Raw genomic sequence first — 54,403 nt, forward strand, 5'->3', positions numbered from 1 at the left:
CCAGGCGCACCGACCCGGCGTACTCCCGCGCCGGGTCGATCAGCAGTCCCGGCTTGTGGGTCCCGAACGTCACCGTCAGATCGGCCCGGACCGCCTCCCCGCGCACCTCCCCCGTGTCGGCGTCGACCCCGCTCGGCAGGTCCACGGCGACCACGGCGGCGCGCGACCGCCGGGCCGCGGCGGCGAGCGGCACCGCCTCCGCCCGCAGCCCGCCCTTGCCGCCGATCCCGACGATGCCGTCGACGACCAGGTCGGCCCGCTCGATCAGCCCCTCGCCGGCACCGGCCGCCGCGACGCTCCCGCCGGCCCGGCGCAGCGCCCCGAGCCCGCCGGAGTGCGCCCGCTCGGGCGTGAGCAGCACCGCCGTCACGCCCGCGCCCCGCCGGGCCAGCCGCGCTCCGGCGTACAGGGCGTCACCGCCGTTGTCGCCGCTGCCGACCAGCAGCACGACCCGGCTGCCGTACACCCGGCCGGCCACCCGGCCGAGCACCTCCGCGCAGGCGGCGGCGAGCCCGGCCGCCGCCCGTTGCATCAACGCCCCCTCCGGCAGGCGTGCCATCAACTCCCGTTCGGCCGTTCTGACCGTCTCCACGCTGTACGCAGTCCGCATGCCGTCGAGTCTTCCCTGTCCGCGGCGAACGTCACGACCGGCGTGGTCGGGTGTCGGCTTGACAGGACCTTTCGCGGCACCGGCAAATGAACGACATGGCCGAGGAAGACCAGCTGACAGACGTCATGACCGCGCTCGGGCCGCGGCTGCGCGCCCTCAGGCAGGCCCGCGGCACCACGCTGGCCCGGCTCAGCGGCGCCACGGGGATCTCCGTGAGCACGCTCTCCCGGCTGGAGTCGGGGCAGCGTGAGCCGACGCTGCGGCACCTGCTGCCCCTGGCCAGGGCCTACCGCCTCCCCCTGGACGAACTGGTCGGCTCCCACACCGGCGACCCCCGTGTCCACCCGCGCCCCGTGGTCCGGGACGGCCAGACCTGGATCCCGCTCACCCGGCACCTGGGCGGCGGACTGCACGCGTACAAGCAGATCCTCCCCGCCCCGGCGGCGGCCGACCGGACGGTGCGGCCCGTGCAGGGATCGCACGAGGGACACGAGTGGCTCTACGTCCTGTCCGGCCGTCTGCTCCTCGCGCTGGGCGACCGCGACCTCGTCCTGACGGCGGGCGAGACGGCCGAGTTCGACACCCGCGTCCCCCACGGCGTAGCCAACGCGGGCGACCGTCCCGTCGAGTGGATAGCGCTGTACGGGGCCCAGGGCGAACGCATGCACGTACGGGTCCGGCCGGCCGACGGCTGAGCCCGCCGACCCGCGCGCGGGACCCGCCGGCCCCGTCACCGGCCCCCGGCTCACGCCGGCGCCGGCCTCAGCCCTCCGCGATCACCACCGCGGACGCCACCCCGGCGTCATGGCTCAACGACACGTGCCACGACGTCACCCCGAGCTCCGCCGCCCGCGCCGCCACGGTCCCCGTCACCCGCAGCCGCGGCCGCCCGCTGTCCTCGACGTACACCTCGGCGTCGGTCCAGAGCAGCCCCGCCGGCGCGCCGAGCGCCTTGGCCAGCGCCTCCTTCGCCGCGAACCGGGCGGCGAGCGAGGCCACGCCCCGGCGCTCCCCGCTCGGCAGCAGCAACTCGCTCTCCCGGAACAGCCGCTTGGCCATGCCCGGCGTCCGCTCCAGCGACGCCTCGAACCGCTCGATCTCGGCCACGTCGATGCCGACCCCGATGATGCTCATGCCGGTCACCCTAAAGTGACGCGCGGACCGGCACGTTCACCCGGACGCCGCTCAGCCGGCGACCAGCCCGTCCAGCTCCGCCTGGGCGGCCAGCGTGTCGGGGTGGTCCTCGCCCAGGACCCGGGCGCGGTCGTCCCGGACCTGGCGGAACTGCTCCGCGGCGGCCTCGACATCACCCTGCCGCGCCCTCACCCGGGCCTGTCCGAAGCGGGTCCTGATCACCTCGGGGTGGAGCGGATTGCCGTAGCGGGCCAGCCGTTCCTCCAGCAGGACGTCCAGCTCGGCGAGGGCAGTGTCCGGATCGCCGAGCTCGGCCCTGATCATGGCGATGTTGAAGCGCGTGATCAGCACGGCGGGGTGGGTGTCCCCGAGCGCCTTGCGCTGGTCCTCCAGCAGCTCCTCGTGCAGGCCGAGCGCGCTTCCCGGGTCGCCCAGTTCCCAGGTGTACCGGGCGATGTTCAGACGTGCCAGCAAGGTGTTGGGGTGGTCCTCGCCACGGATCCGCCGCACGTCCGGCAGCAGGGCGCGGTAACCGTCGAGGGCCTCCTGCCGACGCCCGGACTCGCCGAGGAACTTGTAGATGTTGAACCGGCTGAAGAGCACCTGTGCGTGGTCCTCCCCGAACACCGCGATCCGGTCCCTCAGCAGGTCCTCGTGCAGTGCCAGCGCCGTGTCGTACCGGCCCAGCATGCCGTGCCAGTACGCGATGTAGTGGCGGCTCTCCAACACCGCCTGGTCCGTCGGCGGAAGCACACGCAGCTGGTCCTGGAGCAGTTCCTCGTGCAGTCGCAGACCCTCGGCCATGTCCCCGCCCCGGCCGACCCAGTACGCGATGTCGTGACGGTTCTTCAGGGTGCGCGGGTCGTCCGCGCCCAGGACCCTGACCTGGTCGTCGAGCACGGCCCGGTGCAGCCGCACCGCCTCCGCGAACTCACCGGCCTCACCGGTCGCGTAGGCGATGCGGTACCGGGTCTGGAGCACCCGCGGGTCGTCGTCGCCGAGCACCCGGCGCTGGTCGTCCAGCAGCAGCCGGTACAGCTCCCGGCTGCGCCCGTAGGCGCCGGCCTTGCCCGTCCAGTAGGCGGCCCGCTCCCTCGCGTTCAGCGTCACCGGGGAGTCGGGGCCGGGGCGCTCCGCGAGCCGGTCGGCCCAGGCGACCCACCGGGCCCGGTTCACCGTGGCCTCGGGCGCCGCACGCCGCTCCAGGCACTCCAGCAGCCGCTCGTACAGGGCGGGTTCGCGCTCGGCCGCCTGCCACAGGTGCTCGGGTTCCGCCTGTTCGGCGTAGGCGTGCACGGGGTCGTCGGGCGTGTGTCGGTCCATGGGTGCCATCTTCTCAAGCGCCCTGCACAACGCCGCGTGGCCGGACACGACATCCGCTTCCTCGGCGACGTACTCGATCAGGGAGGGGTGGTGGACGCCGAGCAGTTCGGTCCCGGCCGGGTGCGGCGAGCGCACCACCAGTCCCGGCAGCAGGTCCAGCACCTGCCCCAGCGACTCGTCGTCCGCCGGACCGCCCAGGTCGGCGGCGGCCCGGCCGAGCAGCGGGCGGGGCAGGGTGGGGCTCGGGCCGGAGGCCGCGGCCACGACCAGGACGGCGTCGAGCCGGCCGCCGTGCCCGCCCGGCACCCGCGCCTTCAGCTGGAGCAGCGTTTCCCGGTACATGTCGGTGAAGCTCACCCGGCCGGTCCGCGCCAGCGGGCCGCTGCCCGCCAGCACCCGGGTGGCCTGCCAGTTGCCGCCCGCCTGACGGAGGATGGCGTTCTGGGTCCGCACGGTGGCGCGGTTGGCCCGCAGATACGCCCGCAGCTGCTCCTCCCCCGGCGCGGGCACCGGCGCGCGGTGCCAGGCGTCGGGCAGCGGTACTCCGTCCCGGGCGGTCGCCACCACGCCGAACCACTCGGGCGCCGCATCGGCCAGCGCGGTCAGCTCGTGGACCAGCTCGGGGCGGTGGGCGGTGTCGACCTGGTCGAGGCCGTCCACGATCACGCGCACCGGCTCGCGCTGCTCCAGCCGCCCGAGGGGACCGCCGATCTCGGCCACCGCCTGTGGCAGCAGCGTCCGCTCGGCCTCCGGCACCGTGGAGTTGTACGCCTTCTTCGCCGCGGCGAAGCCGGGCAGGAACTTCTTCAGCTGGTCGGCGAGCAGCGGCCACACCGACCCGGAGGTCCACCGGCTGCTGTCGAGCCGGATGACGCCGCAGACGGCCGGAACACGGTCGGCCGCCTCCGGCGGGAGCAGCTCCGCGCGGCACAGCGCGGCGGCGAGTGTCGTCTTGCCTGTGCCCATGGTGCCGAGCACGGCGACCTGCCGGTGGCCGCGCACCGCCTCGACCAGCTCCCCGAGCTCCGCGGGCGGCTGGAACAGACGCAGCGGCGGCAGGAGCACGTCGCGGTCGGCGGATCCCGCCAACACGCTCAGTTCGCCCTGGTAGGCGACGTTGTGGGCGAGCCAGGTGTCCAGCGGACCGGTGGGCGCACCCCCGCCGCCGTCGTACGAGGCGGCCTGCGGGACCTGCCGCGTCAGCCGGGCCCGCACCGCCTGTCGTACCGGCCCGGCGCACAGGACCGTGTCGAGCCGGACGTCGCCCTGTCCGATCAGCCCGTTCAGGGCGCGGGAGAACTGCAGGCCGTAGGAGACCCGGCCGTCCGAGGACGTCAGCACCTCGATCCGCTTGCCGGTGTGCAGGGCCGAGCCGAACCAGTGCTGGGCCGCGAAGAGCGCCGCGTAGCCCGACAGGCACGCGTCGACGACGACCGTGAGTTCCCGGACGCCGCCGTGCCGCAGCATCAGTTCGCCCAGCCCGGCCGGGAGGTCGTAGGCCGTCTCGGGGGCGGGCACGGCCGGAGTGGAGCGGACGGGGAAGAGGAACTCGCCCTCGCGCACCACGTGACCGTGCCCGAGAAAGCCCAGCACCAGGGAGGCCCCGTCGGCGGATGCCTCCTCGAACGTCTCGGTCAGGGCGTCGGTCACCTCCGCCACCGTCCGCGGGTTCAGGACCAGGCCGTCCCCGCGGGCCGGCTCGCAGTCGCCGCGCAGCGGGTCCAGCAGGAGTTCGGTCAACTCCGTGGCGCACGGTTCCAGCAGCTCCAGCCGGTCCTCCGGCTTCTCCTCACGGGCGTCCCAGTGGGAGGCGATCACCAACGCTCTACGCTCATCAGCCACTTGGGCATTATCGATGCACAGCCGTGTCCGACTCATGGTTTCATCGGACGCAGTTGGCGCTTCGGGGGAACGGAGACTCATGGCTGAGCTGGTCATGGTGCACGGCATCGGTCCGCAGCGGGAGACCGAGGAGGAACTGCACCGCAACTGGGTCCGCACACTGGCGCGCACACTGCGGGACAACGGCCACCCGGGGCAGGCCGCCCGCCTGGAGGACGGGTCCCTCACCGTCGCCATGGCGTACTACCGCCACCTGTACGACCGCTACGCCCCGCGGAACGAGTGGGACATGCCGCTGCCCGAGCCGGTGGCGGCGGCCGGCGAGGACGTCGCCGAGGACATCGCGGACAACATCCGGCAGCACGCGTCCGACCCGGCGGCCCGCGACGAGGCGACCCGCGCCCTGGACGAGCTGCACGCCGAGGTGGGCCCCGAACAGGGTCCGGCCGAGGTGCTGCGGATGTTCGTCGCGATGCTCGGGCGGCTCGGTCCGATCGCCCGCTCCGGTTTCGCGGCGCTCAGCAGCACCGGGGTGTTCCACCTCGGGCAGGTGGCGGCGTATCTGGAGGACGAGACGGTCCGCGAGGGCGCGATCGAGGCCGTGCTGTCCCGGGTGACCCCGGACACCAGAGCGGTGGTCGCGCACTCGCTGGGAACCGTCGTCGCATACGAGGCCCTGCACCGGCTGGAGCAGCCGCTGCCGCTGCTGCTGACCTTCGGATCACCGCTCGGCCTGCGGTCCGTCATCCGGCGCCGGCTGCGCCCGCAGCCGCTGCGCTCGCCTGCCCACGTCAAGCGCTGGGTGAACGTCGCCGACCGGGACGACTTCATCGTCGCGACCCTGCGGCTGCGCACCCTGTTCCCGGACGACGACGCCGTCCTGGAGCGCACCCGGCTGGTGAGGAACCGCAACACGGACCCGCACGCGGCCACCCAGTACCTGAGGCACTGGGAGACCGTGGAGCCGCTCGCCGAGCTGCTGTGACCTACTCCACCGTCACCGACTTGGCCAGGTTGCGGGGCTGGTCCACCTCGTTGCCCCGGGCCGTGGCGAGTTCGCACGCGAAGACCTGCAACGGCACCGTGGCCACGAGCGGCTGAAGCAGCGTCGGCGTGGCGGGGATGCGGACGAGGTGGTCGGCGTACGGCACGACCGCCTCGTCGCCCTCCTCGGCGATGACGATGGTCCGCGCGCCCCTGGCCCGGATCTCCTGGATGTTGGACACGATCTTGTCGTGGAGCACGGAACGCCCGCGCGGCGAGGGGACGACCACGACGACCGGCAGGTCCTCCTCGATCAGCGCGATCGGCCCATGCTTCAGCTCGCCCGCCGCGAAGCCCTCGGCGTGCATGTACGCCAGCTCCTTCAGCTTGAGGGCCCCTTCCAGCGCCACCGGGTAGCCGACGTGCCGTCCCAGGAACAGCACGGTGTTCTTGTGGGCGAGCGAGCGGGCCAGTTCCCGCACCGGCTGCATGGTCTCCAGGACCCGGTCGACCGCGCCGGCGATCTGCGACAGGTCGCGGATGACGTCGCGGATCTCGTCGGCCCACTTGGTGCCGCGCACCTGCCCCAGGTAGAGGGCGACCAGGTAGCAGGCGACCAGCTGGGTCAGGAACGCCTTGGTGGAGGCGACGGCGACCTCCGGCCCGGCGTGTGTGTAGAGCACCGCGTCGGACTCACGCGGGATGGTCGAGCCGTTGGTGTTGCAGATGGCGAGCACCTTGGAACCCTGCTCGCGGGCATGGCGCAGGGCCATGAGGGTGTCCATGGTCTCGCCGGACTGGGAGATGGCGATGACCAGGGTCTGCTGGTCGAGGATCGGGTCGCGGTAGCGGAACTCGCTGGCCAGCTCCACCTCGCAGGGGATCCGCGTCCAGTGCTCGATGGCGTACTTGGCGATCATCCCGGCGTGGAAGGCCGTACCGCACGCGACGATGACGACCTTGTCCATCTCGCGCAGTTCGGCGGCGCTGATGCGCACCTCGTCCAGGGTGAGGGAGCCGGAGCCGTCGATGCGGCCCAGCAGGGTGTCGGCGACCGCCTTGGGCTGTTCGGCGATCTCCTTGAGCATGAAGTAGTCGTAGCCGCCCTTCTCGGCGGCCGACGCGTCCCAGTCGACGTGGTAGGTGCGGACGTCCGCCGGGCTGCCGTCGAAGCCGGTGACCGTCACGCCGTCCCGGCGCAGCTCCACCACCTGGTCCTGGCCGAGTTCGATGGCGTCCCGGGTGTGGGTGATGAACGCGGCGACGTCCGAGGCGAGGAAGGACTCCCCCTCGCCGACACCCACCACGAGCGGCGAGTTGCGGCGCGCGCCGACGACCACGTCCGGTTCGTCCGCGTGTGCCGCGACCAGGGTGAACGCGCCCTCCAGGCGCCGGCACACCAGCCGCATGGCCTCGGCCAGGTCGGCGCAGGCGGAGAACTCCTCGGCGAGCAGGTGGGCGACGACCTCGGTGTCGGTCTCGGAGGTCAGTTCGTGGCCGCGCTCCGCCAGTTCGGCCCTGAGCGCGGCGAAGTTCTCGATGATGCCGTTGTGGACGACGGCCACCCGGCCGGCGTTGTCGAGATGCGGGTGGGCGTTGGCGTCGGTGGGTCCGCCGTGCGTGGCCCACCGGGTGTGCCCGATGCCGGTCGTGGCGGCCGGCAGTGGCCGCTCGGACAGTTCCTTCTCCAGGTTGACGAGCTTCCCGGCGCGCTTGGCGGAGGCGAGCCCGCCGTCCGCGAGCACGGCGACGCCCGCCGAGTCGTATCCCCGGTACTCGAGCCGCTTCAGTCCGGTCATCACGACATCGAGTGCCGACTGCGACCCCACGTATCCCACGATTCCGCACATGACCGGCAGCCTACGGTCAGATTCAGTCACGAACCTGCCCTCGCGTGCCCGAAATCGGAAATTCCCACCGGGGTACGAACGCCCCGGTGGGAATCTCGCCCGCTGCGCGGGTCAGCCGAGCTTGGCCAGCTGGGCGTCGGCGATCTCCATGGGGAAGGCGAAGTCCTTGCCCGTGGCGGCGGCGGACAGATTGATCACGGCGAACGACGCCACGGTGGAGCCCTTGCGGGTCACGGCGACCTTGACCGGGAACTTGTCACCCTCCTCACCGGTCACCGTCATGGTCATCGCGACCGCCTCGTCGGCACCGGCGGGCGCCTTGTCGGCGGCCACCTTGTCGATCTGCGTCTTCACACCGGCCCCGGTGTAGGCGAAGCCGCCCGCGCACGCGCTCATGGCGGCGTTCACGTCCTTGAGGACCGCCTCGGCACCGCCGTCCTCGTAGGAGGCCAGCGTCACCAGCACCTTGTCCAGGTCGAACGCGCTGTCGAGCGCCTCCTCGGACACGTCGGCACCGGCCGGCTTCTTCGGCCCCTCCGTCCAGGACCGCTTCACCGTCGCCGCGGGGTCGCCGGCCGCGATGCCGGTCTGCGCGAAGACGAGCGGCCGGCACTCGGCCTTCTCCGGCTTCACCTGGTCCTGGGCGATGTCGTCCGTCTTGGCCGCCTCGGTTACCTTGCCGTTCTTGACGTCCGACTGGGCCAGGGCGGCCTTCTCCAGCTCGGCGGCGGTCAGCGCCTCGACGGCCTGAGTGGTGCTGCCGGCCTCGGCCTTGCCGTCGCCGGCCTTGTCGCCGTCGTCGGAGGAGCCGCCGCAGGCGGTGACGAGGAGCGCCAGGGCGGCGGCGGAGGCCGCGAGGGCGGTGCGGCGGACGGCGGTCGATCTCACGTGGGTGACTCTTTCTGCCAGGTCCGCGGAGGGGCTCCGCGGGCTCTTCGCGCGCACATTACGCACAGGCCGCACACAGTTGATCACCGAAGTACCCCACCGGTATCCGACCGTGACGCCGATGTGATCTCTCCGGGAGGGCGACGGCGGGCGTGACACAGCCCACCCGCCATCCCGTTCAAACTCCGTTAACAATGGACTGTGATCTCTCAGGTCTCCTCGATGCCCCGGAGCGCCCACCGGTCCCGGCCGGAGGCGACTCCCTACGTCGACCTCACCCGTACCGAGTGGAGCGCGCTGCGCGACAAGACGCCGCTGCCGCTCACCGCCGAGGAGGTCGAGAAGCTGCGCGGCCTCGGCGACGTCATCGACCTCGACGAGGTGCGGGACATCTACCTCCCGCTGTCCCGGCTCCTCAACCTCTACGTCGGTGCCACGGACGGCCTGCGCGGCGCGCTGAACACCTTCCTCGGCGAACAGGGCTCCCAGTCGGGCACCCCCTTCGTCATAGGGGTCGCCGGCTCGGTGGCGGTCGGCAAGTCCACCGTCGCCCGTCTCCTCCAGGCGCTGCTGTCCCGCTGGCCCGAGCACCCGCGCGTCGAGCTGGTCACGACCGACGGCTTCCTGCTGCCCACCGAGGAGCTCCAGGCCCGCGGCCTGATGTCGCGGAAAGGTTTCCCCGAGTCGTACGACCGCCGTGCGCTCACCCGGTTCGTCGCCGACATCAAGGCCGGCAAGAGCGAGGTGACCGCCCCCGTCTACTCCCACCTCATCTACGACATCGTCCCCGGCGAGAAGCTGGTCGTCCGCCGCCCCGACATCCTGATCGTCGAGGGCCTGAACGTGCTCCAGCCCGCGCTGCCCGGCAAGGACGGCCGCACCAGGGTCGGCCTCGCCGACTACTTCGACTTCAGCGTCTACGTCGACGCCCGCACCGAGGACATCGAGCGCTGGTACCTCAGCCGCTTCCGCAAGCTGCGCGAGACCGCCTTCCAGAACCCGTCCTCGTACTTCCGCAAGTACACCCAGGTGTCGGAGGAAGAGGCCCTCGACTACGCCCGGACCACCTGGCGCACCATCAACAAGCCCAATCTGGTGGAGAACGTGGCGCCCACCCGGGGCCGCGCCACCCTCATCCTGCGCAAGGGCCCGGACCACAAGGTGCAGCGGCTGAGCCTGCGCAAGCTGTGAATGCGGACCCCGGCGGCCTGTTAGAAAGGCGTCATGCTGCATCTGCGCCTGATCACCCCGGCCGACCGGACCGACGAGGTGGTCCGCCTGATCGACCGGACGGTCGGCACCACCCACCTGGTGGTCCTGCCGGGCGCCGCCCGTGATCCCGAGGGCGACGTCGTCATGTGCGACGTGGCCCGCGAGGCGGGCGACGAACTCATCAACGGCCTGCGGGCGTTGAAGATCGACAGCTCCGGCGCCATCACCGCCGAGAACATCGACCTGTCGCTGTCCGAGCACGCCGACCGGGCCGAGGAGGCGGCACCGGGCGAGGCCGCGGACGCGGTGCTGTGGGAGCAGTTGGAGGAGGCGACCCACGAGGAGTCGACGCTGTCGGTCACGTACGTCGCCTTCATCACGCTCGCCACGATGATCGCGGCCTGCGGTGTGGTGCTCGACAACGCGATCCTCATCGTGGGCGCGATGGCGGTCGGGCCGGAGTTCGGACCGCTGGCCGGCATCTGCACGGCGATCGTGCAGCGCGCGCCGCGCCTGGCCCTGCGCTCCGCGGTCGCCCTGCTGGTGGGATTCGCGGTGGCGATGGTGGTGACCGCGGGCTTCAGCCTCTTCATGGACGCGGTGGACCTGTTCAGCAAGGAACAGCTGGAGGCGGACCGGCCCAACACCGGGTTCATCTACGCCCCGGACTGGTTCTCGTTCGTCGTGGCGGTCCTCGCCGGGGCCGCGGGGACGCTCTCGCTGACCTCCGCCAAGTCCGGTGCCCTGGTCGGCGTCGCCATCTCCGTGACGACCGTGCCGGCCGCCGCGAACGCGGCGGTGGCCCTCGTCTACGGCGACACCCACCAGGGCTGGCACTCGGCGGAGCAGCTCCTGCTCAACCTGTTCGGCATCGTCCTGGCCGGCACGCTGACGCTGTTCGTGCAGAAGGTCCTCTGGGCGACCCAGCGCGCACGCCTGACGAAACCGGAGAGGCTCTGACGGAGCGTCGGCATCTCGACGCAGGGCGGGGAGCATGCCCCGAGGGGCGCGGGGCCCTGCCGACGTGCGGCTCCGCCGCGTGGGCGCGACCAGCCACCACGAACCCGCGGCCCGCGACGAAACAGAACCCCGCCCCGAACCCGGCGCCGAAAACTACCCCAAGGCGGATTTCACGGCGTCGGCCAGCCGCCCCGCAACAGACTGAGCCTGCTCGATGTCCGCCGCCTCGACCATCACCCGCACCAGCGGCTCGGTCCCGGAAGGACGCAGCAGCACCCGCCCGGTGGAGCCCAGCTCGCGCTCCGCCTCGGTCACGGCCGCCGCCAGCTCGGCAGACGTCGTCACCCGGGACTTGTCCACGTCGGGCACGTTGATCAGCACCTGCGGCAGCCGCTCCATGACCGACGCGAGGTCCTTGAGCGTACGGCCGGTCTGCGCGACCCGCGCGGCCAGCATCAGGCCGGTGAGCGTGCCGTCGCCGGTGGTGGCGTGGTCGAGGATGATGACGTGGCCGGACTGCTCGCCGCCGAGGGCGTAGCCCTTGTCCTTCATCTCCTCCAGGACGTACCGGTCGCCGACCGCGGTCTGCACGAAGTGGATGCCCTCGCGCTCCATGGCGAGCTTGAAGCCCAGGTTGGACATGACCGTCGCGACGACGGTGTCGGAGCGCAGTGCGGAACGCTCCCGCATCGCCAGCGCGAGCACCGCCAGGATCTGGTCGCCGTCCACCTCCTCGCCGGTGTGGTCCACGGCCAGGCAGCGGTCGGCGTCGCCGTCGTGCGCGATGCCCAGGTGGGCGCCGTGCTCGACGACGGCGGCCTTGAGCAGGTCGAGGTGGGTGGAGCCGCAGCCGTCGTTGATGTTGAGGCCGTCCGGCACCGCGCCGATGGTGACGACCTCGGCCCCGGCCCGCGCGAACGCCTCCGGGGAGACCCGGTGGGCCGCGCCGTGCGCCTCGTCGAGGACGATCTTCAGCCCGTCCAGCCGGTTGGGGAGGACGCCGACGAGATGGGCGACGTACTGGTCGAGCCCCTCGTCGTAGTCCCGCACCCGGCCGACGCCGGCGCCGGTCGGACGGTCCCAGGGGGCGCCGGTGCGGTGCTCCGCGTAGACCGCCTCGATCCGGTCCTCCAGCTCGTCGGCGAGCTTGTGGCCGCCGCGGGCGAAGAACTTGATGCCGTTGTCGGGCATGGCGTTGTGGCTCGCGGACAGCATCACGCCGAGGTCGGCGCCGAGCGCGCCGGTGAGGTGGGCCACGGCGGGCGTCGGCAGCACGCCGACCCGCAGCACGTCAACGCCGGCGCTGGCGAGGCCGGCCACCACGGCGGCCTCCAGGAACTCCCCGGAGGCACGCGGGTCCCGTCCGACCACGGCGGTCGGCCGGTGTCCGGCGAACGTGCCCGCCTCGGCCAGTACGTGCGCCGCGGCGACGGAGAGGCCCAGCGCCAGCTCGGCCGTCAGATCCGCGTTGGCGACACCGCGCACGCCGTCCGTGCCGAAGAGTCGTCCCACTTGTCCTCCCGAGGAAACGTCAATTCCGGAAGCGCTGCCGGTGCGGCCCACGCAGACGGCTTCCGTGTCACAGGCATGCGGTGTTCTGCGATGCCCGGCAATCCGATCACACAAGCCTTTGAACGTCTTGTGCCGTTATACGCCCAACGGCGGGGATAAACGAACGCCCCGGCAGCACAGTGGCGTGCCGCCGGGGCGTTCGGAGTACAGCCGGCGAAGCTTAGCGCTTGCTGTACTGCGGAGCCTTGCGGGCCTTCTTCAGACCGGCCTTCTTCCGCTCGACCGCGCGGTCGTCGCGGCGCAGGAAGCCGGCCTTCTTCAGCGGGCCGCGGTTGTTGTCGACGTCGGCCTCGTTCAGGGCGCGGGCGACACCGAGACGGAGCGCACCGGCCTGACCGGAGACACCGCCACCCGCGATGCGGGCGATGACGTCGTAACGGTCCTCCAGCTCGAGCACCTTGAAGGGCTCGTTGACCTCCTGCTGGTGCACCTTGTTCGGGAAGTAGTCCTCGAGGGTGCGGCCGTTGATCTTCCACTTGCCGGTGCCCGGAACGATCCGGACACGGGCGATGGCGTTCTTGCGGCGGCCCAGGCCGGCGGCCGGCTGCGGCTCGCCGAAGCGGGAGGCGAGGGACTCCGAGGTGTACTCGCCCTCGACGGGCACCTCGGACTCGGTGGTGTAGCTGTCGATGTCAAGCTCTTCGAGCGGCTGCTCGGCAGTGGTCTCGGCCACGATTCTCCTCAGATTCTCTTCAGTCTTAGGGGGTGGCCGGACTTACTGCGCGACCTGGGTGATCTCGAACGGCTGCGGCTGCTGCGCGCCGTGCGGGTGCTGGTCACCCTTGTAGACCTTCAGCTTCGAGAGCATCTGACGGCCCAGGGAGTTCTTCGGGAGCATGCCCTTGACGGCCTTCTCGATGGCCTTCTCCGGGTTCTTGTCCAGCAGCTCGTCGTAGCGGACGGAGCGCAGACCGCCCGGGTAGCCGGAGTGGCGGTACGCCATCTTCTGGGTCCGCTTGTTGCCGGAGAGGTGCACCTTGTCGGCGTTGATGATGATGACGAAGTCACCAGCGTCGACGTGCGGCGCGTAGATCGGCTTGTGCTTGCCCCGCAGAAGGGTGGCGGCGGTCGACGCCAGACGGCCCAGGACGACGTCCTGGGCATCGATGACGTGCCACTGGCGGGTGACATCGCCGGGCTTGGGGCTGTACGTACGCACGGTTCGTAGCCTTCGCTTCTTCAGTGAATGGTCCTGACAAGGTCACCGAAGACGATCACGACAGCCCTGACCGCACCGCGGTGACGCAAACCGCGTGCTGGTCGCTGGTCATCGGCCCGGTGGACCGGTGTAAGGGCCCCTCACGTGAGAATGAGCAAGCCAATACACATAACGACTGTGCAGGATACCTGTGCTGGCACAGCCGGGTCAAAACGGAGCCGTGGGCGCCCTCGCGGGCTCCCGGATCCGTCCCGTTCCACGAGCGTACTCGACGCGGACCCCCGACGGTCGCGCCTGCCGCGCCACCGACACGGCCAGCACACACAGCGTGAACGCGTCCTTGAAGGCCCGCCGCCGCACCGGCTCCAGCCAGGGCAGCGCCAGCCCCGGCACCTGCGGGACCAGAGCCACCCAGAACCACGGCCCCCGGGCCACCGAACCGGCGTACGGCAGCCCGGCGAGCAACAGCGGCAGCACGACGAGGAGATAGTGGTCGTACGACGGCCGGGAGACGAGGAACGCCGAGAGCATCAGGCCCGCGCCGGACTCCGCGAGCCGCAGCGGCCCGGGGTCGGCGCGGCGCCAGCGGCGGTTCGCGCACAGCACCCCGACGGCGGCCGCCGTCATCGCGATCCCCTCGGCGAGGGGCCCGGGCAGCCCCGCCCGCGGCAGCACCGCCGCCGGCGACGCCTCGTAGAGCCGTACGAAGCCGTCGTCGCCGTGGAGCAGGAAGGGCAGGGTGCGGGTGAAGAAGCCGGCCGGGTCGGGCATCAGCAGCGCCACGGCCGCGGACGCGGACGCCGGCACCAGGACGGCCGCCAGCAGCGCCCGCAGGCGCCCGGCGAACAGGAACAGCAGCACGACCGGTACGAGCAGCGGCTTGAGCGCCACGGCCGTGCCGATGACGACGCCCGCCGCCGTCCACCGGCCCCGGCTCGCCAGCAGCAGGCACAGCGGCAGCGCCACCGCCGCCGTCACCGTCCAGTTGCCGAGCAGCACCAGGTGCCCGAACGGGGCGAAGCCCACGGCGAGCCCGATCGGCCCCAGGGCGGCCAGGCGGCTGCCGAGCGGTACGCGGTGCAGCCGCAGCGCGCAGGCCCAGCCCAGCACCAGCATGGCCGTCACCGCGAACGGCACCGCCACCCGCAGCACGTCCGGCGGCAGCAGTGCCTGCGGGGCGGCGGCCAGGACCGCGCTCGGGAAGTAGAGGAAGTGCGGATCGTCGTACGGGGAGCCGCCGGACAGCCAGGTCCGGGCGGCGCGCACGACGATCGCGTTGTCCATCCCGCCGTCCGGGGACTCCCGCACCGTACGCAGCGCCGACGCCCCCAGCACCACCACGAGCACCGCCCACAGATGCCGGCCCGCCGGTCGCACCAACCACCCGGAGATGCCGCTTTTGCCCGTTTGCATGAACGAAACGCTAGGCGCTGCGGTCCCCCAGGACCCGCACCAGCACGCCACCGGCCACGTCTAAGATGCGCCCCATGAGCTTTGGGCAGGGGGGACCTCAGTCGCAGTGGGATCCCTGGAAACCGAATTCCCAGCAGCCCTGGAACAGCGGGGGCGGCGATCAGACCCCGGACTGGGCGGCCCTCGCCGAGGCGTCCGAGGCCCGTAACAAGCGGCGTCGGCTGCTGTTCATCGGCGGCGGCGCGCTGGCCACCGTGGCGGTCGCGGGCGCCGTGGCCGTGGCCGTGGTCTCGGCGAACGGTTCCAGTGAGGCGTCGGACAGCCCCTCTTCCCAGCTGCCCTCGACCGCGGACATCCCCAGCGAGACGGCCACCGTGCCGTCCTTCGCCCCGACCAGCGCCCCGCCGCCGCTGGACCCGAAGGACTTCGTCGCCAGCAACAAGAAGGACAAGGCCCCGCTCGGCCCGGACATCCTCTTCCCCGGCACCCAGCTGACCATGGGCGAGACGGTCTACAAGAAGGGCCCGACCGCCGACACGCGCACCTGCGGCTCCGCGGCCCAGGGCACGCTCCCGAAGGTGCTCGCCGCGAGCGACTGCACCCGTCTCATACGTGTCACCTACACCAAGGGCGACGTCGCCGTGACGGTCGGCGTGGCCGTCTTCGACACCGAGGCACAGGCGGCCAAGGCCAAGGGCCAGGCCGACAAGAAGAGCATCGTGCGGTCCCTGTCCGGCGGCGGGGTCAAGTCCTTCTGCGAAGGCGCGGTCTGCCGCTCCACCACCAACTCCTACGGCCGCTACGCCTACTTCACCATCGCCGGTTTCACCAACGGCAAGGACGTGACCACGAAGGCCACGGAGGTGTTCCGCACCGGCGACGACCTGGCCGAGTTCACCTTCCGGCAGATCCGGCGGCGCGGCGAGGCCCAGGCATCGGCGGCAGCGGCGGAGGGCTGAGCCCGCCGCCCCGCCCCGGCCGTTTCAGCAGCAGCCGGCCACCGGCAGGGACCGCTTGTTCCGCGCCTCCCTGTTGCGCGCCGCCAGCAGCTCGTCGGCCGGGTAGCCGACCTCCTCGAGCGTCAGCCCGTGCGGCCGCACGACGTGGACGGCCGAGTCCCGTACGCGGGCGGCGAGCACCTTGGCCGGCCAGTCGGGCGGCCGGTGCCCGTCCCCGACGAACAGCAGCGCCCCGATCAACGAGCGCACCATGTTGTGGCAGAAGGCGTCGGCCCGGACGGTGGCGGTGATGATCCCGTCGTCGCCGCGCACCAGGCTCAGCTCCTGCAGCGTCCGGATGGTCGTCGCCCCCTCCCGCTTCTTGCAGTAGGCGGCGAAGTCGTGCTCGCCCAGCAGCCCGCGGGCGGCCTCGTTCATGGCGTCGACGTCGAGGGGCCAGTCGTGCCACAGGACGTGGTTGCGCAGCAGCGGGTCCACACCGCCGGGGTTGTCGGTGACCCGGTAGGCGTAGCGCCGCCAGACGGCGGAGAACCGCGCGTTGAAGCCGCTGGGCGCCTCCCGGAGGGCCCACACCCGCACGTCCCTGGACAGCCGGCCGGCGAGCCGCTTCATCAGCTTCTGGTGGTGCTCGACCCAGACCTCGCGCGGCAGATCGACGTGCGCGACCTGTCCCCGGGCATGCACCCCGGCATCGGTACGCCCGGCCACGGTCAGCTCGTACGTCTCCCTGGACCGCGTGACCGTACGCAGAGCGTCCTCGATCTCGCCCTGCACGGTCCGCCGCCCGCCGGCCTGCTTGGCCCACCCGGAGAAGTCGGTCCCGTCGTAGGAAAGGTCCAGCCGCACCCGTACGAACCCGGGCTGTACTTCGTCACTCACCCCTAGATCCTCTCGCAGACACGAAAGCGGGTCCGCCCCGCAGGGGGCGGACCCGCTCATCGCAAGGCAGAGCCTCAGGCGTCCTTGGACTCCTCGGCCGGAGCCTCGGCGGCCTCGTCGGACTTGGCCTCGACGGCCTCGTCCTTCTTGAGGGCGTCTTCCTTGACCGCACGCTTGGTGGCGGCCTCGGCCTCGCCCGTCGCCTGCTGCGCGACCGTCAGCGCCTCGACCAGCTCGATCACGGCCATGGGCGCGTTGTCGCCACGGCGGTTGCCGATCTTGGTGATGCGGGTGTAGCCACCCGGACGGTTCTCGTACCGCGGGCCGATCTCGGTGAAGAGCGTGTGGACGACGCCCTTGTCCGTGATGACCTGGAGCACCTGGCGGCGGTTGTGAAGGTCACCCTTCTTCGCCTTGGTGATCAGACGCTCGGCGTACGGCCGCAGGCGGCGGGCCTTCGCCTCGGTGGTGGTGATGCGACCGTGCTCGAACAGCGACTTCGCGAGGTTCGCGAGGAGCAGCTTCTCGTGCGCGGCGCTGCCGCCCAGACGGGCACCCTTGGTGGGCTTCGGCATTGTTCTTCTCCTGTGTGTCTGCCCCGGCCGTATCAGGTACCGGGGTCAGTATCCGAGCAGGCGGTCGCCTGTCGGAGACCCCGCGCCCCACAGGGGCGCGGGGAACTGCGCGACCAGCCACAGCGGGCCGGCAGCCAAAAGGGAACCGTCGGTCCCGAGCTCTTAGTACTGCTCGGTCTCGACGAAGCCCGCGTCCGCGTCGTCGTCGGCGCCGAAGGCGTCCGCGGCGGCGGTCGGGTCGAATCCGGGCGGGCTGTCCTTGAGGGCCAGGCCCATGCCGGCCAGCTTCGCCTTGACCTCGTCGATGGACTTCGCACCGAAGTTGCGGATGTCCAGGAGGTCCGCCTCGGAGCGGGCGACGAGCTCACCCACGGAGTGGATGCCCTCACGCTTGAGGCAGTTGTACGACCGAACGGTGAGCTCCAGCTCCTCGATCGGCAGCGCCAGGTCGGCGGCGAGCGCGGCGTCCGTCGGGGACGGACCCATGTCGATGCCCTCGGCGTCGATGTTCAGCTCGCGGGCGAGACCGAACAGCTCGACCAGCGTCTTACCGGCGGACGCCATGGCGTCGCGCGGCCGCATGGCCTGCTTGGTCTCGACGTCGACGATCAGCTTGTCGAAGTCGGTGCGCTGCTCGACACGCGTGGCCTCGACCTTGTACGTGACCTTGAGAACCGGCGAGTAGATCGAGTCGACCGGGATACGGCCGATCTCCTGGCCCACCTGCTTGTTCTGCACGGCGGAGACGTAGCCGCGACCGCGCTCGACGGTCAGCTCCATCTCCAGCTTGCCCTTGCCGTTGAGCGTGGCGAGGACGAGGTCGGGGTTGTGCACCTCGACACCGGCCGGGGGCGCGATGTCGGCGGCGGTGACCAGACCCGGGCCCTGCTTGCGCAGGTACATCACGACCGGCTCGTCGTGCTCGGAGGACACGACCAGCTGCTTGATGTTGAGGATCAGGTCGGTGACGTCCTCCTTGACGCCCGGCACGGTGGTGAACTCGTGCAGAACGCCGTCGATGCGGATGGACGTGACCGCCGCACCCGGGATCGAGGAGAGGAGCGTACGACGCAGGGAGTTGCCGAGGGTGTAGCCGAAGCCCGGCTCCAGCGGCTCGATGACGAACCGGGAGCGGAACTCGTCGACGACCTCTTCGGTCAACGAGGGACGCTGAGCGATCAGCATGGAGTGATTCCTTCAGTCAGGGGCGCCCGCTATATGACGCCCGACTCGGTACTGCAAGGGTACGGGCGGTACGACCCGAAAGAGCCGTACCGCCCGGAAAACCCTGACGAAGCGAGGTCAGACGCGACGACGCTTCGGCGGACGGCAGCCGTTGTGCGGGGTCGGCGTGACGTCCTGGATGGAGCCGACCTCGAGGCCGGTGGCCTGCAGGGAGCGGATCGCGGTCTCACGACCGGAACCCGGGCCCTTCACGAACACGTCGACCTTGCGCATGCCGTGCTCCTGGGCGCGGCGGGCAGCCGACTCGGCGGCCATCTGCGCGGCGAACGGCGTGGACTTCCGGGAGCCCTTGAAGCCGACGTGGCCGGCGGAGGCCCAGGAGATCACGTTGCCGGACGGGTCCGTGATCGAGACGATCGTGTTGTTGAACGTGCTCTTGATGTGCGCGTGGCCGTGAGCGACGTTCTTCTTTTCCTTGCGGCGCACCTTCTTGGCAGCGCCCTGACGTCCCTTGGGGGGCATGTCGTTCTCCTACGGGAGGTGGTCGGTCCTACAGCGAAGACCGCTGGACGGCGAGTCCGCTGCGGACTACTTCTTGCCCGGCTTCTTCTTGCCGGCGATGGCGCGACGCGGGCCCTTGCGGGTGCGGGCGTTGGTGCTGGTGCGCTGACCGCGGACGGGCAGACCGCGGCGGTGACGCAGACCCTGGTAGGTGCCGATCTCGACCTTGCGGCGGATGTCGGCCTGGATCTCGCGACGGAGGTCACCCTCGGTCTTGATGTTGTTGTCGACGTACTCGCGGATCGCGACCAGCTGCTCCTCCGAGAGGTCCCGAACACGGGTGTTCGGGTCCACACCGGTGGCAGCCAGCGTCTGCTGCGAGAGGGTCCGGCCGATGCCGAACACGTAGGTGAGGGCGATCTCCACGCGCTTTTCGCGCGGGATGTCAACACCGGAAACGCGTGCCATTCAATGGCTCCAGTTGATTGTCGGAGGTCTTCCACAGAACCGGCTCCCGGCCGCCGTATCAGGTACGAACCGGGTCCCCGGCCTCCGAACCGGGGGTGTCGGGCACCTGGGTGCCCGGGTCCTGCGTATGAACAAATTCAGCTCGCGTCGCGCGAAGTCTTGCGAATCGCGGAGGGAACGGTCGTGCGTCAGCCCTGGCGCTGCTTGTGGCGCGGGTTGTCGCAGATGACCATGACCCGACCGTGACGGCGGATCACCCTGCACTTGTCGCAGATCTTCTTGACGCTCGGCTTGACCTTCATGGGATGTGAGGTTCTCCGGGTCAGTTGCCGGCGGCCCCGTGCACAGGGAGGGCACGGGACGTGGGCAAGATCTACTTGTACCGGTAGACGATCCGGCCACGCGTCAGGTCGTACGGAGACAGCTCCACCACGACCCGGTCGTCAGGGAGGATGCGGATGTAGTGCATGCGCATCTTGCCGCTGATGTGTGCCAGGACCTGGTGGCCGTTCTGGAGCTCGACCTTGAACATGGCGTTCGGCAGAGACTCGACGACAGTGCCCTCGATCTCGATGGCACCTTGCTTCTTGGCCACGCTTCGCCCTTCGAATCGACTACCTTGATCGACTCACGTGCGCCGTACAAGCGCATACAGACATGCGGGTGCACAAGAGCCGACGAGTCAGTCTACGTCAGCACCCCCGGAAAGGCGAAACGAGGAAGTCTGCCCCACGCCGGAGATCCTTATGCGAGCGGGGCACCATCCCTGACGCGCTCCTCAGGCCGGCGGATCCGGCGCCGCCGTGATGCCGTACTCCGCCGGCTTCGCCCTGCCCCCGTCCGGAGCCGTCAGCACGAGCGGCCCCTCCTCCGTCAGGGCGACGGAATGCTCCCAGTGGGAGGACCAGGTGCCGTCCGTGGTGACGACCGTCCAGTCGACCAATCCTCCACGCCCCTCTGGCGGGCTCGGCGCCGAGGGCGCCTCACAGGCTTCGAGCGGCTGCGCCGGCCTCCGACCGGCGATCCCCCGGCAGAGACCACCCTCAGGCCAGCGGATCCGGCGCCGCCGTGATGCCGTACTCCGCCAGCTTCGCCCTGCCCCCGTCCGGAGCCGTCAGCACCAGCGGCCCCTCCTCCGTCAGGGCGACGGAGTGCTCCCAGTGGGAGGACCAGGTGCCGTCCGTGGTGACGACCGTCCAGTCGACCAATCCTCCACGCCCCTCTCGCGGGCTCGGCGCCGAGGGCGCCTCACAGGCTTCGAGCGGCTGCGCCGGCCTCCGACCGGCGATCCCCCGGCAGAGACCACCCTCAGGCCAGCGGATCCGGCGCCGCCGTGATGCCGTACTCCGCCAGCTTCGCCCTGCCCCCGTCCGGAGCCGTCAGCACCAGCGGCCCCTCCTCCGTCAGGGCGACGGAGTGCTCCCAGTGGGAGGACCAGGTGCCGTCCGTGGTGACGACCGTCCAGTCGTCCTCCAGGACAGCCGTGCGCGGGGTGCCGAGGGAGACCATCGGCTCGATGGCCAGGCAGAAGCCGGGGACCAGCTTGGGACCCTTGCCGCGGCGCCGGTCGACGTAGTTCAGCAGGTGCGGGTCCATGTGCATCTCGGTGCCGATGCCGTGGCCGCCGTAGTCCTCGATGATCCCGTACCGGCCGCCGCCCGGCTTCGGCTGGCGGCGGATGTACGTCTCGATGGCCCGGGAGATGTCGACGAGCCGGTTGCCCTGCTTCATCGCCGCGATGCCGGCCCACATCGACTCCTCGGTCACCCGGGAGAGCTCGACCAGCTCCGGGGCGTGACCGGAGCCGACGAAGGCGGTGTAGGCCGCGTCGCCGTGCCAGCCGTCGATGATCGCGCCGCAGTCGATGGAGATGACGTCCCCGTCCTTGAGGACGACGTCGTCGGAGGGGATGCCGTGGACGACGACCTCGTTCACGGACGTGCAGATGGTCGCCGGGAATCCGCCGTAGCCCAGGAAGTTCGGCTTGGCATTGTGCTCCGCGAGCACCTTGCGCGCGACCTGGTCCAGGTCCTTGGTCGTGGCGCCGGGCACGGCGGCCTCCCGCGTGGCCGCGTGGATCGCGGCGACGACCAACCCCGCCTCACGCATCTTGGCGATCTGCTCGGGGCTCTTGATCTGCACCATGGGGGCTGCGGCCTTTCTGGACCGGAGAGAGAACGGACGCAATCAACGATACGGGCCCGCAGTCGTCGGGCCGTCGGCACACGTGCGGCACCGGTGGGCGCGGGCGGCGGCCCGCCGGCGCCGGACTGCGCACCCCCCACACCACAGCCGCGGCCCCTGAAGAGGGACCGCGGCTGCAGCCAACGCGTACGAGCTACTTGTCGCGCTTCAGCGCCTCCAGCGCACGGCCGGTGACCTCGTCCACCGCGCCCATCGCCGAGATGGTGACGACCAGGCCCTGCGCCTTGTAGTAGTCGATGATCGGCTCGGTCTGCGTGTGGTAGACCTCCAGCCGCTTGCGGACCGTCTCCTCGGAGTCGTCGTCCCGCTGGTACAGCTCGCCGCCGCAGACGTCGCAGACGCCCTCCTTGGCCGGCGGCGTGTACGTCACGTGGAAGACGTGCGCCGAGTTGTTGCGGCACACCCGCCGCCCGGCGATCCGCTTGACGACCTCGCCCTCCGGGGCCTCCAGGTCCAGCACCGCGTCGAGGTTCATGTTCTCGGTCTCGAGCAGCTCGTCCAGCGCCTCGGCCTGCGAGACGTTGCGCGGGAAGCCGTCCAGCAGGAAGCCGCCCTCGGCGTCGGGCTGCTCCATGCGGTCCTTCGCCATGGCGATGGTGACCTCGTCCGGCACCAGGTTGCCGGCGTCCATGTAGGACTTCGCGAGCTTGCCCAGCTCCGTCTGCCGGCTGATGTTGGCGCGGAACAGGTCGCCGGTGGAGATGTGGGGAATGTGCAGCGTCTCGGCGAGGCGGGTGGCCTGCGTTCCCTTACCGGCACCCGGCGGGCCGACGAGGACGATTCGCATCAGCGGAGGAACCCTTCGTAATTGCGCTGCTGGAGCTGGCTCTCGATCTGCTTCACCGTCTCGAGACCCACACCCACGATGATCAGGATGCTGGTCCCGCCGAACGGGAAGTTCTGGTTTGCCCCGAAACCAGCCAACGCCATTGTCGGGACGAGAGCGATCAGACCCAGATACAGCGAACCCGGCCAGGTGATCCGGTTGAGTACGTAGCTCAGATACTCAGCGGTCGGTCGGCCAGCCCGGATGCCCGGGATGAAGCCACCATACTTCTTCATGTTGTCGGCGACTTCCTCGGGGTTGAAGGAGATCGCCACGTAGAAGAACGCGAAGAAGACGATGAGCAAGAAGTAGGCGGTGATGTAGTACGGGTGGTCGCCCTTGACGAGGTGGGCCTCGATCCAGGTCTTCCACCCCGAGGTCCCGCTCGAGAACTGCGCGATCAGTGCCGGGATGTAGAGCAGCGACGAGGCGAAGATGACGGGGATCACACCCGCCTGGTTCACCTTGAGCGGGATGTACGTGGACGTTCCACCGTAGGAACGGCGGCCGATCATGCGCTTCGCGTACTGCACGGGGATGCGGCGCTGGGCCTGCTCGACGAAGACCACCAGACCGACCATGACCAGGCCGACGGCGATGACGGTGCCGAACTCGATCCAGCCGCCCGCGAGGTCGCCCTGCTTCTTGATGGCCCACAGGGCGGACGGGAAGGTCGCGGCGATCGAGATGAACATCAGGATCGACATGCCGTTGCCGATGCCGCGGTCGGTGATCAGCTCGCCGAGCCACATGACCACGGCCGTACCGGCGGTCATGCAGATCACCATGACGATCGTGGTGAAGATGGCGCGGTCCGGGACGATCTGGCCGGCGACCGTGCAGCCCGAGAACAGCGCGCCGCTGCGGGCCGTGGCGACCAGGCCGGTGCCCTGGAGGATGGCGAGCGCGATGGTCAGGTAGCGGGTGTACTGCGTGATCTTGGCAGTGCCGGCCTGGCCCTCTTTCTTCAGGGCCTCCAGGCGCGGGATCACCACGGTCAGCAGCTGCAGAATGATGCTCGCCGTGATGTACGGCATGATGCCGAGCGCGAAGACCGTGATCTGCAGCAGCGCCCCACCGCTGAACATGTTGACCAGACCGAAGAGGCCCTGGTTGCCGGACGCCTGGTCCACACACTCCTGAACGCTCTTGTAGTCCACGCCGGGGATCGGGATGTGGGTACCGACCCGGTAGACCACGATGATGCCGAGCGTGAAGAGCAGCTTCTTGCGCAGGTCGGGCGTCTTGAACGCCCGGGCGAACGCGGTGAGCACGGTGCCTCCTGCGACCCCCGCGCAACAGCGTCAAGGGTGACGGTCTTGAGGTTCGACTGACGACTTAATAGCTAACGGTCAACTGCCGCTCAGGGTGCCCCATGTGTGACACCCGTGAAAGAGGACAGTGCAGGCCACCTTACCGGCGAGAGCACTCCCCTTGGAACGACCGACCGGGGATACCCCATTTGTGGAGTATCCCCGGTCGGGTTCGCTCAGGTCATCGAGACGCCTGAAGGGGTCAGACGAGCTCGGTGACGGTACCGCCGGCGGCGGTGATCTTCTCCTTGGCGGAGCCGGAGACGGCGTCGACCGTCACCTGCAGCGCCACGGAGACCTCGCCCTGGCCCAGGACCTTGACGAGGCTGTTCTTGCGAACGGCACCCTTGGCCACGAGGCCCTCGACGGTGACCTCGCCACCCTCGGGGTACAGCGCGGCCAGCTTGTCGAGGTTCACGACCTGGTACTCGGTCTTGAACGGGTTCTTGAAGCCCTTCAGCTTCGGGAGGCGCATGTGCAGCGGCATCTGGCCGCCCTCGAAGCGCTCCGGAACCTGGTAGCGGGCCTTCGTGCCCTTGGTACCACGACCGGCCGTCTTACCCTTCGACGCCTCACCACGACCGACACGGGTCTTGGCGGTCTTGGCGCCCGGGGCGGGACGGAGGTTGTGGATCTTCAGCGGGTTCTGCTCCGCCATGATCAGTCGACCTCCTCGACCGTCACGAGGTGGCGGACGGTGTGCACCATGCCGCGGAACTCGGGGCGGTCCTCCTTGACGACCACGTCGTTGACCTTCTTCAGGCCAAGCGAACGCAGGGTGTCACGGTGGTTCTGCTTGCTGCCGATGTAGGACTTGACCTGCGTGATCTTGAGCTGCGCCATGATTACGCACCCGCCCCGGCACGCGCACGCAGCAGAGCCGCGGGAGCGACGTCCTCGAGCGGCAGACCACGGCGGGCCGCGATCTCCTCGGGACGCTGCAGGCCCTTCAGGGCCTCCACGGTCGCGTGCACGATGTTGATCGCGTTGTCGGAGCCGAGCGACTTCGACAGCACGTCGTGGATGCCGGCGCACTCGAGCACGGCACGCACCGGACCACCGGCGATAACACCGGTACCGGGCGACGCGGGCTTGAGCAGCACGACGCCGGCAGCCTTCTCACCCTGGATCGGGTGCGGGATGGTGCCCTGGATCCGGGGGACCTTGAAGAAGTGCTTCTTGGCCTCCTCGACGCCCTTGGCGATGGCGGCCGGCACCTCCTTGGCCTTGCCGTAACCGACACCCACGGTGCCGTCACCGTCGCCCACCACGACCAGCGCGGTGAAGCTGAAGCGACGACCACCCTTCACAACCTTGGCGACGCGGTTGATCGCGACGACGCGCTCAACGTACGCGGTCTTCTCGGCGGCAGCAGCGCCGCCGTCACGGCCCTTCCGGTCCCGCCGCTCGCCGCCACCGGCACCGCTTCCGCGGCGCTGGGGTCCAGCCATTGGATTACCTCTCTCTTTCCGCTAGCTACAAGCGGCTCAGAACTTGAGCCCGGCTTCGCGGGCGGCGTCCGCCAGGGCGGCGATGCGCCCGGCGTACTGGTTGCCACCACGGTCGAACACGACGGCCTCGACACCGGCGGCCTTGGCGCGCTCGGCGACCAGGGCACCGACCTGCTTGGCCTGCGCGGACTTGTCGCCCTCGCCACCGCGGATCGAGGTGTCCAGGGTGGACGCCGACGCCACAGTGTGGCCCTTGAGGTCGTCGATCACCTGCGCCACGATGTGGCGGTTGGAGCGGGTCACGACCAGACGGGGACGCTCCGCCGTACCGGCCACCTTCTTGCGGATCCGGATGTGACGGCGCTTGATCGCGGCGCGCTTGTAGGCGTCGCCCTTGAGGATCTTCTGCCCGTATGCCATGGCTTACTTACCCGCCTTTCCGACCTTGCGGCGGATGACTTCGCCCTCGTACTTGACGCCCTTGGCCTTGTACGGGTCGGGCTTGCGCAGCTTGCGGATGTTGGCCGCAACCTCGCCGACCTTCTGCTTGTCGATGCCCTCGACCGAGAAACGGGTCGGGGACTCCACCTTGAAGGTGATGCCCTCGGGGGCCTCGACCAGGATCGGGTGGCTGTAACCGAGGGAGAACTCCAGGTTCGAACCCTTGGCGAGCACGCGGTAACCGACACCGCTGATCTCGAGCTTCTTCACGTAACCCTGGGTCACGCCGGTGATCATGTTCGCCACCAGCGTGCGGGACAGGCCGTGCAGGGCCTTGCTCTGACGCTCGTCGTTGGGGCGGGTGACGTTCAGAACGCCGTCCTCACCCTTGGCGATCTCGATCGGCGCCACGACGGTGTGAGTCAGCGAGCCCTTCGGGCCCTTGACCGAGACCGTGCGGCCGTCGATGGTGACGTCCACGCCGGCGGGAACCGCGATGGGGAGCTTGCCGATGCGCGACATAGCTGTTTCCTCCGTTCCCTTCCGCTACCAGACGTAGGCGAGGACTTCCCCACCCACGCCCTTCTTGCCGGCCTGCTTGTCGGTGAGGAGCCCGTGCGACGTGGAGATGATCGCCACGCCGAGGCCGCCCAGCACCTTCGGCAGGTTGGTGGACTTCGCGTACACCCGGAGACCGGGCTTGGAGATCCGCTTGATGCCCGCGATGGAGCGCTCACGGTTCGGGCCGAACTTCAGCTCGAGGACGAGGTTCTTGCCGACCTCGGCGTCCTCGACCTTCCAGCCCGTGATGAAGCCCTCCTGCTGGAGGATCTCCGCGATGTGCGACTTGATCTTCGAGTGCGGCATCGCCACGGAGTCGTGGTACGCCGAGTTCGCGTTCCGCAGACGCGTAAGCATGTCTGCGATCGGATCAGTCATGGTCATGAATTGGCCTTCGGCCTCTCTCGCCGGGGTTTCCTGGTGCGCCATCCCTCTCCCCGATCCGAGACGGGACGGGTGCGGCGCGGTGGACCTACGGCGTAGTAAGTCGTACGGGCACGGCAGGCGCCCAACCCCACAAGCCTAAGGCATGCGGGCTGGGCCTCCTGCCGACCCAGTTGCTTACCGAGAGTCCTGGGAGTCCGGAACTACCCGGATTACCAGGAGCTCTTGGTCACGCCCGGCAGCTCGCCACGGTGAGCCATCTCACGAAGGCACACGCGGCACAGGCCGAACTTGCGGTACACGGAGTGGGGACGGCCGCAGCGCTGGCAGCGCGTGTAGCCACGCACGCCGAACTTGGGCTTGCGAGCAGCCTTCGCGATCAGAGCCTTCTTCGCCATCTCGCTCACGCCTCCTTGAACGGGAAGCCGAGGTGACGGAGAAGAGCACGGCCCTCTTCGTCGTTGGTCGCCGTGGTGACCACGGTGATGTCCATACCCCGGACACGGTCGATCTTGTCCTGGTCGATCTCGTGGAACATGACCTGCTCCGTGAGACCGAAGGTGTAGTTGCCACGGCCGTCGAACTGCTTGGGGGACAGGCCGCGGAAGTCGCGGATGCGCGGCAGCGCGAGCGACAGGGTGCGGTCCAGGAACTCCCACATGCGGTCGCCACGGAGCGTGACGTGGGCACCGATCGGCTGACCCTCGCGCAGCTTGAACTGCGCGATGGACTTGCGGGCCTTGGTGACGGCCGGCTTCTGACCGGTGATCGTGGTGAGGTCGCGGATGGCGCCCTCGATCAGCTTGGAGTCGCGGGCGGCGTCGCCCACACCCATGTTGACCACGATCTTGACGAGGCCGGGAACCTGCATGACGTTCTCGTAGGAGAACTGCTCACGCAGCTTGCCCGCGATCTCCTCGCGGTACTTCGTCTTCAGACGCGGAGTGGTGGTGGTAGCCATCAGATGTCCTCACCCGTCCGCTTGGCAACGCGGATCTTGTTGCCTTCGTCGTCGAAGCGGTAACCGACGCGGGTCACGACCTTCTGACCGTCCTTCTCCACGACGAGCTGAACGTTGCTCACGTGAATGGGGGCCTCGGTGGTGACGATGCCGCCGGCCTGCGAACCACGAGCCGTGGGACCGGCCTTGGTGTGCTTCTTGACCCGGTTGACACCCTCGACCAGGACACGCTCCTCGCGCGGGTAAGCGGCAATGACCTTGCCCTGCTTGCCCTTGTCCTTGCCGGTGATGACCTGGACCAGGTCGCCCTTCTTGATCTTCATGCTCACAGCACCTCCGGCGCGAGGGAGATGATCTTCATGAACTTCTTCTCGCGCAGCTCACGGCCCACGGGGCCGAAGATACGGGTGCCGCGAGGGTCGCCGTCGTTCTTCAGAATGACGGCGGCGTTCTCGTCGAAGCGGATGTACGAGCCGTCCGGACGGCGGCGCTCCTTGACGGTGCGAACGATGACCGCCTTGACGACGTCACCCTTCTTCACGTTGCCACCGGGGATCGCGTCCTTGACGGTGGCGACGATGACGTCACCGATACCCGCGTAGCGGCGACCGGAGCCACCGAGCACACGGATGCAGAGGATCTCCTTCGCACCCGTGTTGTCGGCGACACGCAGTCGCGACTCCTGCTGGATCACGTCTATCTCCTGATCGTCTGCCGGTTCCCCGGGGGCCGCTCACGAAGAGCGGTCCCCCGGAGCCTGGCGGAACTGACCTGCGGGGTTTGCCCCGCAGGAATTACTTGGCCTTCTCGAGGATCTCGACGACGCGCCAGCGCTTCGTCGCGGACAGCGGCCGGGTCTCCATGAGGAGGACGCGGTCGCCGACGCCCGCGGCGTTCTGCTCGTCGTGTGCCTTGAGCTTGTTCGTACGGCGGATGACCTTGCCGTACAGAGCGTGCTTGACGCGGTCCTCGACGGCGACGACGACGGTCTTGTCCATCTTGTCGCTGACGACAAGGCCCTCACGGGTCTTGCGGAAGCCGCGCGCTTCGGTGTTCTCAGTCACGTTGTTCTCGCTCATCAGGCGTTCTCCACCGTCTCGATGCCGAGCTCACGCTCACGCATGAGGGTGTAGATCCGGGCGATGTCCTTGCGGACCGCCTTGAGACGGCCGTGGTTCTCGAGCTGGCCGGTCGCCGCCTGGAAGCGGAGGTTGAACAGCTCTTCCTTGGCCTCGCGGAGCTTCGCCAGAAGCTCCTCGTTGCCCAGCTCGCGCAGCTCGGACGCCTTGGTACCGGCCGACATCACGCTTCACCTGCCTCGCGCTTGACGATCCGGCACTTCATCGGCAGCTTGTGGGCCGCACGGGTCAGCGCCTCACGGGCGATCTTCTCGTTGGGGTACGACAGCTCGAACATCACACGTCCGGGCTTGACGTTCGCGATCCACCACTCCGGAGAACCCTTACCGGAACCCATGCGGGTCTCGGCGGGCTTCTTGGTGAGCGGACGGTCCGGGTAGATGTTGATCCAGACCTTGCCGCCACGCTTGATGTGACGGGTCATCGCGATACGAGCCGCCTCGATCTGGCGGTTCGTGACGTAGGCCGGGGTCAGCGCCTGGATGCCGTACTCGCCGAACGCAACCTGCGTCCCACCCTTGGACATACCGTTGCGCTTCGGGTGGTGCTGCTTGCGGTGCTTGACCCTACGGGGGATCAGCATTTCGGTCAGGCCTCCGTTCCGGTGCTCTCAGCCGGAGCGGCAGCCGCCGGAGCCTCGGCCTTGGGGGCCTCGGCGGCCGGAGCCGACTGCTGCTGCGGCTTGCGCCCGCGACGCTCGCCACCGCGGCCACGGGCCGGGCGGTCGCTGCCACCACGGGCCGGGCGGTTGCCGGCACGGGCGGCGGCGTTCTCGGCGCGGACCTCGGCGATGTTCTTGACGTCGCCCTTGTAGATCCAGACCTTCACACCGATGCGGCCGAAGGTCGTCTTGGCCTCGAAGAAGCCGTAGTCCACGTTCGCGCGGAGCGTGTGCAGGGGCACACGGCCCTCGCGGTAGAACTCCGAGCGGGACATCTCGGCGCCGCCGAGGCGGCCGCCGCACTGGATCTTGATGCCCTTGGCGCCCGCCTTCATCGCCGACTGCATGCTCTTGCGCATGGCGCGGCGGAAGGAGACGCGGGAGGAGAGCTGCTCGGCAACGGCCTGGGCCACGAGCTGAGCGTCGGTCTCGGGGTTCTTGACCTCGAGGATGTTCAGCTGGACCTGCTTGCCCGTGAGCTTCTCGAGGTCGCCGCGGATGCGGTCGGCCTCGGCGCCACGGCGGCCGATGACGATGCCCGGACGCGCGGTGTGGATGTCCACGCGGACGCGGTCACGGGTGCGCTCGATCTCGACCTTGGAGATGCCGGCGCGCTCCATGCCGGACGTCATCATCCGACGGATGGCGACGTCTTCCTTGACGTAGTCCTTGTACAGCTTGTCGGCGTACCAACGCGACTTGAAGTCGGTCGTGACACCGAGCCGGAACCCGTGCGGGTTTACCTTCTGGCCCATTACCGGGTTCCTTCCTTGCTGCTGACGACCACGGTGATGTGGCTGGTCCGCTTGCGGATCCGGTAGGCACGGCCCTGGGCACGCGGACGGAACCGCTTCAGGGTCGGGCCCTCGTCGACGTAGGCCTCGGAGATGAAGAGGCTGTCGACATCGGTGTGGTCGTAGTTGTGCGCGGCGTTGGCGATGGCGCTGTCCAGCACCTTGCCGACCGGCACGCTCGCGGCCTGCGGGGCGAAACGCAGGACCGCCTGAGCCTCCGTGGCGTCCATGCCACGGATGAGGTCCACCACACGGCGGGCCTTCATGGGCGTGACGCGGATGTACCGCGCCTGGGCCCTGGCTTCCATGGTTGTCCCTTCAGTGTTTGTCATTGGTCATTCCACCCCGCTGGTTAGCGGCGCTTCGACTTCCGGTCGTCCTTGACGTGACCCCGGAAGGTGCGGGTCGGCGAGAACTCGCCGAGCTTGTGGCCGACCATGGACTCGGTGACAAACACCGGGATGTGGGTCTTGCCGTTGTGCACCGCGAGCGTGTGGCCGAGCATGGCCGGCACGATCATCGAGCGACGGGACCAGGTCTTGATGACGTTCTTGGTACCGGCTTCGTTCTGAGCGTCCACCTTCTTCATCAGGTGGTCGTCGACGAAGGGTCCCTTCTTCAAGCTACGAGGCATCTCAACCCGTCCTTAGCGCTTCTTGTTCGTCTTGCGGCGGCGGACGATGTACTTGTTCGACGCCTTCTTGGGCGAACGAGTACGGCCTTCCTTCTTGCCCCACGGGGACACGGGGTGACGGCCACCGGAGGTCCGGCCCTCACCACCACCGTGCGGGTGGTCCACCGGGTTCATGACCACACCACGCACGGTCGGGCGAACGCCCAGCCACCGCTTGCGGCCGGCCTTGCCCCAGTTGATGTTGCTCTGCTCGGCGTTGCCGACCTCGCCGACGGTGGCGCGGCAGCGCACGTCGACCAGGCGGATCTCACCGGACGGCATGCGGAGGTGGGCGTAGGCGCCCTCCTTCGCGAGCAGCTGCACGGAGGCACCGGCGGAGCGGGCGAACTTGGCACCGCCACCGGGACGGAGTTCGATCGCGTGGATCGTGGTACCGACCGGGATGTTGCGGAGGGCCAGGTTGTTGCCCGGCTTGATGTCGGCCCCGGGACCGTTCTCGACGCGGTCACCCTGCTGCAGGTTGCGCGGGGCGAGGATGTAGCGCTTCTCGCCGTCGGCGTAGTGCAGCAGCGCGATGCGCGCGGTGCGGTTGGGGTCGTACTCGATGTGCGCGACCTTCGCCGGCACGCCGTCCTTGTCGTGACGACGGAAGTCGATCACGCGGTAGGCGCGCTTGTGTCCGCCACCCTGGTGGCGAACGGTCACACGACCGGCGTTGTTACGGCCGCCCTTGCTGTGCAGCGGGCGAACCAGCGACTTCTCCGGCGTGGACCGCGTGACCTCGACGAAGTCGGCGACGCTGGCGCCACGACGGCCAGGAGTCGTCGGCTTGTACTTGCGGATACCCATTTCTCAGTCCTCGTCCGATATCGGACGATCCGGACCTCCGTCAGGAGGTCGGACCGCCGAAGATGTCGATACGGTCGCCCTCGGCGAGGGTCACGATCGCGCGCTTGGTGGCGGAACGCTGGCCGAAGCCGGTGCGGGTCCGCTTGCGCTTGCCCTGGCGGTTGATCGTGTTGACCCCGGTGACCTTGACCGAGAAGACCGACTGCACGGCCTCCTTGATCTGGGTCTTGTTGGCACGCGGGTCGACGATGAACGTGTACTTGTTCTCGTCGAGGAGCGCGTAGCTCTTCTCGGACACGACCGGCTTCAGCAGCACGTCACGGGGGTCCGTGTACGCCTTGCTGGCCGGGGTGACGACGGTGTTCTTGCCCTCGGCGGCGTGACGGCGCGCCTTGGCGACGCGCGCGGCCTTGGCGGCCTTCGCTGCCTTGGAGGCGATGCTCGGGTGACGCGTAGCCATCAGGCCTCGCTCCCTTCGGTGTCGTTGGCCTTCGGGCCGGACACGAAGGACTCGAAGGCGGCCTTGGTGAAGACCACGTCGTCGGAGACGAGAACGTCGTACGTGTTCAGCTGGCCCGGCTCCAGGATGTGGACCTGGGGCAGGTTGCGGGCGGACAGCCACGCGGCCTCGTCGGCGCGGTCGACGACCAGGAGCAGGTTCTTGCGCTCCGAGATCTTGCCGAACAGCGTCTTGGCGGCCTTGGTGGAGGGGGTCTCGCCCTCGATCACGCCGGAGACGACGTGGATGCGGTTGTGGCGGGCCCGGTCGGTGAGGGCGTGGCGCAGGGCCGCGGCCTTCATCTTCTTCGGGGTCCGCTGCGAGTAGTCGCGCGGCACGGGACCGTGCACGACGCCACCGCCGGCGAACTGCGGCGCACGGGTCGAACCCTGGCGCGCGCGGCCGGTGCCCTTCTGGCGGTACGGCTTCTTGCCGCCACCACGGACTTCACCGCGGGTCTTGGTCTTGTGCGTGCCCTGGCGGGCAGCGGCCAGCTGCGCGACGACGACCTGGTGGATCAGCGGGATGCTGACCTTCTCAACGCCGAAGATCTCCGCGGGGAGCTCGACGGTACCGGCCTTGTCGCCCGCCGGCGAAAGGATGTCAACAGTGCTCATCGGTTACCTCAGGCCCCCTTGGCCGCGGTGCGGACCAGGACGAGGCCGCCGTTCGGACCGGGAACCGCGCCCTTGATGAGCAGCAGACCCTTCTCCGCGTCAACGGCGTGGACGGTCAGGTTCTGGGTGGTGACCCGCTCGTTGCCCATGCGACCCGCCATGCGCAGGCCCTTGAACACGCGGCCCGGGGTGGCGCAGCCACCGATGGAACCCGGCGAGCGGTGCTTGCGCTGGGTACCGTGCCCGGCGCCGAGGCCACCGAAGTTGTGGCGCTTCATGACACCGGCGAAGCCCTTGCCCTTGCTCTTGCCGGTGACGTCGACCTTCACGCCGGCCTCGAACACCTCGGCGGTGACTTCCTGGCCGAGGGTGTACTCGCTGGCGTCCGACGTGCGGATCTCAACGAGGTGGCGACGGGGGGTGACGTCGGCCTTCGCGAAGTGGCCCTTGAGGGGCTTGTTCACCTTGCGCGGGTCGATCTCGCCGAAGGCGATCTGGACGGACTCGTAGCCGTCGACGTCGTTCGTACGGACCTGGGTGACGACGTTGGGCCCGGCCTTGACGACGGTGACCGGAACAACACGGTTGTTCTCGTCCCACACCTGCGTCATACCGAGCTTCTCGCCCAGGATGCCCTTGATCTGCTTAGCCATCTCTCAGATCACCGCGCCTCAGAGCTTGATCTCGATGTCGACACCGGCCGGGAGGTCGAGTCGCATCAGAGAGTCAACGGTCTTGGGGGTCGGGTCGAGGATGTCGATCAGGCGCTTGTGCGTGCGCATCTCGAAGTGCTCGCGCGAGTCCTTGTACTTGTGCGGCGACTTGATGACGCAGTACACGTTCTTCTCAGTGGGCAGCGGCACCGGGCCCGCGACCGACGCACCAGTGCGGGTCACCGTCTCGACGATCTTCTTCGCCGAGGAGTCGATGACCTCGTGGTCGTAGGCCTTGAGCCGGATGCGGATCTTCTGTCCCGCCATGGCTACTTCGTAGTCCTGTCTCTCGTAAACGCTCTGGAACCCGGCGTTCCGCCCTTCTCCTCCGACCCACGCGGTCGGGCGTGTCGCACTCCCGCTGACACAGATGTCCTTCTCCAGGACTTCCCTGCTGGGGGAGCGCGGGCCCTTCCGGAACCGCGGACCGGGGGCGAAAGACCCACCGGGTGCCTGGTCTGCACCCCGCTGACACTTCCCGGAAGATTCCCGTACGTCCGCCCCTGATCAGGGACGACGAGTACTGTGGGACTCGCTTCCGGTCCTCCCGGCGGGAGGCGCGCAGCATCGGCACTCGACCGAGCAACCCCGCTAGTCTGCCATACGGGGCATCGGGGACGCCAATCGAGCGGAAGAGATTACCCCGGGGGTGACGGAGATCAAACCCGGGGACGCGTCCGGGCGTGCCCGCGGTCCCGGTCGGCCCCGCCGCCTCCCCCGTGGCTCCGTGCGGGGCGGGTTCCGTGACGATCGCGTGCCGCACCTGCCGGCGCGCCTCCTCCCACCGGGCACGGCGTGCGACGAGCCGCTCGTCGGTGCCGTCATGGTTCCGCTTCGCGTACCGGTGACCGCCTCGGCCTGCAGTTGGCGGGCGATATGCAGGCGATGTGCAGGCAAAGGATCGGAGTGCCCAGGCCACGCCCGGCCGCCTCGTCCACCATCCGCTGCGTGCCGACCCGCGCTGCGTCGAAGGCCAGACCTGCGCCCCCGGCGAGGACGTACCTGTTGGTGTCCCACTGCTCGGCGGCCTCCCAGAGCCGCTCGTTCGCTTGGGACAGCCTGGGGGGCACGTCACCGAGATCGATCGCCTTGTGAGCCGCCTCTATGTCCTCCAGGCAAGCGGCCGGCACTGGCGCCGCGATCTCGTCCCGCTCGATGTCCAGGACGTGCTGGGCGAAGTCCAGTGCCAGATGCGCCGCTCACGTCTGGTCGACCTGATCGAGCAGGTAGCTCAGCAGCCTCGGAAAACGATCACTCCTGGCTTCCCCCTTGCATGCTGGTCACGTCACGGCCTCCGTCGCTCCGCATGTCAGAAGCCCCACGGATCGGGGTGAGGAGGGAGCGTGCCGTCCTCCGACCAGATCAAGCGGGCCTCCAGGTCCGGACCCAGGATGTCCCGGAGACGATCGACCGCCCACCCGTTCCAGTACACGGCTCCCGGGAACTCGGGGACGCGAAAGGCCGGCAGCCCGGCGGGCACTGCGTCAGGGCGGAAAACCGTCACCTGCATCTGCCCGGTGCCCTTCTTCGGCTTGGACGACCTGCGCAGGTCCACGCAGTCGACGACCTTCCCCACGAGGTACAGGAGATACCCAGGGGCTGCCGTCGGGTCGGCGTCTTCCGGGAAGACGGGGAGGTACCTTCCCGCCGCCGACAGTCCATCGGCCATGAGACCGGCGACACGACCGCTGAAGACCGGAGCGCCCGGGTACCCGCAGGGGAATTCGGACGCTCGCAGACGCGGATTTCCGACCCATTCGGCAGTGAAAGACTCCGGCAGGTCCGCGGAGTCCCCGGTGCGCAGCCGGCGGATCAGCCTCCGGTGCGCGTACTCCTCCAGGGACAGGGTCCGGAAGTCCCCCAGGCTCGGCATCAAGCGGTAGACCGTGAAAGGCTCGCGGGAGCGGTCAGCCGTCATCACGCCGTCCAGACCCCACCGGGCCCCGGCGTACCGGTGGCGAGCTCGTTGTCTCACTGCTTCTCGGACGCCCCTCGGCCCCGGTGCCGGTCGACGTGGGGGGGCGATGCCGTCGGGAGACGGCGCGAACCACGGGTTTTCGTTGCGGAGGATCTCAGCGGGCGTTCGCGCATTCGGTCAGATGCCCCACGGATCGGGATCGGGCGTGGCCGCCGGATCCGAGGACCACAGGAGACGACCCGCGACGTCGTCGTCGAGGAGGTCCGTCAGATGGTCCAGCATCCAGCCGTTCCAGCAGACGGCAACGGGAAACTCGGGCACGCGGAACGCCGGCAGGTCGGCCGGATACGCCTCCGGGCGGAAGACCATCCTCTTCGTCTCCCCGGTGGCCTTCTTCGGCTACGACGACCGGCGTGTGTCCACGCAGTCGACAAGGGGCTCCACGACGTAGAGGAGGTAGTCGTCGGCCGCTGCCCCCTCGATCCGGACCGGCACCAGACGTCCCGCTTTCTCCAGCTGGTCGCCGAGCCGATCGGCGAGACGACGGCTGAACATCGGCGCGCCCGGATAGTCGGAAGCGAATTCCGCCTTGCGGCCCTTGGGATCACCGGTCCACTCCGCGCCGAACGCAGTGGGCTGCTCGGCCCGCTCCCCCTGGAACTGCCAACGCTTGAGATCGATCAGAGAACCGTCCAGACGCAGCGTCCGGAGGTTCCCCTCACCTGTTGTGATGCGGTACGCGGCAAATGGAGGGGAGGAGATCACAACCGGGGCGCTCACCGCAGGGACTTCTCTGCAAAGGAAAGCAGGTCAGCAATCTCTATACGCTGAGGTTCACCACTGCCGGATCTCTCCTCCGGGGACAGGCAGCCTCGCTGCATCATCAGAAAGGGGCACGGCCCCCTGTCGAGGTTCGCTGGCGCCGACGACCAGAGCCATGCGTCTGGGACTCCCCCGAACGTGGTAACTCCCGGAGATTTCAACCCAATGTCGGCCGGATTCACACGAGCCTCCGTTAGGCGCCCCTGCACTTGTAATTCGGCCCCGGGAAAGGGTCGGCCGACCGGAACCTCACCCCGTGAACCGGAACGTCGACGTGATCGCGTCGAAGATGTCGAAGAAGGAGTCCGCGAGGTCCAGCACCTGGCTGCTGCCCGCCACCAGCGCGACCTTGCCCTCCTGCCCCGGGACCGGGATGTACGTCTGCATGAGCACGGCCCGGACCGTGCGGTTCAGGGCGTCGCCGGGGACCGGGATGTCCTCGATGCCGTGCGTGCGTGCCGCCGGGCCGACGCCGGGGATGTCGACGGTCGTCACCTTCCGCCAGGAGTCGCCCTCCTTCTTGGCCTCCTTGACGGCGAGTTGGCCCGCGATGGCGGCGGGGTCGGTCGGCAGCGGATCGCCCGAGCCGGTACGGCCGCCGACCAGCGAGACGGTCACCGAGCCGGTGATCGGCGTGTCACCGCCGAAGCTCTCCGCCATGCAACCGCAGTACAGCGCCCCGGACTTCCACGCGTCGGCCGCCGCCTTGCGGAGGAAGGAGACGTACGCGTCCCGGGACTTCTCCAGCTCCGGATGCCGCCGCACCCGTTCGTCCACCATCCGCCGGATCGAGTCGTCCCGCGACTCCGGCCGCACGTCGAACTCCCACCACGACTCCGGCACCTTGATCCGGAACCCGCCGCGCTCGACGGTCAGCGCCTCGGTGTAACGGGCCATGACGTACCCGGCCTCCCCCGCTCGATCACTTGGACCGACATCGTGCCATCGCGCGGTTCCGCGCGTCGCCCGGGGTTCGTCCGGACGGCGTCGGCCGAACGGCCCTAGCCGTTCCCCGCGTTCCGCAACCGCGCGAACGACGTGTCCAGCCCGCCCTTCAGCAGCCGCGACACCGGTCGCTCCACGCACCGGTGGACCAACCAGCTCAGCACCAGGAAGCCGGCGATGATCACGGCGACCAGGAGACGGGCGTCCATCGTGTCGCGGAGGCGGTTGATCAGGGTCGTGCCCGCCACGTAGTGGATCAGGTAGAGGGGGTACGTCAGGGCGCCCGCCGTCACCAGCCACTTCCAGCGGATGCGGTCGGTGTAGCCGAGCGCGACGGCGACCATGAAGAGCAGGAAGGCGGTGAAGATCACCACGCTGCCGCGCCAGCCGGAGACGCGCTCGACCTCCTCGATCCTGTTCCCAAGCTCCAGCTGGCCCATCAGCCAGGCCATGGCGAGGATGCCCCACAGGAGCAGGTCCTGACCGAAGCGGTGCATGAGGTAGAGGGCGAGCCCGGCGATGAAGTACCAGGCCCCGTCCGGGTTGGCGACCAGCTCCAGCAGGTGGAGGTCGGAGACCGGGGCGAGCATCGCCGCCGCGCCCCACACGCAGCAGAAGACCACGACCCTGCGGTACGTCAGGCCCATCGCGACCACGACCAGGAAGAGCAGGTAGAAGCGCAGCTCGGACCAGAGGGTCCAGTAGACGCCGTCGACGTTCGGCACGGCCGAGCCCGACTGGAGCATGGTGAGGTTGAGGAGCACCTCGCGCAGGCGGAGGCGTTCCCACACTCCGGGTACGGCTATCAGGACGGCCGTGGTGAACGCGACCGCGAACCAGTACGCCGGGTAGAGCCGGATCACGCGGGAGACGAAGAACTGGCGTGGCGTCCGGCCCCAGCAGGACATGCAGATCACGAAGCCGCTGATCACGAAGAAGATCTCGACGCCGATCCAGCCGTAGGAGGCCAAGCGGAACACCGTCGGCATGATCTCCGACACCGGCCGGTCCCAGATCGCGTTGCCCGGCTGGTCGACCCGCCAGGTGCCGGCGTAGTGGTGCACGGCCACCATCAGGGCGGCGACCAGGCGGATGCCGTCGATGACGTACAGCCGCCCGCCGCGCGAGCGCCGCCCGCCGGACGCGGCGGCGTGCTTGCCCTCCCCGACACGGCTCGGCATCCGCTGGGTGGGTACGGCCGACACCGTCGCCGCGAGCGGCGGAAGCGGTTGCTTCAACCGCCCCATGACCCGACCCGCGACCCGCTCGGGTGTCGACGTACCCCTGTCCGTTCCACGCACCATCCGACCAGACAAGAACAGCGTTCACGTCAGCGGTAGTGCTTTGAACAACCTGCCGCCTGCGCCCCGCGCAGTGTTCGCGGCCAGTTCTCCTCCGGTTCAGCTGACGGGCCGGAAGACGTCCGGCTCAGATCACGCCCTGCGCCAGCATCGCGTCGGCCACCCGCTCGAAGCCGGCGATGTTCGCCCCGGTCACGTAGTCGCCGGGGGCGCCGTAGCGCTCGGCGGTCTCGTGGCAGGTGGTGTGGATGTCGTTCATGATGTGCGACAGCTCCTCCTCCACCCGCGCCGCCGTCCACGACGTACGCGCGTGGTTCTGGGCCATCTCCAGGGCGCTGACCGCGACGCCGCCCGCGTTGGCCGCCTTGCCGGGGCCGAAGGCGACCCCGGCGCGCTGGAGCAGGTGCACGGCCTCCGGCGTGGTCGGCATGTTCGCGCCCTCCGACACCGCCTTCACGCCGTTGCGGATCAGGGCGGCGGCGTCGTTCTCGTCCAGCTCGTTCTGCGTCGCCGACGGCAGCGCCACGTCGGCCGGGACCTCCCAGACCCGCCCGCCGGGCACGAACCGCGCGGACGCGCCCCGGCGCTCGGCGTACGTGCCGACCCGGCCGCGCTCGACCTCCTTGACCTGCCGCAGCAGCTCCAGGTCGATGCCCTTCTCGTCGACGACGTAGCCGGACGAGTCCGAGCAGGTCACGGCGTTCGCGCCGAGGGCGGCCAGCTTCTCGATGGTGTAGATCGCGACGTTCCCGGAGCCCGACACGACCGCCGTCTGGCCCTCCAGGTCCTCGCCGCGCTCGCGCAGCATCGCCGCCGTGAACAGCACGTTGCCGTACCCGGTGGCCTCCGGGCGGATCAGCGAGCCGCCCCAGCCCTGGCCCTTGCCGGTCAGCACGCCGGCCTCCCAGCGGTTGGTGATCCGCCGGTACTGGCCGAAGAGGTAGCCGATCTCGCGGCCTCCGACGCCGATGTCCCCGGCCGGGACGTCCGTGTGCTCGCCGATGTGCCGGTACAGCTCCGTCATGAACGACTGGCAGAACCGCATGACCTCCGCGTCGCTCCGCCCGTGCGGGTCGAAGTCGCTGCCGCCCTTGCCGCCGCCGATGCCGAGCCCGGTCAGCGCGTTCTTGAAGATCTGCTCGAAGCCGAGGAACTTGATGATGCCGAGGTTCACCGACGGGTGGAAGCGCAGCCCGCCCTTGTACGGGCCCAGCGCGCTGTTGAACTCCACCCGGAAGCCACGGTTGACGTGGACCCGGCCCTGGTCGTCCTGCCACGGCACCCGGAAGATGACCTGCCGCTCCGGCTCGCACAGCCGCTCGATCAGCCCGGGCTCGGCGTACTCGGGGCGGGCCGCGACGACCGGCGCCAGCGTCTCCAGCACCTCGTGGACGGCCTGGTGGAACTCGGGCTGGGCGGGGTTGCGGTGCTCGATCTCGGCGAGCAGGTGGGCGAGGGTGGTCTTCGTGTCGGATCGCGTCGTCACGGGGTCCCTTTCTGGCACGGCTGACACCGGAAACCGGTACGGGTGTGCTCCGCTCCGGTCCGGTCCGGTGGTGGGCGCTCGGCGCCGTTGCCGCGCGCAGGACACTTAAGTGTTACGCGCAGGTAAACACCGTGGCCAGGGGTACCGCCCGGATCGTCCGCCATATGAGACCCGAATGGTCAGCTTTCGGAGACGTACGTCACGAAGTCCGCCCATGCCGTCGAGTCCACGGCGAGCCGGGGGCCGGCGGTGTGTTTGGAGTCGCGGACGTGGATGGTGTGGGGGGTTATCGCGATCTCGACGCAGGAGTTGCCGTCGTTGCCGCCGCTGTAGCTGCTCTTGAACCACGCCAGTTCGGAGGCGTCCCCGACGGGGGCCTTGCGGATCATGTTTCTCCCAGCAGATTCTCGATGAAGGTCAGCGACTCCCTCGGCGGGAGGGCCTGAGCCCGGATAGTCCCATACCGCAGCTCAAGGATGCGCAGTTGCTTGGGATCGGACGTCGGGCGGCCGTTGAAGGCACCGTCGGAGCGGCCCACCGCGGTACCGTCCGCGAACTTCAGCAGTTCGATCCTGCCGTCCATGCCGGAGTGGGTCTCGCTGTGCAACGGCATCACCTGAAGCATGACGTTGTTCAAACGGCCCACCTCCAGCAGTCGTTCGAGCTGCCGCCGCCAAGCCATTGTCCCCCCGATAGGTCGTCGCAGCGGCGCCTCTTCGAGCACGAAGTGTGGACGGAGCCGGGTCGCGTTCGAAGACCGACTGCCTGGCCAGGCGCGCAGCCACCATGCGTTCCACGTCGTCCGCCGAGTACGGCGGCTGCGCTGCCTCGATCAGGGACCGTGCGTGCTCCGGGGTCTGCAACAGCCCCGCGATGATGTGGCACTCGTACAGGCCGATCTCGACCGCCTTCGCCTCCAGCTTCCCCAGCTCCCGGACCTTCTTGGGATACCGGACCTTCTTCACGTCCTCCCAAGTCGCCGCGATGAGCCCACCCGCGCCCAGCACCTCGTCGGCCCTGTCCAGGTACTCCTGCCGGGGAATCCGCTTACCGCCCTCGACCTTGTATACGAGATCCTCCCCGTACCCCACCGCCGCCCCGAACTCCGCGGCCCGCATCCCCACCGCCTCGCGCCGCAGCTTCAGCTGCCGCCCCACCGTGGCGATGACGGCGATTCCCCACTCGTCATCCGGGTCCACCTCCCACCCCGGCTCGTCCGCCTCGCTCCTGAGCCGGCCCGTCTCCACTTCGACCGCCATCCCGTGCCCCTCCGTCGTGCCGCTGGCTGTGCAGAGTGCGCCCTACCCGTACGCACCGCCCCGACAGCCCCCGACACACCGGACAACCACCGGACAGTCACTGTACGTACCCGCAGAGTCACTGTTCACGGTAGGCGCACCCCACCACGCTGAGTGACGTGAACCAGAAATCCGCCGAACTCACCACCGCCGTCCGCAACTTCAGCGTGCAGCTCTCCCCCACACCGCGCGGCGCCCGCCTCGCCCGGCTGCTCGCGACCGAGCAACTCCGCGCCTGGGGACTTCCGTCGGACCCGGCACGCCAGATCATCGCGGAGCTCGCCGTCAACGCGGCGACCCACGGCCGCGTACAGGGACGCGATTTCCGGCTCACCCTCTACGTCGTCGCCGACGTCCTCCGCATCGAGGTGACCGACACACGCGGTGAACGCCTCCCCCGGCCGGAACAGCCGGGCCCGGACGCCGAATCCGGCCGTGGCCTGCTGCTCGTGGAGGCGCTGGCGGACCGGTGGGGCGTAGCCGAGGGCCGCTTCCCGCGCAAGACCGTCTGGGCCGAACTGCGCCTCACGCCACCGGAACCCACCTTCTGAGGCTCCGGTGCCGCCGGCGCCTTCCCGAGAAAGAACCACGGGAGAAAGAACCCCACCGAGCCCCACCCCTCCGCCCGAGGCGCGCACTCACCCGGGCGGGTGAACATCACCGGCTCGGCTGGATTTCCGATCCCCCAACTCCCCTACGCTCAGCGCAAACAACCGCACAAAGACATCGGCCCCCGCCGGGACTGGCATCCCAAGGCGAGGGCCTGACCACCGAGGAAGCGAGCCCTTCCTGATGGGTACCCAAAACCCTAGCGTGCCTCCGCACGCCCAGTCCCCCGTTGGGGCCAATCCGACCCGTTCGCGTCACCGTGGCGGCGGCGTCATCCACGAGAACACCCGCCACACCACCCGCTTCGTGGTGATCGGCAACCACCTCGCCCAGCACCCGGACCTCTCCCTGCTGGCGATCGGCCTGGGCGTCCACATCCAGTCGCTGCCCAGCGGCACGCCCGCGGACATCAAGACCCTCACCGCACGCTTCAAGGAAGGCGCGACCCGGATCTCCGCCGCCCTGCGCGAACTGGAGGCCCACGGCTACCTGCGCCGCGAGCGCGTGCGCACCCCGGAGGGCCGGATCGTCACCCGCACGATCTCCTGCAACCAGCCGGGCGCGCCCCGACACCGCCCCGAGCCCGCCCGGAAGCCTCACGCCGACCGGCCCGCACCCCGCAAGAAGCGCGCCCTGCCCGCCGTACCGCAGCCCGCTTCCCAATCCCCCGCCCTCCTTCAGCAGGCCACCGACCTCCTCGCCGGCCTGCGCCGCCACGACCCCCGCCTCCTCCTCTCCGCCTGCGACACGGCCCACCTGGCCCCCGGCGTGGCGGCATGGCTCGAACGCGACGTCACCCCCACCGCCGTACGCCACGCCCTGACCACCGACCTGCCCCCCGAGGGCCTGCGCCGCCCGGCCGCCCTTCTCGCCCACCGCCTGACCGCCATGCTCCCGCCGCCACCGCCCTTCCGGCCCTCCGCAGCACCGCCACCGCCGCGGTACCCGCTCCAGAACTGCGACGGCTGCGACCGCAGCTACCGCGCGCCAGAGCCCGGAGGACGCTGCCGCGACTGCCGACCCGGTGCCACGCCACCCCCGACGGCCCCCGCTACGCCACCCGCGAGGACTTCGTCCACGGCGAGGACGTCACCATCGCCGACTGGACGATCCCGACCCACGACCTCCCGCGCTACCCCGACTGACTGTCCGTTACTGGTCTGAACCAACCTCTTGCCCCAGCCCCTCCTGCGTCGCAAGCTCCCCGTATGGAGCTGGAGTTGCGGCATCTCAAGACGGTCCGGGCCATCGCCGACGCCGGCAGTCTCACCAGGGCGGCGACGGCACTCGGTCTCGCGCAGCCCGCGCTGAGCGCACAGCTCAAGCGGATCGAACGGGCCCTGGGAGGTGAGCTGTTCGAGCGCGGTCGGCACGGCGTGCGGGCAACTCCCCTGGGCGAACTGGTGCTGGAGCGCAGCCGGATCGTGCTGCCCGCGGTGACCGAGTTGCAGCAGGAGGCGGCGCGGTTCGCCCGGTCCCCGCGCTCGACGGCGTGCTTCCGGCTGGGCGGCACCCACGGCCCGCTGCTGGGCGCCCTGGTGGACCGGCTGGCGGACGCGGCGCCCGACGCCCGGGTGACGACCTGCACCTCCTGGTCCGAACGGGAACTGGCCGGCCTGCTGGCCGAAGGGCGGCTGGACTTCGCGCTCGCCGGGACGTGCGGTTCCGCCGAGCCCCCCGGCTCCGAGGGGCTGGTGTGGCGGGAGGTGGCGGTCGATCCCGTCTTCGTCATGGTGCCCGAGGCGCATCCGCTCGCCCACCGACGAGAGGTGGACCTGACGGACCTGGCCGGCGAGGAGTGGGCCTGCGTGCCCGGCGACGGCTGCTTCGGCGACTGCTTCACGGCCTCCTGCGCCCGCGCCGGGTTCACCCCGCGCCGCATGTACGAGACGGACACCTCGTCCCTCGTGCACCTGGTGCAGGTGGGCCGGGCGGTCGGGCTGTGCCGGGCGACGTTCCCGACCACGCCCGGCATCGTCACCCGGCCGCTCACCGGCACGCCGCTGGCCTGGCGGCACCTGCTGGGCTGGCACGTGGTGACGCAGGCCGAGGACACAGCCGCCACCGTGCTCGCGCAGGCCCGCATGGCGCACGCCGGCGTGGCGGCCCGCAGCGACAGCTACACCGCGTGGCTCGCCACCCACCGGGACACCGCCGGCGCACCGCAACAGCCCGTTCCATAACACCGGGCAGAGGGTCGATCGACGTCTTATGCGGGCCGGTTGACCGTCCCTACGGTTTCGGCACCTCCCCACCGAAACCGAGGAGATGCCCCATGTCCCCCATGCTCCAGCGGCACATTCGGGCCAGAGCCGCGGGCGCCGCCCTCGCGGCGACGGCCGCCCTGCTCGTGGCCGGGCTCAGCGGCTCCGCGAGCGCAGGGCCGGCCGCCGCCCCCGCTCCGACCGCCGCCGAGACCCTCCGTACCGACGCCGCCCCGCCCGCTCTGCTCGGCGCCATGCAGCGCGACCTCGGCCTGGACCGGCGGCAGGCGCAGCAGCGCCTGGTGAACGAGGCCGACGCGGGCGCGACCGCGGGCAGGCTGCGCGTGTCGCTGGGCGACGACTTCGCGGGCGCCTGGGTACGGGGTGCCGAGTCGGGCACGCTGACCGTGGCGACGACGGACGCCGCCGACGTCGCGGCGATCGAGGCACAGGGCGCCGAGGCGGCGGTCGTACGCCACTCGCTGGCCGACCTGGACGCGGCCAAGGCCCGCCTGGACCGGGCGGCCGGCGACCTGAACACCGCCGACGCGCCGGTCTGGTACGTCGACGTGCGCACGAACGCGGTCGTCATCGAGGCCGTACGCCCGGCCGCGGCCCGAGCCCTCCTGAAGGCGGCCGGCGTCGACACCTCCCTCACCCGTACCGAGCGGACGGCCGAGCGTCCCCGCCCGCTGTACGACCTGCGGGGCGGCGAGGCGTACTACATCAACAACAGCGGACGCTGCTCCATCGGCTTCCCCGTCACCAAGGGCACCCAGCAGGGCTTCGCCACCGCCGGTCACTGCGGGCGGACCGGTGCCTCGACGAGCGGCCACAACCGCGTGGCCCAGGGCACCTTCCAGGGCTCGGTCTTCCCCGGCCGCGACATGGCGTGGGTGGCCACCAACTCCAACTGGACGGCGACGCCGTACGTCAAGGGCGCCGGTGGTCAGAACGTCCAGGTCACCGGGTCCACGCAGGCCACCGTCGGCGCCTCCGTGTGCCGCTCCGGTTCCACCACCGGCTGGCACTGCGGCACCGTCCAGCAGCTCAACACCAGCGTGACCTACCCCGAGGGCACCATCAGCGGCGTCACCCGCACCACGGTGTGCGCCGAGCCCGGCGACTCGGGCGGTTCCTACATCTCCGGCAGCCAGGCACAGGGCGTCACCTCGGGCGGCTCCGGCAACTGCAGCAGCGGCGGCGAGACCTTCTTCCAGCCGATCAACCCGCTGCTCCAGAACTACGGCCTCACCCTGAGGACGACCGACGACGGCGGCCCCGAGGAGCCCCCGCCCGGCGGCGGCACCTGGGCGGCCGGCACCGTCTACCAGCCCGGCGACACGGTGACGTACGGCGGCGCCACGTACCGCTGCCTCCAGGCCCACCAGGCCCAGGCGGGCTGGGAGCCGCCGAACGTACCGGCGCTGTGGCAGCGGGTGTGAGCCACACGGCCCCCTGACCGACGACCACGGGCCCGGGCACCCACCGGGGGTGCCCGGGCCCGGCTGCGCGTGCCGGCGACCGCGGCTTGTCAGCCGGCCGACCGGCCGTCATGATCCCGCCATGTACAAGCGAAGACGCCTGCTGGGCACCTACCTGGGCGTGGCCCTCGCCACCGTCCTGCTCTCCGGCATCACCCCGATACTCGGCTCGCCGCCCTGGGAAGTGGTCCTGGCCGGCGCCGTCTTCCTCATCGCGAACCAGCTGATCTACAGCTATCCGCGCGCCGTCAGAGGCGCCCCGCTGATCATGCTGCTCATCCTCGGCACCATCGGCGTCGTCCAGGACACGCTGCTCTGGCTGCTCGTCTCCTGGATCGGCTCCCAGATGGACTACGGCCTCCACGTCGACGGCTTCCTCACGGCCCTGGTCGGCGGTGTCGTCGTCCGCGCGACGGTCCTCCTCCTCATGGCGGTGGGACCGCAGCCGACACCCGAGACCTCGTAGCCACCCCGCCACAAACGACGAAGGGGCCCGCACGACCGAAGTCGTGCGGGCCCCTTCAGGCCATTGGCCTGGCCTTACGGCCAGATCAGGTCAGCAGACCCGACAAGCAAGCGGAACTTACTTGTTGATCTTGGTGACCTGGCCGGCGCCCACGGTCCGGCCACCCTCACGGATGGCGAACTTCAGGCCCTCCTCCATGGCGACGGGCTGGATGAGCTCCACCTTCATCTCGGTGTTGTCACCCGGCATGACCATCTCGGTGCCCTCGGGGAGGGTCACGACGCCGGTCACGTCCGTCGTACGGAAGTAGAACTGCGGGCGGTAGTTGTTGAAGAACGGGGTGTGGCGGCCGCCCTCGTCCTTCGAAAGGATGTACGCCTGGGCCTCGAACTCCGTGTGCGGGGTGACGGTGCCCGGCTTGATGATGACCTGGCCGCGCTCGACGTCCTCGCGCTTGATGCCGCGGAGCAGCAGACCGACGTTCTCACCGGCCTGACCCTCGTCCAGCAGCTTACGGAACATCTCGATGCCCGTAACCGTGGTCTTGGTCTTCTCCTGCTTGATGCCGATGATCTCGACTTCCTCGTTCACCTTGAGCACACCGCGCTCGATACGGCCGGTGACGACCGTACCGCGACCGGTGATGGTGAAGACGTCCTCGATCGGCATGAGGAACGGCTTGTCGACGTCGCGCTCCGGCTCCGGGATCGACTCGTCGACGGCCTTCATCAGGTTGAGGACGGAGTCCACCCACTCCTTCTCGCCCTCGAGGGCCTTCAGAGCGGAGACCTTGACGACCGGAACGTCGTCGCCGGGGAACTCGTACTCGGAGAGGAGCTCACGGACCTCGAGCTCGACGAGCTCCAGGATCTCCTCGTCGTCCACCATGTCGGCCTTGTTCAGGGCGACGACGATGTACGGAACGCCGACCTGGCGGGCCAGGAGCACGTGCTCCTTGGTCTGCGGCATCGGGCCGTCGGTCGCGGCGACCACCAGGATCGCGCCGTCCATCTGGGCGGCACCGGTGATCATGTTCTTGATGTAGTCCGCGTGACCCGGGCAGTCGACGTGGGCGTAGTGACGCGCCTCGGTCTGGTACTCGACGTGCGCGATGGAGATGGTGATACCGCGCTGGCGCTCCTCGGGAGCCTTGTCGATGTTGTCGAACGGGGTGGCCTCGTTCAGCTCCGGGTACGCGTCGTGCAGCACCTTGGTAATGGCGGCCGTGAGGGTCGTCTTACCGTGGTCGATGTGACCGATGGTGCCGATGTTGACGTGCGGCTTAGTCCGCTCGAACTTCGCCTTCGCCACTGGGGTCCTCCTGTGGAGTGGTTCTGAACGCCTTGCTTCATCGGCGCCAGGTGATCTTTGCTGTCAAAACCCGGGGCCCGGGGCAAACACCCGCGTTTGCGGTTGTTTGCCCCTCAAGGCTCCGGAGTCAAGCCTACGGCGTGGACGCCAGGTCCGTTACTCGCCCTTGGCCTTCGCGATGATCTCCTCGGCGACGTTCCGCGGAACCTCGGCGTAGGAGTCGAACTGCATCGAGTAGCTTGCGCGACCCGACGTCTTGCTGCGGAGGTCGCCGACGTAGCCGAACATCTCCGACAGGGGCACGAGGCCCTTCACGACACGGGCACCCGCCCGCTCCTCCATGGCCTGGATCTGGCCACGGCGGGAGTTGATGTCGCCGATGACCTCACCCATGTAGTCCTCGGGCGTGGTGACCTCGACGGCCATCATCGGCTCGAGGAGCACGGGCGAAGCCTTGCGCGCGGCCTCCTTGAAGGCCTGCGAACCGGCGATCTTGAACGCGAGCTCGGAGGAGTCGACCTCGTGGAAGGCACCGTCGAGCAGCGTCACGCGGACACCGGTCATCTCGTAACCGGCGAGGATGCCGAACTGCATGGCCTCCTGCGCACCGGCGTCGACCGAAGGGATGTACTCCTTCGGGACGCGGCCACCGGTCACCTTGTTGACGAACTCGTACGCGGCGTCGCCACCCTCGATCGGCTCGATCGCGATGATGACGCGGGCGAACTGGCCGGTACCACCCGTCTGCTTCTTGTGGGTGAACTCGACCTTCTCGACCGACTTGCGGATGGTCTCGCGGTACGCGACCTGCGGCTTACCGACGTTGGCCTCGACCTTGAACTCACGCTTCATGCGGTCGACCAGCACCTCGAGGTGAAGCTCGCCCATACCGCCGATGACGGTCTGGCCGGTCTCCTCGTTGGTGTGCACCTGGAAGGAGGGGTCCTCCTCGGCCAGGCGCTGGATCGCGACGCCGAGCTTCTCCTGGTCGCCCTTCGACTTGGGCTCGATGGCGACCTCGATGACCGGCGCCGGGAAGTCCATGGACTCCAGGATGACCGGGTTCTTCTCGTCCGCCAGCGTCTCACCGGTGGTGGTCTGCTTCAGGCCCATGACGGCGACGATGTCGCCGGCGCCCACCGACTCGATCTCCTCACGCTTGTTCGCGTGCATGCGGTAGATCTTGCCGATGCGCTCCTTGCGGCCCTTGACGGAGTTCAGCACGGACGTGCCGGACTCCAGACGGCCGGAGTACACACGGACGAAGGTGAGCTTGCCGAGGTGCGGGTCGCTCATGATCTTGAACGCCAGCGCGGCGAGGGGCTCGTCGTCCGACGGCTTGCGCGCGATGACCTTCTCCGCGTCCTTGACGTCGTGGCCCTCGATGGCCTCGACGTCGAGCGGGGAGGGCAGGTAGCGCACGACCGCGTCGAGCAGGGGCTGCACGCCCTTGTTCTTGAACGCGGTGCCGCAGAACACGGGGGTGACGGTGGTGCCGCCGCCCTTGCCGGACGCGATGGTGATGCGACGGATCGCCGCGTACAGCTGCTCCTCGGAGGGCTCCTGGCCCTCGAGGTACAGCTCCATCAGCTCCTCGTCGTTCTCCGCGACGGCCTCGAGCAGCTTGCCGCGCCACTCCTCGGCGGCCTCGGTGTGCGTGGCCGGGATGTCGACGACGTCGTACATCTCGCCCTTGGCCGCGTCGGCCGACCAGACCAGCGCCTTCATCTTCACCAGGTCGACAACGCCCTGGAAGTCGGCCTCCGCACCGATCGGCAGCTGCATGACCAGCGGCTGCGCGCCCAGGCGGTCGGTGATCATGTCGACGCAGCGGTGGAACTCGGCACCGGTGCGGTCCAGCTTGTTGACGAAGCAGATACGCGGAACGCCGTAGCGGTCCGCCTGACGCCACACCGTCTCGGACTGCGGCTCGACGCCGGCGACGCCGTCGAACACCGTCACGGCACCGTCGAGCACGCGCAGGGAGCGCTCCACCTCGACGGTGAAGTCGACGTGACCCGGGGTGTCGATGATGTTGATGGTGTGGTCGACGTTCTCCAGCGGCCAGTGACAGGTGGTGGCAGCAGAGGTGATCGTGATGCCACGCTCCTGCTCCTGCTCCATCCAGTCCATGGTGGCAGCGCCGTCGTGGACCTCACCGATCTTGTACGAAACGCCGGTGTAGAACAGGATCCGCTCGGTGGTGGTCGTCTTGCCCGCGTCGATGTGGGCCATGATCCCGATGTTGCGGACCCTGGCCAGGTCAAGCGAAGTGGTAGCCATAAGGCTTCAGTCTTCTCTCGGTTCTCGAAGGGGTTCCGACTACCAGCGGTAGTGCGCGAAGGCCTTGTTGGACTCGGCCATCTTGTGCGTGTCCTCGCGCTTCTTCACAGCGGCACCGAGGCCGTTGGAGGCGTCGAGGAGCTCGTTGAGCAGACGCTCGGTCATGGTCTTCTCGCGACGGGCGCGGGAGTAACCGACCAGCCAGCGGAGCGCCAGGGTGTTGGCACGGCCGGGCTTGACCTCGACCGGGACCTGGTAGGTGGCGCCACCGACACGGCGGGACTTGACCTCGAGGGTCGGCTTGATGTTCTCGAGAGCGCGCTTGAGCGTGATGACCGGGTCGTTGCCGGTCTTCTCGCGCAGGCCCTCCATGGCACCGTAGACGATGCGCTCGGCGGTGGAGCGCTTGCCGTTCAGCAGCACCTTGTTGATCAGGGAGGTCACCAGAGGAGAACCGTAGACCGGGTCGATGATGACCGGGCGCTTCGGGGCGGGGCCCTTACGAGGCATTCTTACTTCTCCTTCTTGGCGCCGTAACGGCTGCGGGCCTGCTTGCGGTTCTTGACACCCTGGGTGTCGAGGGAGCCACGGATGATCTTGTAGCGAACACCCGGCAGGTCCTTCACACGGCCGCCGCGCACGAGCACGATGGAGTGCTCCTGCAGGTTGTGTCCCTCACCCGGAATGTAAGCAGTGACCTCGATACCGCTGGTCAGACGCACACGCGCGACCTTACGCAGGGCCGAGTTCGGCTTCTTCGGGGTGGTCGTGAACACACGCGTGCAGACGCCGCGACGCTGAGGAGAACCCTCGAGTGCGGGCGTCTTGTTCTTCTCGACCTTGTCCTGCCGGCCCTTGCGGACCAGCTGCTGGATCGTAGGCACTACTTCTCCGGTTTCTGTGTGCCGATGGGTACAGCTAACCTGGAACGTCGCCGACCCACGCGGTCGGGTGTGTCGAATCCCGCAGACTCCCGCCGCAAGGCGAAAAGGGCGCAGATTACGGTGGCCGGTCACGACCCTGTATGCGGTTGAAGGCACGCACGAGGGCCAGGGCACACCCCAGGCACAAGGTCTGAGCGTACCTATCGCATTCGCTGTGGTCAAAACAAATGGGCGGGACCGGCAGGGGCACCCGACTCGTGTCGACTTGTCCGGTCTCACGATCGGCCGAACCGGTGCCGCGGGCCGCCCCCCGGGCGGCGTCGGGCGCGGCACCACGGGCCTCGCGCGGCCCCAGGGTCAGCCCCGCGGGACCGGCATCCGCGGTCCCTCCGCATCCGCCGCGCTCCGCGGGCCGACCGGCGCGCCGGCGGCGGCAGGCGGCTCGGAGGCGGTGGCCCGCGGCTCGGCGGTGGCGGCCCGCGCGGAAGCGGAATCGGCGCCCGCCCCGACGGGAGCGGAGTCGGTGTTTTCCGCGCCGACCGCAGCGGCACCGGCCCCGGAGGCCGGGTCCGCATCCGTGGCCGTCTCGCCGGTGGCGCCCCCGGCCGGAGCGTGCGCGGGTACCGTCGCCGTGTCGTGCCGGACGAAGTACGTCGGGCGGTTCTGCACCGCCGTGTATATCCGGGCGACGTACTCGCCGAGCAGCCCCACGCAGATCAGCTGCACGGCCCCGATGAACACGACGCCGGTGAAGAGCGAGGTCCAGCCCGGCACCGTCCGCCCCAGCACGAAGGCGGTCAGCGTGTAGACCAGCAGCCCCAGGCAGACGACGATGGCACCGGCACCCAGCCAGGTGGCGATGCGCAGGGGGGCCGCCGAGAACCCCGTGACGCTGTCCACGGCGAGGCGGATCATCCGGCCCAGCGGGTACTTGGTGCGGCCGGCGGTGCGCGGGGCCCGCTCGTAGGTGACCTGTCCGCTCGGGAAGCCCAGCCAGGGCACCAGCAGACGGTAGACCCGCTGCTGGTCCGGCAGAGCCTTCAGGGCGTCCACGGCGGCCCGGCTGAGCAGCCGGAAGTCTCCCGCCTGGGCTGGGACCGACGGGCCCGCCAGCCGGCGCATGAGCCGGTAGTAGACGCCGGCCGTCCAGCGCTTGAACCCGGTGTCGCTGCTGCGGTCGGCACGCACCCCGTAGACGATGTCGAGGCTCTCGGCGCGGGCCAGCGCCAGCATCTCGGGGATCTTCTCCGGCGGGTCCTGGAGGTCGGCGTCCAGACTCACCACGTAGGCGCCGACCGCCCGGTCCAGGCCGGCGGTCAGCGCGGCCTGGTGCCCGGAGTTGCGGCGCAGCTCCACGACGCGCAGTTCCGGCCAGCCGAGCCGGAAGGCGGCGAGCAGTTCCGCCGTGCGGTCGCTGCTGCCGTCGTCCACCGCGACGACCTCGTGGGCGACCCCCAGCTCCGTCAGGACCGGCCGCACTCTGCTGACCAGGGCGGGCAGGGCCTCTTCCTCGTTGTACATGGGTATGACGACCGACAGCACGACCGGCTCGTGCGGCTCTTCGGGCATCCGCCCCTCCCCTACCCGCTGGCACAGCTGTGCGACTCTTGTGCGATCTTATGGCAGCAATTGACGGTTGAGGGGGACTGAGGGGGATGACGGCCATGGACACGGCTGCCGACGACACGGTGACCGACGCGTCGGGCGACGCACAAGACGGACCGCCCGGACGCCGGTCCGCGAAGTGGGCCGCCCGGCGGCCCGCGTGGACCCGGCGCGTCACCCTTCCGCCCGCCGCGCGCCCCTATCTCGCCCCGCTCGCACTGTACGGCGTGACCAAGCTCGTCGGCCTCCTGGTCTTCGCAAAGCTGCTGGAGTACGCCGGGGACTACCAGGAGAAGAACCCGCGCTTCGGCGGCGGCGCCCACTGGTGGGACGTCCTGGCCACCTGGGACGGCTGGTGGTACCTCCAGGTCGCCGAGCACGGGTACCACCCCGCGCTGGTGCGGCTCGACTCCGAGGGCCTGTTCACGGTCCAGCAGAACTCCGTCGCCTTCTTCCCCCTCTATCCGTCCCTGATCCGGATGGTCTCGGACCTCACCGGCCTCGGCCTGTACGGCTCCGGGATCCTCGTCTCGGTCCTGTCGTCGTTCGTCGCCGCCGCCGGGATCTACGCCGTCGTCTCCCTCCTCGCCGGTGCCCGTGCGGGCACCATCGCGGCGGGCCTGTGGGCGGTGGCCCCCGGCGCGGGCGTCGAGTGGGCGGTGTACTCCGAGTCCGTGTTCGTCGCGCTCGCGGCCTGGACCTGCTACTGCGTCATGACCCGGCGCTGGGTGACGGCCGGCCTGCTGGCCTTCGTCGCCGGCTTCAACCGCCCCACGTCCGCCGTCCTCATAGGCGCCGTGGGCCTCGCCGCGCTGGTGACGCTGGCCCGGCCCTCGACCCGGCGCGAGCACGGGGTGCGGGGCCCGGTGTACGCCATGCTCGTCGCCCCCTTGGGCCTCCTCTCCTACGTCGCCTGGGTCGGGTACAGCACGGGCGAGGCCACGGCGTACTTCACGCTCCAGCGCGAGGGCTGGGCGCACTTCTTCGACTACGGCGCCTACACCTTCGACGTCCTGCGGAACCTGGCGATCGGCCGCAACGACTACGTCTTCGCCTTCTCCACCCCGGACCTGCTCTCCCTCCAGCTGGTCCTGGCGCTGCCCTTCCTGATCGCCCTGATGCTGCGCAAGCGACCCCCGCTGGTCCTCGTCGCCTACACCCTGGCGACGATCATCACGGTCCTCGGCACCCAGCAGATGTTCGGCAACACCATGCGCTACCTGCTGCCCGCATTCCCCCTCCTGCTCGCCCCGGCGGCGGCCCTGAGCCGCCTGAAGACACCGAGCCTGGCGGTGTTCTTCTCGACGGCGGCGCTCGCCTCGGGCTGGTACGCGCACTACGTCATCTTCGAACTGGGCGTTCCGTAGACCGGCCGTTCGCACCCGCCCTCTCCCGGTCCCGCCCCCGTACGCCTCGTCAGCAGTCGTCCGGGGCCGTCCCGCCCGGTCCAGCCCCCGGCGCCGCCGCAAGGCAGCCGGAAGCCCGTACGAGGCACGGCAGTCACCGAGGTGGCCTACAGCCCCCGCCGTCCTCCGGCGCCCTGTACACGGACCCGCGTGACCGTTCCGGGCCTCCGGCCACCAGCCGGCTCCCCCACCCGCCGGTCCGCGCCGCGGCACCGGCCGCCGAGCGGCTGCCGGGCCCGACAGCACCCACCCGGACGCGCGCCCCGGAGCCGTGTCTGCGCCTGTCCCGCCGACGGCCCGGACACGCCGAAGGGCGGCCACCCCGCACGGGGTGACCGCCCTTCGGTCATGCTGCTCGCTTACTGGTTGTACGGACCGTAGTCGTAGTCCTCCAGCGGAACGGCCTGGCCGGAGCCCGTGCCGAACGGCGAGTAGTCGATGTCGTCGTAGCCGACGGCCGAGTACATCGCGGCCTTGGCCTCCTCGGTCGGCTCGACCCGGATGTTGCGGTAGCGGGACAGGCCCGTACCGGCCGGGATGAGCTTACCGATGATGACGTTCTCCTTGAGGCCGATCAGGGAGTCGGACTTGGCGTTGATCGCCGCGTCCGTGAGGACCCTGGTCGTCTCCTGGAAGGACGCCGCCGACAGCCACGACTCGGTCGCCAGCGAGGCCTTGGTGATACCCATCAGCTGCGGACGACCGGAGGCCGGGTGACCGCCCTCCTGGACCACACGACGGTTCTCGGACTCGAACTTCGAGCGCTCGACCAGCTCGCCGGGCAGCAGCTCGGCGTCGCCGGACTCGATGATCGTCACA

63 protein-coding genes and 4 pseudogenes (2 of these 67 only partly in view) are annotated in these 54,403 nt (G+C 69.6%); 11 read left to right on the forward strand and 56 right to left on the reverse strand.

Annotated features, from left to right (window positions below; translation table 11 throughout):
• Positions 1-610 carry the 5' portion of an NAD(P)H-hydrate dehydratase gene (locus tag IE260_RS19485; RefSeq protein ID WP_189873597.1) on the reverse strand. It extends 842 nt beyond the left edge of the window, so 610 of the gene's 1,452 nt are visible here — the first part of the coding sequence; it begins with the start codon at positions 608-610; its stop codon lies off the left edge, out of view.
• A 95-nt stretch (positions 611-705) separates the two neighbouring features.
• Between IE260_RS19485 and IE260_RS19490 the strand changes: the two genes are divergently transcribed.
• Entirely contained in the window at positions 706-1,305 is a 600-nt protein-coding gene (locus tag IE260_RS19490) for a helix-turn-helix domain-containing protein (protein ID WP_189873599.1), read from the forward strand.
• Positions 1,306-1,372: 67 nt separating this feature from the next.
• On the opposite strand, the gene IE260_RS19495 is transcribed toward IE260_RS19490, so the two are convergent.
• Positions 1,373-1,744 (reverse strand): holo-ACP synthase, encoded by a 372-nt coding sequence (locus tag IE260_RS19495; protein ID WP_189873601.1) that lies wholly within the window; start codon positions 1,742-1,744, stop codon positions 1,373-1,375.
• A gap of 51 nt (positions 1,745-1,795) precedes the next feature.
• Positions 1,796-4,909, reverse strand: a complete 3,114-nt coding sequence (locus tag IE260_RS19500; RefSeq protein ID WP_189873603.1) for a tetratricopeptide repeat protein — start codon at positions 4,907-4,909, stop codon at positions 1,796-1,798.
• Positions 4,910-4,988: 79 nt separating this feature from the next.
• Here IE260_RS19500 and IE260_RS19505 point away from each other — a divergent pair, with 79 nt between their 5' ends.
• Positions 4,989-5,894 carry a hypothetical protein gene (locus IE260_RS19505; RefSeq protein WP_189873605.1) on the forward strand — a complete coding sequence of 302 codons (906 nt, stop codon included), beginning with the start codon at positions 4,989-4,991 and terminating at the stop codon, positions 5,892-5,894.
• A gap of 1 nt (position 5,895) precedes the next feature.
• Here the strand turns inward: IE260_RS19505 and glmS are convergent, their stop codons facing one another.
• Positions 5,896-7,743, reverse strand: coding sequence for a glutamine--fructose-6-phosphate transaminase (isomerizing) (gene glmS / locus IE260_RS19510; protein ID WP_189873607.1), 1,848 nt, complete (start codon positions 7,741-7,743; stop codon positions 5,896-5,898).
• 111 nt (positions 7,744-7,854) lie between these two features.
• Positions 7,855-8,631, reverse strand: coding sequence for a hypothetical protein (locus IE260_RS19515; protein WP_189873609.1), 777 nt, complete (start codon positions 8,629-8,631; stop codon positions 7,855-7,857).
• A gap of 222 nt (positions 8,632-8,853) precedes the next feature.
• On the opposite strand from IE260_RS19515, the gene coaA reads away from it, so the two are divergent.
• Together coaA and IE260_RS19525 are read left to right on the forward strand one after the other, a co-directional pair.
• Positions 8,854-9,822, forward strand: coding sequence for a type I pantothenate kinase (coaA, locus tag IE260_RS19520; protein WP_189873690.1), 969 nt, complete (start codon positions 8,854-8,856; stop codon positions 9,820-9,822).
• 33 nt (positions 9,823-9,855) lie between these two features.
• Complete coding sequence (locus IE260_RS19525; protein ID WP_189873611.1) at positions 9,856-10,803, forward strand: DUF389 domain-containing protein; 948 nt, start codon at positions 9,856-9,858, stop codon at positions 10,801-10,803.
• A 153-nt stretch (positions 10,804-10,956) separates the two neighbouring features.
• Here the strand turns inward: IE260_RS19525 and glmM are convergent, their stop codons facing one another.
• The 4 genes from glmM to IE260_RS19545 all read right to left on the reverse strand — a co-directional run bounded on the left by glmM (position 10,957) and on the right by IE260_RS19545 (position 14,947).
• Positions 10,957-12,315, reverse strand: a complete 1,359-nt coding sequence (gene glmM / locus IE260_RS19530; RefSeq protein WP_189873612.1) for a phosphoglucosamine mutase — start codon at positions 12,313-12,315, stop codon at positions 10,957-10,959.
• A gap of 220 nt (positions 12,316-12,535) precedes the next feature.
• Positions 12,536-13,048 carry a 30S ribosomal protein S9 gene (rpsI, locus tag IE260_RS19535; protein ID WP_004984481.1) on the reverse strand — a complete coding sequence of 171 codons (513 nt, stop codon included), beginning with the start codon at positions 13,046-13,048 and terminating at the stop codon, positions 12,536-12,538.
• A 42-nt stretch (positions 13,049-13,090) separates the two neighbouring features.
• The gene (gene rplM, locus IE260_RS19540) at positions 13,091-13,534 is read right to left on the reverse strand and encodes a 50S ribosomal protein L13 (RefSeq protein WP_166001549.1); all 444 of its coding nucleotides are present in this window, start codon (positions 13,532-13,534) and stop codon (positions 13,091-13,093) included.
• A gap of 207 nt (positions 13,535-13,741) precedes the next feature.
• Positions 13,742-14,947, reverse strand: coding sequence for a glycosyltransferase family 87 protein (locus tag IE260_RS19545; RefSeq protein WP_189873613.1), 1,206 nt, complete (start codon positions 14,945-14,947; stop codon positions 13,742-13,744).
• Positions 14,948-15,021: 74 nt separating this feature from the next.
• Between IE260_RS19545 and IE260_RS19550 the strand changes: the two genes are divergently transcribed.
• Entirely contained in the window at positions 15,022-15,906 is an 885-nt protein-coding gene (locus IE260_RS19550) for a hypothetical protein (protein WP_189873615.1), read from the forward strand.
• Between the two features lie 24 nt (positions 15,907-15,930).
• Here IE260_RS19550 and truA read toward each other — a convergent pair whose 3' ends face one another.
• The 41 genes and pseudogenes from truA to IE260_RS19755 all read right to left on the reverse strand — a co-directional run bounded on the left by truA (position 15,931) and on the right by IE260_RS19755 (position 41,293).
• A complete protein-coding gene (gene truA, locus IE260_RS19555; protein ID WP_189873617.1) occupies positions 15,931-16,785 on the reverse strand; it encodes a tRNA pseudouridine(38-40) synthase TruA in 855 nt (284 codons plus the stop codon).
• Between the two features lie 74 nt (positions 16,786-16,859).
• Positions 16,860-17,360: a 50S ribosomal protein L17 gene (gene rplQ / locus IE260_RS19560; RefSeq protein ID WP_189873619.1), complete on the reverse strand. Its 501-nt coding sequence runs from the start codon at positions 17,358-17,360 to the stop codon at positions 16,860-16,862.
• Between the two features lie 162 nt (positions 17,361-17,522).
• A complete protein-coding gene (locus IE260_RS19565; protein ID WP_003966937.1) occupies positions 17,523-18,545 on the reverse strand; it encodes a DNA-directed RNA polymerase subunit alpha in 1,023 nt (340 codons plus the stop codon).
• A 117-nt stretch (positions 18,546-18,662) separates the two neighbouring features.
• Entirely contained in the window at positions 18,663-19,067 is a 405-nt protein-coding gene (rpsK, locus tag IE260_RS19570; RefSeq protein WP_003956432.1) for a 30S ribosomal protein S11, read from the reverse strand.
• 66 nt (positions 19,068-19,133) lie between these two features.
• Positions 19,134-19,514: a 30S ribosomal protein S13 gene (gene rpsM / locus IE260_RS19575; RefSeq protein ID WP_004984507.1), complete on the reverse strand. Its 381-nt coding sequence runs from the start codon at positions 19,512-19,514 to the stop codon at positions 19,134-19,136.
• 188 nt (positions 19,515-19,702) lie between these two features.
• On the reverse strand, positions 19,703-19,816 hold the full coding sequence (rpmJ, locus tag IE260_RS19580) for a 50S ribosomal protein L36 (protein WP_003974245.1): 114 nt from the start codon (positions 19,814-19,816) through the stop codon (positions 19,703-19,705).
• Between the two features lie 71 nt (positions 19,817-19,887).
• On the reverse strand, positions 19,888-20,109 hold the full coding sequence (gene infA / locus IE260_RS19585) for a translation initiation factor IF-1 (protein WP_003948620.1): 222 nt from the start codon (positions 20,107-20,109) through the stop codon (positions 19,888-19,890).
• Between the two features lie 183 nt (positions 20,110-20,292).
• Positions 20,293-20,451, reverse strand: a pseudogene (locus IE260_RS19590) (type I methionyl aminopeptidase); the annotation flags it as partial.
• A gap of 106 nt (positions 20,452-20,557) precedes the next feature.
• Positions 20,558-20,716: pseudogene (locus tag IE260_RS19595) on the reverse strand (type I methionyl aminopeptidase); the annotation flags it as partial.
• A 106-nt stretch (positions 20,717-20,822) separates the two neighbouring features.
• The gene (gene map, locus IE260_RS19600; RefSeq protein ID WP_189873622.1) at positions 20,823-21,659 is read right to left on the reverse strand and encodes a type I methionyl aminopeptidase; all 837 of its coding nucleotides are present in this window, start codon (positions 21,657-21,659) and stop codon (positions 20,823-20,825) included.
• Between the two features lie 193 nt (positions 21,660-21,852).
• The gene (locus IE260_RS19605; RefSeq protein ID WP_189873624.1) at positions 21,853-22,506 is read right to left on the reverse strand and encodes an adenylate kinase; all 654 of its coding nucleotides are present in this window, start codon (positions 22,504-22,506) and stop codon (positions 21,853-21,855) included.
• Entirely contained in the window at positions 22,506-23,819 is a 1,314-nt protein-coding gene (gene secY / locus IE260_RS19610) for a preprotein translocase subunit SecY (RefSeq protein ID WP_189873626.1), read from the reverse strand. Before secY ends, IE260_RS19605 begins: the two co-directional genes overlap by 1 nt.
• 241 nt (positions 23,820-24,060) lie before the next feature.
• Positions 24,061-24,516, reverse strand: coding sequence for a 50S ribosomal protein L15 (gene rplO, locus IE260_RS19615; protein ID WP_030745257.1), 456 nt, complete (start codon positions 24,514-24,516; stop codon positions 24,061-24,063).
• 2 nt (positions 24,517-24,518) lie between these two features.
• Positions 24,519-24,701: a 50S ribosomal protein L30 gene (gene rpmD / locus IE260_RS19620; RefSeq protein ID WP_004984515.1), complete on the reverse strand. Its 183-nt coding sequence runs from the start codon at positions 24,699-24,701 to the stop codon at positions 24,519-24,521.
• A 2-nt stretch (positions 24,702-24,703) separates the two neighbouring features.
• Positions 24,704-25,309, reverse strand: a complete 606-nt coding sequence (gene rpsE / locus IE260_RS19625) for a 30S ribosomal protein S5 (protein WP_019753099.1) — start codon at positions 25,307-25,309, stop codon at positions 24,704-24,706.
• 36 nt (positions 25,310-25,345) lie between these two features.
• Positions 25,346-25,729 carry a 50S ribosomal protein L18 gene (rplR, locus tag IE260_RS19630; protein WP_189873628.1) on the reverse strand — a complete coding sequence of 128 codons (384 nt, stop codon included), beginning with the start codon at positions 25,727-25,729 and terminating at the stop codon, positions 25,346-25,348.
• A 3-nt stretch (positions 25,730-25,732) separates the two neighbouring features.
• Positions 25,733-26,272, reverse strand: coding sequence for a 50S ribosomal protein L6 (gene rplF / locus IE260_RS19635; protein WP_189873630.1), 540 nt, complete (start codon positions 26,270-26,272; stop codon positions 25,733-25,735).
• Positions 26,273-26,296: 24 nt separating this feature from the next.
• A complete protein-coding gene (gene rpsH, locus IE260_RS19640; RefSeq protein ID WP_004984520.1) occupies positions 26,297-26,695 on the reverse strand; it encodes a 30S ribosomal protein S8 in 399 nt (132 codons plus the stop codon).
• A 212-nt stretch (positions 26,696-26,907) separates the two neighbouring features.
• The gene (locus IE260_RS19645) at positions 26,908-27,093 is read right to left on the reverse strand and encodes a type Z 30S ribosomal protein S14 (RefSeq protein WP_003948630.1); all 186 of its coding nucleotides are present in this window, start codon (positions 27,091-27,093) and stop codon (positions 26,908-26,910) included.
• Between the two features lie 5 nt (positions 27,094-27,098).
• The gene (rplE, locus tag IE260_RS19650; protein WP_004927250.1) at positions 27,099-27,656 is read right to left on the reverse strand and encodes a 50S ribosomal protein L5; all 558 of its coding nucleotides are present in this window, start codon (positions 27,654-27,656) and stop codon (positions 27,099-27,101) included.
• The gene (rplX, locus tag IE260_RS19655) at positions 27,656-27,979 is read right to left on the reverse strand and encodes a 50S ribosomal protein L24 (RefSeq protein WP_076097138.1); all 324 of its coding nucleotides are present in this window, start codon (positions 27,977-27,979) and stop codon (positions 27,656-27,658) included. Before rplX ends, rplE begins: the two co-directional genes overlap by 1 nt.
• Positions 27,980-27,981: 2 nt before the next feature.
• Entirely contained in the window at positions 27,982-28,350 is a 369-nt protein-coding gene (gene rplN / locus IE260_RS19660) for a 50S ribosomal protein L14 (RefSeq protein WP_003998823.1), read from the reverse strand.
• 100 nt (positions 28,351-28,450) lie between these two features.
• Positions 28,451-28,735 carry a 30S ribosomal protein S17 gene (rpsQ, locus tag IE260_RS19665; RefSeq protein ID WP_004984524.1) on the reverse strand — a complete coding sequence of 95 codons (285 nt, stop codon included), beginning with the start codon at positions 28,733-28,735 and terminating at the stop codon, positions 28,451-28,453.
• On the reverse strand, positions 28,735-28,959 hold the full coding sequence (gene rpmC / locus IE260_RS19670) for a 50S ribosomal protein L29 (protein WP_007494763.1): 225 nt from the start codon (positions 28,957-28,959) through the stop codon (positions 28,735-28,737). The genes rpsQ and rpmC overlap by 1 nt, the downstream gene beginning before the upstream one ends.
• Positions 28,959-29,378: a 50S ribosomal protein L16 gene (rplP, locus tag IE260_RS19675; RefSeq protein WP_009190136.1), complete on the reverse strand. Its 420-nt coding sequence runs from the start codon at positions 29,376-29,378 to the stop codon at positions 28,959-28,961. The genes rpmC and rplP overlap by 1 nt, the downstream gene beginning before the upstream one ends.
• Positions 29,379-29,383: 5 nt before the next feature.
• A complete protein-coding gene (rpsC, locus tag IE260_RS19680) occupies positions 29,384-30,211 on the reverse strand; it encodes a 30S ribosomal protein S3 (protein WP_188183975.1) in 828 nt (275 codons plus the stop codon).
• Positions 30,211-30,558: a 50S ribosomal protein L22 gene (gene rplV / locus IE260_RS19685; protein ID WP_006130776.1), complete on the reverse strand. Its 348-nt coding sequence runs from the start codon at positions 30,556-30,558 to the stop codon at positions 30,211-30,213. Before rplV ends, rpsC begins: the two co-directional genes overlap by 1 nt.
• Before the next feature lie 44 nt (positions 30,559-30,602).
• The gene (gene rpsS, locus IE260_RS19690; protein ID WP_053759516.1) at positions 30,603-30,884 is read right to left on the reverse strand and encodes a 30S ribosomal protein S19; all 282 of its coding nucleotides are present in this window, start codon (positions 30,882-30,884) and stop codon (positions 30,603-30,605) included.
• 12 nt (positions 30,885-30,896) lie between these two features.
• A complete protein-coding gene (rplB, locus tag IE260_RS19695) occupies positions 30,897-31,733 on the reverse strand; it encodes a 50S ribosomal protein L2 (RefSeq protein WP_018543909.1) in 837 nt (278 codons plus the stop codon).
• A 40-nt stretch (positions 31,734-31,773) separates the two neighbouring features.
• Entirely contained in the window at positions 31,774-32,193 is a 420-nt protein-coding gene (gene rplW / locus IE260_RS19700) for a 50S ribosomal protein L23 (RefSeq protein WP_189873631.1), read from the reverse strand.
• Positions 32,193-32,849: a 50S ribosomal protein L4 gene (rplD, locus tag IE260_RS19705; protein WP_189873633.1), complete on the reverse strand. Its 657-nt coding sequence runs from the start codon at positions 32,847-32,849 to the stop codon at positions 32,193-32,195. Before rplD ends, rplW begins: the two co-directional genes overlap by 1 nt.
• An 8-nt stretch (positions 32,850-32,857) precedes the next feature.
• On the reverse strand, positions 32,858-33,502 hold the full coding sequence (gene rplC, locus IE260_RS19710; protein WP_004984533.1) for a 50S ribosomal protein L3: 645 nt from the start codon (positions 33,500-33,502) through the stop codon (positions 32,858-32,860).
• Between the two features lie 18 nt (positions 33,503-33,520).
• Entirely contained in the window at positions 33,521-33,829 is a 309-nt protein-coding gene (rpsJ, locus tag IE260_RS19715) for a 30S ribosomal protein S10 (RefSeq protein ID WP_003948644.1), read from the reverse strand.
• A 1,042-nt stretch (positions 33,830-34,871) separates the two neighbouring features.
• Positions 34,872-35,231: a hypothetical protein gene (locus IE260_RS41715; RefSeq protein ID WP_229880894.1), complete on the reverse strand. Its 360-nt coding sequence runs from the start codon at positions 35,229-35,231 to the stop codon at positions 34,872-34,874.
• A gap of 426 nt (positions 35,232-35,657) precedes the next feature.
• Complete coding sequence (locus IE260_RS19725; protein ID WP_189873637.1) at positions 35,658-35,849, reverse strand: hypothetical protein; 192 nt, start codon at positions 35,847-35,849, stop codon at positions 35,658-35,660.
• Positions 35,850-35,879: 30 nt separating this feature from the next.
• Positions 35,880-36,260 carry a hypothetical protein gene (locus IE260_RS19730; RefSeq protein ID WP_189873639.1) on the reverse strand — a complete coding sequence of 127 codons (381 nt, stop codon included), beginning with the start codon at positions 36,258-36,260 and terminating at the stop codon, positions 35,880-35,882.
• A gap of 291 nt (positions 36,261-36,551) precedes the next feature.
• On the reverse strand, positions 36,552-37,199 hold the full coding sequence (locus tag IE260_RS19735; RefSeq protein ID WP_189873641.1) for a hypothetical protein: 648 nt from the start codon (positions 37,197-37,199) through the stop codon (positions 36,552-36,554).
• A gap of 104 nt (positions 37,200-37,303) precedes the next feature.
• Positions 37,304-38,428, reverse strand: coding sequence for an acyltransferase family protein (locus tag IE260_RS19740; protein ID WP_229880896.1), 1,125 nt, complete (start codon positions 38,426-38,428; stop codon positions 37,304-37,306).
• Between the two features lie 247 nt (positions 38,429-38,675).
• Positions 38,676-40,034: an NADP-specific glutamate dehydrogenase gene (gdhA, locus tag IE260_RS19745; RefSeq protein ID WP_189873645.1), complete on the reverse strand. Its 1,359-nt coding sequence runs from the start codon at positions 40,032-40,034 to the stop codon at positions 38,676-38,678.
• 179 nt (positions 40,035-40,213) lie between these two features.
• Complete coding sequence (locus tag IE260_RS19750) at positions 40,214-40,423, reverse strand: DUF397 domain-containing protein (protein ID WP_189873646.1); 210 nt, start codon at positions 40,421-40,423, stop codon at positions 40,214-40,216.
• Positions 40,420-41,293: pseudogene (locus IE260_RS19755) on the reverse strand (helix-turn-helix domain-containing protein). The gene IE260_RS19750 and the pseudogene IE260_RS19755 overlap by 4 nt, the downstream one beginning before the upstream one ends.
• 158 nt (positions 41,294-41,451) lie before the next feature.
• On the opposite strand from IE260_RS19755, the gene IE260_RS19760 reads away from it, so the two are divergent.
• From IE260_RS19760 to IE260_RS19780, 5 genes are all read left to right on the forward strand, one after another.
• Entirely contained in the window at positions 41,452-41,883 is a 432-nt protein-coding gene (locus IE260_RS19760; protein ID WP_189873648.1) for an ATP-binding protein, read from the forward strand.
• A gap of 241 nt (positions 41,884-42,124) precedes the next feature.
• Positions 42,125-43,105 carry a helix-turn-helix domain-containing protein gene (locus tag IE260_RS19765; RefSeq protein ID WP_229880898.1) on the forward strand — a complete coding sequence of 327 codons (981 nt, stop codon included), beginning with the start codon at positions 42,125-42,127 and terminating at the stop codon, positions 43,103-43,105.
• 44 nt (positions 43,106-43,149) lie between these two features.
• The gene (locus IE260_RS19770) at positions 43,150-44,124 is read left to right on the forward strand and encodes a LysR family transcriptional regulator (RefSeq protein WP_189873650.1); all 975 of its coding nucleotides are present in this window, start codon (positions 43,150-43,152) and stop codon (positions 44,122-44,124) included.
• A 101-nt stretch (positions 44,125-44,225) separates the two neighbouring features.
• Positions 44,226-45,590, forward strand: coding sequence for a carbohydrate-binding protein (locus IE260_RS19775; RefSeq protein ID WP_189873692.1), 1,365 nt, complete (start codon positions 44,226-44,228; stop codon positions 45,588-45,590).
• 121 nt (positions 45,591-45,711) lie between these two features.
• On the forward strand, positions 45,712-46,095 hold the full coding sequence (locus IE260_RS19780; RefSeq protein ID WP_189873652.1) for a phage holin family protein: 384 nt from the start codon (positions 45,712-45,714) through the stop codon (positions 46,093-46,095).
• A gap of 117 nt (positions 46,096-46,212) precedes the next feature.
• Here the strand turns inward: IE260_RS19780 and tuf are convergent, their stop codons facing one another.
• The 5 genes and pseudogenes from tuf to IE260_RS19805 form a co-directional block, all read right to left on the reverse strand.
• Positions 46,213-47,406 carry an elongation factor Tu gene (gene tuf / locus IE260_RS19785; protein WP_188183951.1) on the reverse strand — a complete coding sequence of 398 codons (1,194 nt, stop codon included), beginning with the start codon at positions 47,404-47,406 and terminating at the stop codon, positions 46,213-46,215.
• 156 nt (positions 47,407-47,562) lie between these two features.
• On the reverse strand, positions 47,563-49,689 hold the full coding sequence (gene fusA, locus IE260_RS19790) for an elongation factor G (RefSeq protein WP_189873654.1): 2,127 nt from the start codon (positions 49,687-49,689) through the stop codon (positions 47,563-47,565).
• A 39-nt stretch (positions 49,690-49,728) separates the two neighbouring features.
• On the reverse strand, positions 49,729-50,199 hold the full coding sequence (rpsG, locus tag IE260_RS19795) for a 30S ribosomal protein S7 (RefSeq protein ID WP_003998848.1): 471 nt from the start codon (positions 50,197-50,199) through the stop codon (positions 49,729-49,731).
• Positions 50,200-50,201: 2 nt separating this feature from the next.
• The gene (rpsL, locus tag IE260_RS19800) at positions 50,202-50,573 is read right to left on the reverse strand and encodes a 30S ribosomal protein S12 (RefSeq protein WP_003948652.1); all 372 of its coding nucleotides are present in this window, start codon (positions 50,571-50,573) and stop codon (positions 50,202-50,204) included.
• A gap of 579 nt (positions 50,574-51,152) precedes the next feature.
• Positions 51,153-52,142, reverse strand: a pseudogene (locus IE260_RS19805) (glycosyltransferase family 2 protein); the annotation flags it as partial.
• Positions 52,143-52,237: 95 nt separating this feature from the next.
• Here IE260_RS19805 and IE260_RS19810 point away from each other — a divergent pair.
• Positions 52,238-53,545 carry a putative hexosyltransferase gene (locus IE260_RS19810; protein WP_189873656.1) on the forward strand — a complete coding sequence of 436 codons (1,308 nt, stop codon included), beginning with the start codon at positions 52,238-52,240 and terminating at the stop codon, positions 53,543-53,545.
• 398 nt (positions 53,546-53,943) lie between these two features.
• Here IE260_RS19810 and IE260_RS19815 read toward each other — a convergent pair whose 3' ends face one another.
• Positions 53,944-54,403: the 3' portion of a DNA-directed RNA polymerase subunit beta' gene (locus IE260_RS19815; protein ID WP_189873658.1), read on the reverse strand. The gene runs 3,440 nt beyond the window's last position; only the last 460 of its 3,900 coding nucleotides appear in the window; the start codon falls outside the window, past its right edge; it ends in the stop codon at positions 53,944-53,946.

Source organism: Streptomyces viridiviolaceus (assembly GCF_014650995.1).
GTDB classification, from domain to species: Bacteria; Actinomycetota; Actinomycetes; order Streptomycetales; family Streptomycetaceae; genus Streptomyces; species Streptomyces viridiviolaceus.

Bases quoted from the DNA above. Each gene is read 5' to 3' on its own strand.
- IE260_RS19490 (WP_189873599.1), top strand. From the start codon at position 706: ATGGCCGAGGAAGACCAGCTGACAGACGTCATGACCGCGCTCGGGCCG.
- IE260_RS19495 (WP_189873601.1), bottom strand. From the start codon at position 1,744: ATGAGCATCATCGGGGTCGGCATCGACGTGGCCGAGATCGAGCGGTTC.
- IE260_RS19505 (WP_189873605.1), top strand. From the start codon at position 4,989: ATGGCTGAGCTGGTCATGGTGCACGGCATCGGTCCGCAGCGGGAGACC.
- glmS (WP_189873607.1), bottom strand. From the start codon at position 7,743: ATGTGCGGAATCGTGGGATACGTGGGGTCGCAGTCGGCACTCGATGTC.
- coaA (WP_189873690.1), top strand. From the start codon at position 8,854: ATGCCCCGGAGCGCCCACCGGTCCCGGCCGGAGGCGACTCCCTACGTC.
- IE260_RS19525 (WP_189873611.1), top strand. From the start codon at position 9,856: ATGCTGCATCTGCGCCTGATCACCCCGGCCGACCGGACCGACGAGGTG.
- IE260_RS19545 (WP_189873613.1), bottom strand. From the start codon at position 14,947: ATGCAAACGGGCAAAAGCGGCATCTCCGGGTGGTTGGTGCGACCGGCG.
- IE260_RS19550 (WP_189873615.1), top strand. From the start codon at position 15,022: ATGAGCTTTGGGCAGGGGGGACCTCAGTCGCAGTGGGATCCCTGGAAA.
- rplQ (WP_189873619.1), bottom strand. From the start codon at position 17,360: ATGCCGAAGCCCACCAAGGGTGCCCGTCTGGGCGGCAGCGCCGCGCAC.
- IE260_RS19565 (WP_003966937.1), bottom strand. From the start codon at position 18,545: ATGCTGATCGCTCAGCGTCCCTCGTTGACCGAAGAGGTCGTCGACGAG.
- rpsK (WP_003956432.1), bottom strand. From the start codon at position 19,067: ATGCCCCCCAAGGGACGTCAGGGCGCTGCCAAGAAGGTGCGCCGCAAG.
- rpsM (WP_004984507.1), bottom strand. From the start codon at position 19,514: ATGGCACGCGTTTCCGGTGTTGACATCCCGCGCGAAAAGCGCGTGGAG.
- rpmJ (WP_003974245.1), bottom strand. From the start codon at position 19,816: ATGAAGGTCAAGCCGAGCGTCAAGAAGATCTGCGACAAGTGCAGGGTG.
- map (WP_189873622.1), bottom strand. From the start codon at position 21,659: ATGGTGCAGATCAAGAGCCCCGAGCAGATCGCCAAGATGCGTGAGGCG.
- IE260_RS19605 (WP_189873624.1), bottom strand. From the start codon at position 22,506: ATGCGAATCGTCCTCGTCGGCCCGCCGGGTGCCGGTAAGGGAACGCAG.
- rplO (WP_030745257.1), bottom strand. From the start codon at position 24,516: ATGGCGGAGCAGAACCCGCTGAAGATCCACAACCTCCGTCCCGCCCCG.
- rpmD (WP_004984515.1), bottom strand. From the start codon at position 24,701: ATGGCGCAGCTCAAGATCACGCAGGTCAAGTCCTACATCGGCAGCAAG.
- rpsE (WP_019753099.1), bottom strand. From the start codon at position 25,309: ATGGCTGGACCCCAGCGCCGCGGAAGCGGTGCCGGTGGCGGCGAGCGG.
- rplR (WP_189873628.1), bottom strand. From the start codon at position 25,729: ATGGCATACGGGCAGAAGATCCTCAAGGGCGACGCCTACAAGCGCGCC.
- rplF (WP_189873630.1), bottom strand. From the start codon at position 26,272: ATGTCGCGCATCGGCAAGCTCCCCATCGCGGTTCCCGCCGGCGTGGAC.
- rpsH (WP_004984520.1), bottom strand. From the start codon at position 26,695: ATGACCATGACTGATCCGATCGCAGACATGCTTACGCGTCTGCGGAAC.
- IE260_RS19645 (WP_003948630.1), bottom strand. From the start codon at position 27,093: ATGGCGAAGAAGGCTCTGATCGCGAAGGCTGCTCGCAAGCCCAAGTTC.
- rplE (WP_004927250.1), bottom strand. From the start codon at position 27,656: ATGGCTACCACCACCACTCCGCGTCTGAAGACGAAGTACCGCGAGGAG.
- rplX (WP_076097138.1), bottom strand. From the start codon at position 27,979: ATGAAGATCAAGAAGGGCGACCTGGTCCAGGTCATCACCGGCAAGGAC.
- rpsQ (WP_004984524.1), bottom strand. From the start codon at position 28,735: ATGAGCGAGAACAACGTGACTGAGAACACCGAAGCGCGCGGCTTCCGC.
- rpmC (WP_007494763.1), bottom strand. From the start codon at position 28,959: ATGTCGGCCGGTACCAAGGCGTCCGAGCTGCGCGAGCTGGGCAACGAG.
- rplP (WP_009190136.1), bottom strand. From the start codon at position 29,378: ATGCTGATCCCCCGTAGGGTCAAGCACCGCAAGCAGCACCACCCGAAG.
- rpsC (WP_188183975.1), bottom strand. From the start codon at position 30,211: ATGGGCCAGAAGGTAAACCCGCACGGGTTCCGGCTCGGTGTCACGACC.
- rplV (WP_006130776.1), bottom strand. From the start codon at position 30,558: ATGGAAGCCAGGGCCCAGGCGCGGTACATCCGCGTCACGCCCATGAAG.
- rpsS (WP_053759516.1), bottom strand. From the start codon at position 30,884: ATGCCTCGTAGCTTGAAGAAGGGACCCTTCGTCGACGACCACCTGATG.
- rplB (WP_018543909.1), bottom strand. From the start codon at position 31,733: ATGGGTATCCGCAAGTACAAGCCGACGACTCCTGGCCGTCGTGGCGCC.
- rplW (WP_189873631.1), bottom strand. From the start codon at position 32,193: ATGGCTACGCGTCACCCGAGCATCGCCTCCAAGGCAGCGAAGGCCGCC.
- rplD (WP_189873633.1), bottom strand. From the start codon at position 32,849: ATGAGCACTGTTGACATCCTTTCGCCGGCGGGCGACAAGGCCGGTACC.
- rplC (WP_004984533.1), bottom strand. From the start codon at position 33,502: ATGGCTAAGCAGATCAAGGGCATCCTGGGCGAGAAGCTCGGTATGACG.
- rpsJ (WP_003948644.1), bottom strand. From the start codon at position 33,829: ATGGCGGGACAGAAGATCCGCATCCGGCTCAAGGCCTACGACCACGAG.
- IE260_RS41715 (WP_229880894.1), bottom strand. From the start codon at position 35,231: ATGGCCGATGGACTGTCGGCGGCGGGAAGGTACCTCCCCGTCTTCCCG.
- IE260_RS19725 (WP_189873637.1), bottom strand. From the start codon at position 35,849: ATGGTCTTCCGCCCGGAGGCGTATCCGGCCGACCTGCCGGCGTTCCGC.
- IE260_RS19735 (WP_189873641.1), bottom strand. From the start codon at position 37,199: ATGGCCCGTTACACCGAGGCGCTGACCGTCGAGCGCGGCGGGTTCCGG.
- IE260_RS19740 (WP_229880896.1), bottom strand. From the start codon at position 38,428: ATGCCGAGCCGTGTCGGGGAGGGCAAGCACGCCGCCGCGTCCGGCGGG.
- IE260_RS19750 (WP_189873646.1), bottom strand. From the start codon at position 40,423: ATGATCCGCAAGGCCCCCGTCGGGGACGCCTCCGAACTGGCGTGGTTC.
- IE260_RS19765 (WP_229880898.1), top strand. From the start codon at position 42,125: ATGGGTACCCAAAACCCTAGCGTGCCTCCGCACGCCCAGTCCCCCGTT.
- IE260_RS19770 (WP_189873650.1), top strand. From the start codon at position 43,150: ATGGAGCTGGAGTTGCGGCATCTCAAGACGGTCCGGGCCATCGCCGAC.
- IE260_RS19775 (WP_189873692.1), top strand. From the start codon at position 44,226: ATGCTCCAGCGGCACATTCGGGCCAGAGCCGCGGGCGCCGCCCTCGCG.
- IE260_RS19780 (WP_189873652.1), top strand. From the start codon at position 45,712: ATGTACAAGCGAAGACGCCTGCTGGGCACCTACCTGGGCGTGGCCCTC.
- fusA (WP_189873654.1), bottom strand. From the start codon at position 49,689: ATGGCTACCACTTCGCTTGACCTGGCCAGGGTCCGCAACATCGGGATC.
- rpsG (WP_003998848.1), bottom strand. From the start codon at position 50,199: ATGCCTCGTAAGGGCCCCGCCCCGAAGCGCCCGGTCATCATCGACCCG.
- IE260_RS19810 (WP_189873656.1), top strand. From the start codon at position 52,238: ATGGACACGGCTGCCGACGACACGGTGACCGACGCGTCGGGCGACGCA.